The sequence below is a fragment of the Cognatishimia sp. genome, assembly GCF_049116455.1.
Lineage (GTDB): Bacteria > Pseudomonadota > Alphaproteobacteria > Rhodobacterales > Rhodobacteraceae > Cognatishimia.
In genome coordinates, this window is record NZ_JAGDYW010000005.1 from 401,526 (window position 1) to 459,196 (window position 57,671).

Annotated in this window: 44 protein-coding genes and 1 tRNA gene (2 of these 45 cut by a window edge); 18 read left to right on the plus strand and 27 right to left on the minus strand. The window is 51.1% G+C overall.

Annotated elements, in window-relative coordinates:
• Nucleotides 1-834, plus strand: partial view of an inorganic phosphate transporter gene (locus tag JXQ85_RS13925; RefSeq protein ID WP_421749543.1) — the 3' portion only. The gene continues 648 nt to the left of window position 1, outside the view; only the last 834 of its 1,482 coding nucleotides appear in the window; its start codon lies off the left edge, out of view; its stop codon occupies nt 832-834.
• Nucleotides 835-912: 78 nt separating this feature from the next.
• Here the strand turns inward: JXQ85_RS13925 and JXQ85_RS13930 are convergent, their stop codons facing one another.
• The 4 genes from JXQ85_RS13930 to JXQ85_RS13945 form a co-directional block, all read right to left on the minus strand.
• Entirely contained in the window at nt 913-2,514 is a 1,602-nt protein-coding gene (locus JXQ85_RS13930) for a tetratricopeptide repeat-containing sulfotransferase family protein (RefSeq protein WP_421749544.1), read from the minus strand.
• Between the two features lie 245 nt (nt 2,515-2,759).
• The gene (locus JXQ85_RS13935) at nt 2,760-3,230 is read right to left on the minus strand and encodes a c-type cytochrome (protein ID WP_421749545.1); all 471 of its coding nucleotides are present in this window, start codon (nt 3,228-3,230) and stop codon (nt 2,760-2,762) included.
• Between the two features lie 94 nt (nt 3,231-3,324).
• A complete protein-coding gene (gene lipB, locus JXQ85_RS13940; RefSeq protein ID WP_421749546.1) occupies nt 3,325-3,978 on the minus strand; it encodes a lipoyl(octanoyl) transferase LipB in 654 nt (217 codons plus the stop codon).
• 3 nt (nt 3,979-3,981) lie between these two features.
• Nucleotides 3,982-4,785: a LytTR family transcriptional regulator DNA-binding domain-containing protein gene (locus JXQ85_RS13945; RefSeq protein WP_421749547.1), complete on the minus strand. Its 804-nt coding sequence runs from the start codon at nt 4,783-4,785 to the stop codon at nt 3,982-3,984.
• A 102-nt stretch (nt 4,786-4,887) separates the two neighbouring features.
• Here JXQ85_RS13945 and JXQ85_RS13950 point away from each other — a divergent pair, with 102 nt between their 5' ends.
• The 3 genes from JXQ85_RS13950 (at nt 4,888) to JXQ85_RS13960 (ending at nt 6,661) form a co-directional block, all read left to right on the plus strand.
• Nucleotides 4,888-5,409, plus strand: a complete 522-nt coding sequence (locus JXQ85_RS13950; protein ID WP_421749548.1) for a DUF2306 domain-containing protein — start codon at nt 4,888-4,890, stop codon at nt 5,407-5,409.
• A gap of 119 nt (nt 5,410-5,528) precedes the next feature.
• Nucleotides 5,529-5,615: transfer RNA gene (locus JXQ85_RS13955), tRNA-Leu, on the plus strand.
• Nucleotides 5,616-5,803: 188 nt separating this feature from the next.
• Nucleotides 5,804-6,661: a hypothetical protein gene (locus JXQ85_RS13960; RefSeq protein ID WP_421749549.1), complete on the plus strand. Its 858-nt coding sequence runs from the start codon at nt 5,804-5,806 to the stop codon at nt 6,659-6,661.
• Between the two features lie 593 nt (nt 6,662-7,254).
• Here JXQ85_RS13960 and JXQ85_RS13965 read toward each other — a convergent pair.
• Together JXQ85_RS13965 and JXQ85_RS13970 are read right to left on the minus strand one after the other, a co-directional pair.
• Nucleotides 7,255-8,040, minus strand: coding sequence for a DUF4145 domain-containing protein (locus tag JXQ85_RS13965; protein WP_421749550.1), 786 nt, complete (start codon nt 8,038-8,040; stop codon nt 7,255-7,257).
• A gap of 404 nt (nt 8,041-8,444) precedes the next feature.
• Complete coding sequence (locus JXQ85_RS13970) at nt 8,445-9,449, minus strand: AraC family transcriptional regulator ligand-binding domain-containing protein (RefSeq protein ID WP_421749551.1); 1,005 nt, start codon at nt 9,447-9,449, stop codon at nt 8,445-8,447.
• Nucleotides 9,450-9,596: 147 nt separating this feature from the next.
• On the opposite strand from JXQ85_RS13970, the gene JXQ85_RS13975 reads away from it, so the two are divergent.
• Entirely contained in the window at nt 9,597-10,370 is a 774-nt protein-coding gene (locus JXQ85_RS13975; RefSeq protein WP_421749841.1) for a crotonase/enoyl-CoA hydratase family protein, read from the plus strand.
• A gap of 7 nt (nt 10,371-10,377) precedes the next feature.
• On the opposite strand, the gene JXQ85_RS13980 is transcribed toward JXQ85_RS13975, so the two are convergent.
• Nucleotides 10,378-12,033, minus strand: a complete 1,656-nt coding sequence (locus tag JXQ85_RS13980) for a hypothetical protein (RefSeq protein WP_421749552.1) — start codon at nt 12,031-12,033, stop codon at nt 10,378-10,380.
• 164 nt (nt 12,034-12,197) lie between these two features.
• Between JXQ85_RS13980 and JXQ85_RS13985 the strand changes: the two genes are divergently transcribed.
• Both JXQ85_RS13985 and JXQ85_RS13990 read left to right on the plus strand, forming a co-directional pair.
• Entirely contained in the window at nt 12,198-13,658 is a 1,461-nt protein-coding gene (locus JXQ85_RS13985) for a UbiA family prenyltransferase (RefSeq protein WP_421749553.1), read from the plus strand.
• Nucleotides 13,655-14,020: a hypothetical protein gene (locus JXQ85_RS13990; RefSeq protein ID WP_421749554.1), complete on the plus strand. Its 366-nt coding sequence runs from the start codon at nt 13,655-13,657 to the stop codon at nt 14,018-14,020. The genes JXQ85_RS13985 and JXQ85_RS13990 overlap by 4 nt, the downstream gene beginning before the upstream one ends.
• A gap of 16 nt (nt 14,021-14,036) precedes the next feature.
• Here JXQ85_RS13990 and JXQ85_RS13995 read toward each other — a convergent pair whose 3' ends face one another.
• From JXQ85_RS13995 to JXQ85_RS14015, 5 genes are all read right to left on the minus strand, one after another.
• Entirely contained in the window at nt 14,037-14,792 is a 756-nt protein-coding gene (locus JXQ85_RS13995; protein WP_421749555.1) for a CpsD/CapB family tyrosine-protein kinase, read from the minus strand.
• An 84-nt stretch (nt 14,793-14,876) separates the two neighbouring features.
• On the minus strand, nt 14,877-16,979 hold the full coding sequence (locus JXQ85_RS14000) for an NAD-dependent epimerase/dehydratase family protein (RefSeq protein ID WP_421749556.1): 2,103 nt from the start codon (nt 16,977-16,979) through the stop codon (nt 14,877-14,879).
• Nucleotides 16,979-17,944: a glycosyltransferase gene (locus JXQ85_RS14005; protein WP_421749558.1), complete on the minus strand. Its 966-nt coding sequence runs from the start codon at nt 17,942-17,944 to the stop codon at nt 16,979-16,981. Before JXQ85_RS14005 ends, JXQ85_RS14000 begins: the two co-directional genes overlap by 1 nt.
• The gene (locus JXQ85_RS14010; protein ID WP_421749559.1) at nt 17,941-19,185 is read right to left on the minus strand and encodes a glycosyltransferase family 4 protein; all 1,245 of its coding nucleotides are present in this window, start codon (nt 19,183-19,185) and stop codon (nt 17,941-17,943) included. The genes JXQ85_RS14005 and JXQ85_RS14010 overlap by 4 nt, the downstream gene beginning before the upstream one ends.
• On the minus strand, nt 19,173-20,297 hold the full coding sequence (locus tag JXQ85_RS14015) for a Gfo/Idh/MocA family protein (protein WP_421749561.1): 1,125 nt from the start codon (nt 20,295-20,297) through the stop codon (nt 19,173-19,175). Before JXQ85_RS14015 ends, JXQ85_RS14010 begins: the two co-directional genes overlap by 13 nt.
• Before the next feature lie 187 nt (nt 20,298-20,484).
• Here JXQ85_RS14015 and JXQ85_RS14020 point away from each other — a divergent pair, with 187 nt between their 5' ends.
• Together JXQ85_RS14020 and JXQ85_RS14025 are read left to right on the plus strand one after the other, a co-directional pair.
• Nucleotides 20,485-21,243 (plus strand): WecB/TagA/CpsF family glycosyltransferase, encoded by a 759-nt coding sequence (locus JXQ85_RS14020; protein ID WP_421749562.1) that lies wholly within the window; start codon nt 20,485-20,487, stop codon nt 21,241-21,243.
• Nucleotides 21,244-21,264: 21 nt separating this feature from the next.
• Nucleotides 21,265-21,777, plus strand: coding sequence for a serine O-acetyltransferase (locus JXQ85_RS14025; protein WP_421749563.1), 513 nt, complete (start codon nt 21,265-21,267; stop codon nt 21,775-21,777).
• An 11-nt stretch (nt 21,778-21,788) separates the two neighbouring features.
• Here JXQ85_RS14025 and JXQ85_RS14030 read toward each other — a convergent pair whose 3' ends face one another.
• From JXQ85_RS14030 to JXQ85_RS14070, 9 genes are all read right to left on the minus strand, one after another.
• Nucleotides 21,789-23,300 (minus strand): hypothetical protein, encoded by a 1,512-nt coding sequence (locus JXQ85_RS14030; protein WP_421749564.1) that lies wholly within the window; start codon nt 23,298-23,300, stop codon nt 21,789-21,791.
• Between the two features lie 128 nt (nt 23,301-23,428).
• The gene (locus tag JXQ85_RS14035; RefSeq protein ID WP_421749565.1) at nt 23,429-24,094 is read right to left on the minus strand and encodes a sugar transferase; all 666 of its coding nucleotides are present in this window, start codon (nt 24,092-24,094) and stop codon (nt 23,429-23,431) included.
• A 546-nt stretch (nt 24,095-24,640) separates the two neighbouring features.
• Entirely contained in the window at nt 24,641-25,915 is a 1,275-nt protein-coding gene (locus JXQ85_RS14040) for a GumC family protein (protein WP_421749566.1), read from the minus strand.
• A 76-nt stretch (nt 25,916-25,991) separates the two neighbouring features.
• Complete coding sequence (locus JXQ85_RS14045) at nt 25,992-26,717, minus strand: 4'-phosphopantetheinyl transferase family protein (protein WP_421749567.1); 726 nt, start codon at nt 26,715-26,717, stop codon at nt 25,992-25,994.
• A complete protein-coding gene (locus tag JXQ85_RS14050) occupies nt 26,714-31,366 on the minus strand; it encodes a MupA/Atu3671 family FMN-dependent luciferase-like monooxygenase (RefSeq protein WP_421749568.1) in 4,653 nt (1,550 codons plus the stop codon). Before JXQ85_RS14050 ends, JXQ85_RS14045 begins: the two co-directional genes overlap by 4 nt.
• A gap of 2 nt (nt 31,367-31,368) precedes the next feature.
• The gene (locus JXQ85_RS14055; protein WP_421749569.1) at nt 31,369-32,394 is read right to left on the minus strand and encodes a glycosyltransferase family 2 protein; all 1,026 of its coding nucleotides are present in this window, start codon (nt 32,392-32,394) and stop codon (nt 31,369-31,371) included.
• 3 nt (nt 32,395-32,397) lie between these two features.
• Complete coding sequence (locus JXQ85_RS14060; RefSeq protein ID WP_421749570.1) at nt 32,398-38,808, minus strand: type I polyketide synthase; 6,411 nt, start codon at nt 38,806-38,808, stop codon at nt 32,398-32,400.
• An 84-nt stretch (nt 38,809-38,892) separates the two neighbouring features.
• Nucleotides 38,893-40,293, minus strand: a complete 1,401-nt coding sequence (locus JXQ85_RS14065; protein ID WP_421749571.1) for an oligosaccharide flippase family protein — start codon at nt 40,291-40,293, stop codon at nt 38,893-38,895.
• On the minus strand, nt 40,290-41,117 hold the full coding sequence (locus tag JXQ85_RS14070) for a glycosyltransferase (protein WP_421749572.1): 828 nt from the start codon (nt 41,115-41,117) through the stop codon (nt 40,290-40,292). Before JXQ85_RS14070 ends, JXQ85_RS14065 begins: the two co-directional genes overlap by 4 nt.
• A gap of 112 nt (nt 41,118-41,229) precedes the next feature.
• Here JXQ85_RS14070 and epsE point away from each other — a divergent pair, with 112 nt between their 5' ends.
• Nucleotides 41,230-42,450 (plus strand): exopolysaccharide biosynthesis GT4 family glycosyltransferase EpsE, encoded by a 1,221-nt coding sequence (gene epsE, locus JXQ85_RS14075; RefSeq protein WP_421749573.1) that lies wholly within the window; start codon nt 41,230-41,232, stop codon nt 42,448-42,450.
• On the opposite strand, the gene JXQ85_RS14080 is transcribed toward epsE, so the two are convergent.
• On the minus strand, nt 42,436-45,348 hold the full coding sequence (locus JXQ85_RS14080; RefSeq protein ID WP_421749574.1) for a calcium-binding protein: 2,913 nt from the start codon (nt 45,346-45,348) through the stop codon (nt 42,436-42,438). The two genes, epsE and JXQ85_RS14080, sit on opposite strands and share 15 nt — an antisense overlap.
• A 135-nt stretch (nt 45,349-45,483) precedes the next feature.
• On the opposite strand from JXQ85_RS14080, the gene JXQ85_RS14085 reads away from it, so the two are divergent.
• Together JXQ85_RS14085 and JXQ85_RS14090 are read left to right on the plus strand one after the other, a co-directional pair.
• On the plus strand, nt 45,484-46,464 hold the full coding sequence (locus tag JXQ85_RS14085) for a Hint domain-containing protein (RefSeq protein ID WP_421749575.1): 981 nt from the start codon (nt 45,484-45,486) through the stop codon (nt 46,462-46,464).
• A 90-nt stretch (nt 46,465-46,554) separates the two neighbouring features.
• Complete coding sequence (locus JXQ85_RS14090) at nt 46,555-47,412, plus strand: branched-chain amino acid aminotransferase (RefSeq protein ID WP_421749576.1); 858 nt, start codon at nt 46,555-46,557, stop codon at nt 47,410-47,412.
• A gap of 5 nt (nt 47,413-47,417) precedes the next feature.
• On the opposite strand, the gene JXQ85_RS14095 is transcribed toward JXQ85_RS14090, so the two are convergent.
• Entirely contained in the window at nt 47,418-49,076 is a 1,659-nt protein-coding gene (locus JXQ85_RS14095) for an ABC transporter permease (RefSeq protein ID WP_421749577.1), read from the minus strand.
• A gap of 82 nt (nt 49,077-49,158) precedes the next feature.
• Between JXQ85_RS14095 and JXQ85_RS14100 the strand changes: the two genes are divergently transcribed.
• Nucleotides 49,159-50,034: a hypothetical protein gene (locus JXQ85_RS14100; protein WP_421749578.1), complete on the plus strand. Its 876-nt coding sequence runs from the start codon at nt 49,159-49,161 to the stop codon at nt 50,032-50,034.
• A gap of 106 nt (nt 50,035-50,140) precedes the next feature.
• On the opposite strand, the gene JXQ85_RS14105 is transcribed toward JXQ85_RS14100, so the two are convergent.
• Nucleotides 50,141-50,401: a DUF2312 domain-containing protein gene (locus JXQ85_RS14105; protein WP_421749579.1), complete on the minus strand. Its 261-nt coding sequence runs from the start codon at nt 50,399-50,401 to the stop codon at nt 50,141-50,143.
• A 132-nt stretch (nt 50,402-50,533) separates the two neighbouring features.
• On the opposite strand from JXQ85_RS14105, the gene JXQ85_RS14110 reads away from it, so the two are divergent.
• A complete protein-coding gene (locus tag JXQ85_RS14110) occupies nt 50,534-50,749 on the plus strand; it encodes a hypothetical protein (protein WP_421749580.1) in 216 nt (71 codons plus the stop codon).
• Here the strand turns inward: JXQ85_RS14110 and JXQ85_RS14115 are convergent.
• Together JXQ85_RS14115 and JXQ85_RS14120 are read right to left on the minus strand one after the other, a co-directional pair.
• Entirely contained in the window at nt 50,742-52,259 is a 1,518-nt protein-coding gene (locus JXQ85_RS14115; protein ID WP_421749581.1) for an enoyl-CoA hydratase-related protein, read from the minus strand. The two genes, JXQ85_RS14110 and JXQ85_RS14115, sit on opposite strands and share 8 nt — an antisense overlap.
• An 88-nt stretch (nt 52,260-52,347) precedes the next feature.
• On the minus strand, nt 52,348-52,563 hold the full coding sequence (locus JXQ85_RS14120) for a hypothetical protein (RefSeq protein ID WP_421749582.1): 216 nt from the start codon (nt 52,561-52,563) through the stop codon (nt 52,348-52,350).
• Nucleotides 52,564-52,902: 339 nt separating this feature from the next.
• Here JXQ85_RS14120 and JXQ85_RS14125 point away from each other — a divergent pair, with 339 nt between their 5' ends.
• The 4 genes from JXQ85_RS14125 to JXQ85_RS14140 are packed head-to-tail and all read left to right on the plus strand — an operon-like array spanning nt 52,903 to nt 55,075.
• Entirely contained in the window at nt 52,903-53,766 is an 864-nt protein-coding gene (locus JXQ85_RS14125; protein ID WP_421749842.1) for an MBL fold metallo-hydrolase, read from the plus strand.
• Nucleotides 53,767-53,778: 12 nt separating this feature from the next.
• Nucleotides 53,779-54,204, plus strand: coding sequence for a YeeE/YedE family protein (locus tag JXQ85_RS14130; protein WP_421749583.1), 426 nt, complete (start codon nt 53,779-53,781; stop codon nt 54,202-54,204).
• 1 nt (nt 54,205) lies between these two features.
• Nucleotides 54,206-54,640 carry a DUF6691 family protein gene (locus tag JXQ85_RS14135; protein WP_421749584.1) on the plus strand — a complete coding sequence of 145 codons (435 nt, stop codon included), beginning with the start codon at nt 54,206-54,208 and terminating at the stop codon, nt 54,638-54,640.
• 9 nt (nt 54,641-54,649) lie between these two features.
• Nucleotides 54,650-55,075, plus strand: a complete 426-nt coding sequence (locus tag JXQ85_RS14140) for a TIGR01244 family sulfur transferase (RefSeq protein ID WP_421749585.1) — start codon at nt 54,650-54,652, stop codon at nt 55,073-55,075.
• Nucleotides 55,076-55,087: 12 nt separating this feature from the next.
• Here the strand turns inward: JXQ85_RS14140 and JXQ85_RS14145 are convergent, their stop codons facing one another.
• A protein-coding gene (locus tag JXQ85_RS14145; protein WP_421749586.1) for an ATP-binding protein crosses the window boundary here: on the minus strand, nt 55,088-57,671 show its 3' portion. It continues 95 nt past the right edge of the window; the window shows 2,584 of its 2,679 coding nt (coding positions 96-2,679); its start codon lies beyond the right edge, outside the window; the stop codon is at nt 55,088-55,090.

Consider the following 57,671-nt stretch of genomic DNA (forward strand, 5'->3'; position numbering starts at 1 on the left):
TTCATCAAAGTACGGATCGTCTATCAAGAAGATAAGATCGCAGCCGCTCGCAAATGGGTTCCGGTACTGGTTGGTATCATGGCAGGTGCGTTTGCATCTTACCTCGCCATCAAAGGTCTTAAGAAAATCATCAAGATTGATCTTCAAATGGCACTGATGATTGGGGCCGCTGCAGGCATTCTGGTTTGGGCCGCTACGATCCCATTGATCAAAAAGCAGTCCGAGGGCCTTGAGAACCGCAACAAGTCGCTGAAAGTCTTGTTTGGTATTCCGCTGGTGGTCTCAGCTGCTTTGCTTAGTTTTGCGCATGGTGCAAATGATGTTGCCAATGCGGTTGGTCCGCTGGCAGCAATCGTTCAGGCCTCTGGGACCGGCGATTTCCTAGCCTCGGTAAGCATTCCGTTCTGGGTTATGATCATCGGCGCCTTTGGTATCTCATTTGGTCTGTTCCTATTCGGACCTAAGCTGATCAAAATGGTGGGCGACCAGATCACCAAACTCAACCCGATGCGCGCTTACTGTGTGGCCCTGTCCGCAGCGATCACAGTAATTGTCGCAAGCTGGCTGGGCCTTCCTGTGAGCTCCACCCATATCGCCGTGGGTGGCGTCTTTGGGGTCGGCTTCTTCCGCGAGTGGTACACAGAGCGCCGCATCAAAAAAGCGCGTGTCGCGATGCCAGAGCGCAAGCAATACTCTCGTGAAGAGCGCCGTCGCCGCAAACTTGTGCGCCGTTCGCACTTCCTGACAATTGCAGCCGCTTGGATCATCACTGTGCCAGCCACAGCGATCATTTCTGCGATGTTGTTCCTGCTGCTAAACAGCTTCAGTTCTTAACGCTGACACCAAACGTTATAGAAGCCCGGTACGCGCCACGTACCGGGCTTTTTTATTCAAAGCCGCGAGTTACACGCTTTAAATTAATTTACCGGCCTTAAGTGCGGTTTGCAGCGAAGCAAGCTGTGTTTCATATGCGGTCCAACTGCGATCACTGCCTTGATAGATCGGTTTTGTCACCTGTACCGCGCTTGATGTGCGTACATGTGTTTCTGCCTTTTCCGGGCTCAGCCAAGCCTCTGACCATTCCAAGCATACAGCCTTGGCCAAAGCCTTTGTTGAGGCTGTTTGATCCTGAACCAGATCAGAGTAATTCAAGTCAAAGATCCGCCCCGGGCAGGTTTTGCGCCAATGCGCCATCAGATCCTTGTGAAAGATCATGTATTTCGCAATGTCCTGGGGCGTGAAGACATAGTCTTGCCCACGCCCCTGAAACACATGCCGATACAAAGACCAAGCAACGGCTTGCGGATCACGGTTCATATGCACAATTCGCGCCTCAGGCAGCGCTGCGCAAATATGGCCGATCCATCTAAAATTGGCAGGCATCTTATCAACAATCACAGCGCGCCCATCTGAGATCTGATCAAACCCCTCAAGGACCTTTTGTCGAATTGCGGTAACATCGGACGGTTTCAACATTTGATCAGCTCGCCCACGGAGCTCACGCAACTGCGCCAGTACGGCGGAGCTGACAATATGTAATTCTCCTGCGGCCTGCACATTTTCAGAGCGCGCCAGAATGCGTTCAACCAGCGTGGTTCCCGTTCTTGGGAGGCCTGTGACAAAGATGAATTTCGGTGGAGTATCTAATGGCTGTTCTGGAAGAGCGGATTGAAAATGCGCCTTGCTCAAGGCGCCAACATAGGCTTCGGATTTAAAATCAAACGGGTGAAGTCGCGCTAATGTTTCATTGCCCTGACGCAAATAGGGAAAGGCCGCGTCTTGGTCGCCGGCTTTGTGCAACATATCGAACAGGGCAAATTGCACATGGGCCCCCTGCTCTGTGTCTTTGCCAAGCTTTGCAAGCGCTTGCCGTGCTTGGTCGATATAGGGATCACCAGGCGCAAAATCTGACTTTAACATCGCAAGGCTACGCAGCAAGGCAACATCCCAAGGCGAAGCTTTCAAGCCGTCTTCAAGACATTGCAACGCCTTATCCAAATGCCCCTGTGCTTGCTCAACCAGCGCCAGCGAGGCAAGCGCCTGCGGATCTCCAGGAGCCAACTGCGATGCCTTTTCCAAAGCTTGCCGCGCTGGAACGGACTTGTTCAAACCATGTAACGCTTTGCCGCGATAGATCAGATAAACAACGTTGTCCGGTTGTTCCGCAAGCGTCTGGTCGATCGCCTCCAGCGCCTGACCAAACTCCAATGCTTCGATCGACGCTTTCACCAAGGCCTCTTTTATGGACCCGTTGCTTGGCAATAAGTAGAACGCGCCTCGAAAACATGCAGCAGCATGCCGCCAGTCTTCAGCCTTCTGCGCCTCATTGGCGGCCTCGATGAGACCCTGTGCGCAGGTCTGTCGTACGTTTTGTAGCGCTTTAGCCGCTTTTTTGTTTCCAGGAAATCGATCCAGTACCGATTTGTAGTGCCGTTGTGCGGTTAACCAGTCCTGCTTTTTAACGGCTTGCTTTGCAAGCGTTAGCGATTTTTCGGCAGGGAGCGCTTTAACCATGTCTGGTCCTTGGGCATTCAATTATTTTTGAACACCCTAAGTTAAGCACCAACACCGACAACAGCCGACCTAGGCAACTGACGGCAAAACCCTCGAAATCGCTATGTTTGTTAACCAACCTTTAGTAAATTGGATGACCTAGAAGGTCCGGGGGATGGAAGACGGACACGAATTGAAATAGAAACCCCGCCAGCGCAAAGCTGACGGGGTGATGTTCAATTCCATCGATCAAGCGATAGAGCCAGTTAATTTGTATCCGTTGCGGCCTCGGGTGCCGGAGCCTCCACTGGAAGTGGCTCTGCGCTTTCTTCGACAATTGGCCCCAAGGATTCCAGATAAGCGGCAACATCTGCGCCACCTTTTTTCAACTTGAAGGTCATGCGCGTTTTGCCGTCAGTACCCTGCTCTTTCAGGAAGCCACGCGGATCTGTGACAAAGCTTGCGACAGCGGCTTCATCCCAAACCAAACCTGCTTCGTTCAGCGCTTTGAAAGATTTAGTGTACTTAAATTCCGCAGATCCAGCGGTATTGCCAATGACACCGTAAAGGTTCGGACCCGTCCGGCCGCCTTTCACCAAGACCTCGCCTTCTGGGGTTGCGATTGTGTGGCAAGATTTACATTTGCCAAAAGCTTTTTTGCCAGCGGCGATATCACCTTCAGCGTGGACCTGTGTTGCAAGCATCACGCTTGCCGCAATCAACATGATACGTTTCATCGCATCCTCACTCTGTTTTGCGCGTTCATGTCCAGAACCTAAGCAGTAAAAGCCGCACTGCAACGGACAAATCAGCGCGGCAAAAGGATTGTGATTAGTCCTGCCCAAACTGCATTTTGAATGTCTGCTCCAATGCGACATCCAAATCATCCATGGTGACTGGCAGCCCTAAATCGACCAAAGACGTGACACCAAATTCGGTAATGCCGCAGGGCACAATCCCGGTGAAATGCTCCAAATCAGGTTCAACGTTGATCGAAACACCGTGAAAACTGACCCATTTTCGAAGCCGAATGCCAATAGCCGCAATCTTATCTTCTGCTTTTTGGCCCGTCACCGTCAGAGGTTTATCGTCGCGCTCGACCCAGACGCCAACGCGCCCACAGCGGATTTCGCCTTTGATGTTGAATTGATCCAACGTGGCAATCACCCAACTTTCAAGCTGCTCGACAAATCCACGGACATCTTTGCCGCGCTTGGCAACATCAAGCATCACATAGACCACGCGTTGCCCCGGCCCGTGATAGGTATATTGACCGCCGCGTTTGCTGGTATGAACTGGAAAGCGGTCAGGATCTGTCAGATCCTCCACCTTGGCTGAGGTTCCTGCAGTATAAAGTGGCGGGTGCTCGACGAGCCAGATGCACTCATCCGCTTCGCCTTTACGAATGGCATCGGCCCGTGCTTCCATAAAGTCCACCGCATCTTGATAGTCGGTCAGACCATTAGAGATTTTCCATTCAACCATGGCTTAACTGGGCAGGACCCCAGCCTCCTTTAAAGCAGGAATATAGGTACGGCTTGCAGGGATTTCACGCCCATCCTTTAAGGTCAAGATCGCCTTTGCCCCATCACGCTTCGCAGAGGCAACGGCAGCAAGTGCAACCCAATGGCTGCGGTGCACTTGCAAACCAGAAACAGCACCTGTTTCAGCAATCGCATCACTCAGACGCATCAGCACAAGTACGGCGCCTTTTGCAGTGGTGATTTCCACATAATGATCGCTGACGGACAGAGAATATAGCGGGCCGCGTTTCTCAAAGGGCAACCGCCTTAAAATCGCTGGAGGTTGAGGCTCTTCACCGAGATCAGCGGCTGGTTTTGCTTCATCTTCTGCTGGATGCAACTCTTTCAGGTACACGATGCTGCAAGTGATGATGATCGCGATCCCAATCACATTGGCCGCAAGGATTCCGACACAGCTTGGGCAATCCAAAGGCACATCAAACAGCGCGATATTTATCCCCATCAAAAAGATAAAAATCACAATACCTGCCCCGGCTCCTGCCAGAACTATAGCCGTCCAGAACGGCAGCCCTATTGAGCTAAAAACCCGGCTCAGAAACGTACCTACAAAGGATCCGACGAAATAAAAGCCGATCGTAAGGGCAAACCAATACATCAAACGCGGTACAGCGCGTAAAACCTGATCCGTGCCAAACGGCCCAGCGATCCCCAAGATGACGCCGGCCGCCATCAAACAAACCCAGACGGATTTGTTCTGCGCATTCACTTGCATTTCACGCTTCGCGGATTGCAAAGGGCTGTCTTCCACGTATCGCTCCGGTCTTTCACGTTTCAGCAATCGCCTCAGATGTGCCAGTGCGCGATGTGTTTTTCAATACGAAACACCCACCCCGCCCGTTAGGAGCTCGCCATGATTGACCTAAACATAATTCTGACAATGGAGCCAAATATCGCCATTCATGCGACAAGCGCGATGATTGCAGTGATGCTGACCCCTTTTGTCTTATGGCGACAGAAACGTGATCGAATGCACAAAACATTAGGATACGTCTGGGTCACAGCCATGGCGATCACCGCGCTGTCCTCATTTACGATTTCTGGCGTCGGCGGCGTTGGTCGGTTCAGCTTTCTTCACGGCCTTGCCATCTTAACCCTTTGGACACTCTTCATTGCGATCCGGATGGCCATCAAAGGCAATATTAAAGGTCATCAAGCCGCCCTTAGAAACCTCGCCACCTTTGGCCTTGGTTTGCCACTGGTTTTGAACTTCCTGCCCGAACGTACGTTTTCACGCGCTTTCTCAGATGAGGCACCTCTGGTTGGACTCTTCCTTATGGCGGCTCTGTATATTGCGATCCTGTTCTGGCGCACCAGCAAACGAAAAGACTTTAAAATTACAACCGTCTTGCCGGTCTACCGATACCGTGCCTAAACGCGGTGAAAACCATGGTCAGCAACGGCACTAGAAAGCGCAATTATTTTTCTTTCCGGATGATTTTTGCGCTTTCCTTCGACAGGGCGACTCGCTATGAACCCGTCACCAAGTCATGTGCGGTCGTGGCGGAATTGGTAGACGCGCAGCGTTGAGGTCGCTGTGGGGTAACTCCCGTGGAAGTTCGAGTCTTCTCGACCGCACCAATACAAAAATAACCCATTGATTTTAATGGATTTTATTCTGTATTTTATTTCCAGTCCCCCAATTGGTCCCCCAGAAAATAATACGGTTCTACCCTTTGATCCCATGCGCCATTTTTCTTAAAAATGGTTAAGTCGATATTTAGCTAATGCAAATTTAATTGTGAGATTATGATTTCGGGGAGGTTGAAATGAGCAATATTCATTTCGAAACATTTGAAACAGACACCTCGCGAGGTCGAGCAGAACTCACGAACTTGGCTTTACTTTTGCTACAACGGACTTCAGTGGAATTAATTCTGGAATCCAAAACAAACAAAAAACTAAGCGGTGACCAATTTAAAGTCGCTTCAAGTTTACTTTTATCTGCTGTTGCAACCGGAACCTTGATCCCAGAACTATTAAAAGAACGCTCAGTTCGGACACCTTCTGCTTTCCCTCTTGCAAGAATGTACTACGAGAGGCTTCTTAATGCTTCCTACATTTTGGCTGACGAAGGCGATGCAAGCAAGCGATCAATTCTTTACTCGGCCTATAGATTTTTGAAAGATCAAAAAAAACACTTCACAATCGGTGGTATCAGACACCTTAATAGTGGTGGTTATAAAACGAACCGAGAGTCTCCTTTAATCAAAGACGCCGTGAAGTACTTTGAGAAAAGCGGAAACTCAAAAACTGAAATTGAGCTAGACCGCGAAGGACGCATCAAAGCTATTGGCTGCGTTTCAAAAAGATCGTCGGTTTTATTCTCAACAGTTGAGCAATCCGGTCATTCAATTGCTTCCGAAATTGTACACGGCAGCTTCCATTCTACTAATCTCTTCAAAACCAAATTTGACCCAATTATCCCATCTAGAGACATGGATGAAGCAAGCGCTCAAATTTTAATAATCTTCATTTTTTCATCAGAAGCATTGGGAAATCTCTTGTCCAATCTTTTCCCAAACCTCGAAAATCCGAAAATCCTATCCCAAATTGGGAAACATTTTTTGGAATTAGAACTACCTGAATTCAAAGACCAAATTTCCGAAGCTTATGGGGGTATCTGAGCTAAAGATCTTGTCTAAAAAACTGATCAGCATCCAAGTGGTAAACAAAACAAAGTCTGCTTCAGTCCCCCAGCCAGTCCCCCAATTGAAAGCGCGCTGTGACGCAACAATGCGCGACAGCATGAGACAGACAACCACCTCAACATATTGATATTGCGAAACTTAATAAACAGCATGAAACAGCATGCGACGCTTCAGTGCTGTCTCTCGACCGCACCACCTAATCCAGCAAGTAGTTGATTTTACTGGATTATTTCATTTTTCGAAAATCCCAGTGCCCTTTTTTCGCTGTTTCAGTGCCCCTTTTGGTTCCGAAAACCAGAACCAACACATACCTTCCTCGAGGAAGGGCTCCAAAATAACAATCCAGAAAACTTGCTTTGTAGTGGTTAGTTTCTGTCCCATTAATTCCTTGGTAAATCGAAAAAAGATGAAACTGGAAAAATGCAATACAAAGGTTGAAATGGCTCATTCATTCGACTGCCGTAACGAGGCAATCGAATTGTCCGAAGAAATAAATTAGAGCGATCCGTTATTATGATGAAGCAAACAAAGCTATTAACGGTGTAACAAAACCACTCCACTTTAAGAGCTTACGATTTGTCCCGTTTCTTGATTGCTTCCAGCTTTCTCTTTGGTAGCTTTGCGTAGACTTCATCAACATGCTTAGGTTCCGAAATCATCTTTTCGACAATTAGGTTCACCAAACCAAAAAGCACTTCGGCAGTAGCCCGATCATCGCGAAGATCAATTTCGCCAGGATGGACAGCTTCGTTTCCTATTACTCGAACAGCGTCGAGAGCTTTTTGAACTCGAGGATTAAGCCCCTTGCTTACAAGAGCGCCAATGTCCTCATTGATGTTTCGTCCGGGCTCACCCAATTCTTTGCATAATTTTTGAATTCCCAACCTAAGTAGTGCGGCCGCACCTCTTGGAGAAAAGGCAAGTATCGAGCTGGCCTCTAAATAATCTTTGCGGATTTCAATTGGCATTTCTGGATTGGGAGACGGCGCTTCTCCTTGTTGAGGATATATCAGTTTGTCGTAGATCCAGATCGAAATATCATCACAATTAAAGCAAGACGAAATTGCCAGATTATTCACTGTCTGAAAGTGATATTTATTATCCTTCCCAGATGTAAAAAACGGACGACCAGTCAACATGCGGCTTCCCCACTTCCTAAGCTTTTTTCGCATTTCGACATCATCAATCTCATTAAACTCCCAGTCCCTGTCGTCACTTTCTCTAGCAATCAGGGGGAGTGGGGCAGAATTTTTTTCAGGCTCTGCTCGTAATTTGTACCAAGTCTGTTTGGCAAGCGCTCCACAGTGGGGGCAATTGAAGGCGGTTTCCGAAGTGGAGGGTGGAACGTATTTCATCTAATAATCCGACTAAAACTATTGCGCATTCAGGCACCACACTAGTTTAGAGTCAATTATGGTCTTAAGTTTAGGCACCGCTTTCCCAACGTTTCACCTAGTTCGTCATACGCTTTCTACTTGAGCGGTTGGTGCAACTACTGCACGTTGAAGTGCTTAAAAACTTCTTTCCTAGTGCCCTTTCCAGTGCCCTTTTTGAACGCGCGATATGATGCGACAACGTGAGACACCATGCGACAAGTTTTCAATTCAAGCCTTTGTAAAATAACGCTTAAAAGCGACTTTGTGCGACAATATAAAACGCTACATCGGCTAATCTCGACCGCACCAAACACTTTCCAAATTACCGGAAACGCGACTTTTTCTAGTGATCCGAATTGACCCCTCACGGCACGAAGACATTGTTAAGGCCTTGTGAAACGCCCAGGTGTTCGCCCAGTCCATTGTTGAAATGCGCGGTGGAACGTAGAGGCGGATGAAAACCCCAAATCCTGCGCGATCGCTTCAATGGCTTGACCTTCCTGTAGGGCGGAAATGGCCAAATCTCGACGCAGGCTGTCTTTGATATCCTGATAAGACGACCCCTCTTGATCCAAACGTCGCATTAACGTGCGAGGCGTTAAATTCAAAGCTGCGGAAGCCGTTGATACGGTTGACGAAAACCCACTTAACGACAGGACCTCGCGCACCCTCAGCGCATAGGAATGATCCTTAAGCGATGTGAAAATCCAATCGCGCGGTGCACGGGTTAGAAAATTTTGTAGTTCTGTCGGATCGCGTTGAATAGGAAGCCGCCAATACTGTGTTTCAAAGGAAATCGAAGAAAAAGGCTTTGAAAACTGGCATTCCGCCGGAAAAAGAACCGTATAGTCCTGCGCAAATCCGGGCTTGGCAAAAGCGAAATGCACCTGTGCAACCGGCACTTCGCGTCCGATCAACCAAGATGCCAATCCATGTGTAAGTTTCAGCATCAGCATATGCCCAAACCGTTGAACCGAACCCTCTTGGCGCGGTTTAAGTGACAAGGTCGCATGATCGGCATCAACGCTGAGATCAAGCGCGTAGTCATCCAGAACAAGGTTCCAAAAGGTCGTAAACCGATTGATCCCTGCCCCCATGGAGCGTGCGCCGAGGATCGATGAACAGATTTGCTTTAATGCTCCGTTTCGGATCGGTCGGCTCCATAATCCCATCATTTCGTCGCCGGTTACCAGAGCTGCAGATTGGTAGAGCGTTACGATCTGTTCACGAGAAACACGCGCCCTTTTAGGATCATCCGGCTGCTCCAAACCGGCGCCATGCAACAACGAGATATAGTCTTTGTCAGAGCAGATTTGTTGTAGCGCCAACAACAGATCAGACAACATTTCATACGAAATGGTCGAGTAGGATTGTGTTCCGACATTCATTTACAATTCCCGCCTCAACTTGTCACTTTATGCACATTTTTTGTCATACAGCGCGATTTACCTATGAATATATATGGCGATACTGGCACTTAACGCAACAATAGGTGATCCGTGTCTGTAACTCTTCCCCCTGATCAATTCGATAATCTGACCCTAGAACAAGAAGAAGATGGGGTCTGGATTGTCACGTTAAATAGGCCGCTAAAACGCAACGCATTGAATTTGGACACCATTGAAGAGCTCGTGACTCTGTTCAGCAATGCGCCGCGCGCGGGTGCAAAAGCGATCGTCCTCGCAGCTGAGGGTGATCATTTCTGCGCAGGTCTTGATTTGATAGAACATCACGACGCAGACCGCAGCCCTGCTGATTTTATGCACGTCTGCCTGCGCTGGCATGAGGCGTTCAACAAAATGGAATATGGCGGAGTGCCCGTCATTGCCGCCTTAAAAGGAGCCGTTGTCGGCGGTGGCCTAGAGCTTGCCAGCTCTGCCCACATTCGAGTTGCTGATGCATCCACCTATTTTGCCCTTCCTGAAGGCCAACGTGGCCTGTTCACCGGCGGCGGGGCAACCATTCGCGTGGCAGACCTCATCGGTAAGGCGCGGATGATTGATATGATGCTCATGGGGCGCGTTTATCAGGGGCAGGAGGCCGTCGATCTTGGCCTTGCGCAATATCTGGAGGAAGGGTCCAGCTATGACAAAGCGCTTGAACTTGCACGACGTGCCGCTGCAAATCTACCACTCACAAACTTCGCGATCTGCTCTGCCATCAGCCACATGCAGAACATGTCGGCGATGGACGCAGCCTATGCAGAGGCCGTTGTGGCAGGCGTTGTGAATACGCAACCTGACGCACGTGCGCGTCTGGCGGCCTTTGCAGATAAGACAGCAGCACGCGTACGCCCAAATTCAAAATAAACTGATGTTATCGTGCATTCGCGCAATCCATGATCACAGTTTCCCTTTCTAGAAACAATGGCTTGCGCGGATGAAACCGTTCTGCGATCTGACAACGCTCATTCAATTCATTGTAAAAAGCGCGCAGCATATCTGATGTTGTTTCAGTCCGTAGAAACGCCAAATTTGAAACCACAAAAACGTCCACGCCATCCTCAATCCAGGCATCAAGCCGCCAATCTGTGATTTGCGGAGGCCAGGCGTAGGGTTGGATATTTCCAATCAAATCCTCGTCCCGCGCATTTTCCAGCCCGGACATGGGATTTGGCAGAGGTAAAATAAACTGCGTGCCTGCCCGATCGAGCGGCACAATGCGTTCCTCTGACAAGGGCGGCAAAGAAATCTTATATTTTTCTGCCGTTTTTTGATGACGCGAAAACTCATAATCCTGTGCCACACGCGATTGAGGCACCTGTGGCAATGGGATCCCTGTCGCGACTTTGCGATCCGTGTATCGCGCTGTAAGAGACGCTGCGATATCCTGTGTCATCGGCCGCGCCAATGTTTGCTGCCAGATCCCAATGCACCCAACTAATGCGATCCCCAAAGCCGTAGCGCCAACAAAAACACCAAGTGGTTTAAGAAGGCGTGTAACTTCCACCAAGGTTATTCCTGCAAAGAGCACCATGATTACAAAGTAGCTGACCCACAGATGCTCTGGCTGACGCAATCGAACGAGGTAGACCACCAGTACCATCCCGAGGACAACAGCGCCCCATGCAGCAATCAGCGCGCGCGGTGCCTTGGTTCCTAAGGCCACGAGTGGGAAGGTCGCAAATAAAATCGATAAAATCACGCCAATCCCACTTTGCCAATGGATCATCCGAGACCACAGGAGCTGTAGAGCTTCTACAAAGGTCCCTCCCGATGTGATCGACATGACAGATTGGACTTTTTGGAACGCAAGGAAGTTTTGGAAATCCAGAACAATACCAATGTTCAAAATCGGCCATGCAATCAAACCTGTGATGAATATGCGCAGAACAGATTTTAGGGTTTCAATCGCGCCAATTGATGGGATCACACAGGCAAGATAACTCACGGCCAAGGGCAGCATCAAAAAGAGATAAGAGTGCTTAAAGCTCAGAGCAAGAACCATCACCAATGCAAGCGCCACATCTAGTTTTGGGCTCACACCAGATTTCACTTTTATAACAAAAATGGAAACTGAAAGCAGCGAAAACGACGCCAAACCCGGGTCACCCTTGAATATATACGACAAATACACTGAAATTGGGGTAACTAGTAAAAACGCTGAAATGAACAAGGATTCCAGCTTGGAATAGTCCATTCTTCGCGCAAACCAATAGGCAATCGGAGCCGTCAAAGCGGCAATCGCAGCAACCAATACGCGCCCTGCTACGTTGAATATCGTGGGGTCGATGAAGTACTGAGCACGAAAGGCAGTTGGGTCGGGCCAAATCCCTAAAACCTTTCCAATTGCGAACATCCCGCCATAAACAACCGCGGTTACGTAGTTCAGTAACGGTGGGTAAAAATGGTGATCTGGTACCAGTTGCCCCGTCAGTACTTTTGCAGCCTCATTGATCCTCTCATCGCCAAGGATCGCACCGTGATCAACTCCAATGGTACGTATCGCAAATCCAATGGTGAATAAGGTCAATAAAGGGCCCCACTCAACCTTTTGATTTTCTTGAATTCTCATGACAACCCCAGTGGAAAAGTAACTTTTTTTCTTTATCCTACTTTAGACGCAATTGAGACAATATTTCGAAGCCATTCCACGTTAAACTTGCGGCACATGGCAATAAGAACACGAGCTTAAAAATGGACGGCACCATGGCGGACACAGCGGCGCAGCCAAAACTGCCAATTTATGTGGATCTGGATGGCACATTGGTAAAAACCGATGTGGCACAAGAATTGCTGTGCCAAGCAGCCGCACATCCAAAAAATTGGGTGACCTTGTTAAAATCCGCATTGCGCGGCAAGGCTGAGCTCAAAACTACGATTTCGGAAACAACGCAGTTTGACGCGGCCACGTTGCCTTATCGAGAAGAGGTTCTGACCTACCTCAAACAGGAAAAGGCGCTAGGAAGGCAAATTATTCTTGCCTCTGCAACGGACATGAAGATTGCGAAGAAAGTCTCTGAATATATTGATATATTCAGCGACGTCATCGCCTCCGAACCTGGAAAAAACCTGAAAGGTTCAGCAAAACTTTCCGAGATCCAAAAATCGGTTTCCGAGTTCGAATATATTGGAGATTCAAAGGCGGACCTACCGATTTGGCGCGACGCCCAAAAAGTAGGCTTCGTGAATGCACCCGCGGTAGCGGCTCCGTTGAAGAAACAGATACCTGTTTCTCTGGATATTCATGATCGGCCTTCAACGCCCGCTTCCCTGCTGAAAGCAATGCGCCCGCACCAATGGGCTAAAAATGCGTTGATATTGCTACCGCTGTTTTTCTCGCATCAATATGGTGACGTGACTAAAATCGCACAGGCTTTGCTTGCTGTTATTATATTCAGCTTCTGCGCCTCTGCGATCTACATCGTGAACGATATTCTGGATATCGAGGCGGATCGAAAACACAGTAAAAAGAAATTTCGCCCGTTCGCGGCGGGCGAGCTGAGCCCTATCAAGGGCGTTATCGCTGCCTTAGGTTTACTTGGGATTGCCTTGACCAGCAGTGCCCTTTACTTTGGTGCAATCGTCACATCACTGTTCATATTTTATATAATATCGACAACGCTTTATTCCACGTGGCTAAAGCACAAACCGATCATGGATGTGGTCGTTCTAACCTGCCTTTACACGCTGCGTATATTTGTTGGTGGCGTCGTAATTTCCACAGCACTCTCACCTTGGCTGTTAAATTTCTCACTCTTCTTCTTTGCCAGTCTCGCGTTCATGAAACGCTATACCGAAATGCTGCGCGTGCAGGCCAAAGGCAAAGACGCTGCACGTGGATATCTGGTTTCTGACCTCGCGGCGATACTCCCCATGGGGATTGCAACTGGTGGGCTCGCCGTCTTAACACTGACACTCTATCTCAACAGCGCATATGTGGCACAAACCTATGGCGCTGTTCAGATCCTGTGGTTAATCGCCCCGCTGATGATGTTCTGGATTTTCCGAGCCTGGCTAAAAGCTCTACGGGATCAAATTGACGATGATCCGGTTGTTTTTGCCCTCAAAGATCCAATCAGCCGCATCACACTTGGCATCACCATCGGCGTGGTCCTTGCAGCGAAATTCCTCGTTATAGAAGGGGTATTCCTATGAGTTTAAACGCGTTTTTATTGGTAATCACGTCCGTCTGCCTTTCAGGCCTTGGTCAAGTGGCCTTCAAACTTGGCGTTTCACGACTGAGTTTTGACGCGGGTGCATCCGCCATACAAAAGACAATGGGCTTTGCAGCCTCACCTTTCATTCTGGCCGGTCTTGCAGCGTATGGCGTTGGAACTTTGTTTTGGCTCTTCGCGTTGCGCCAGCTTGATCTGTCGCTGGCCTACCCGTTTGTGGCCATTAGCTTTATCGTTGTTTTTGCAATCGGAGTGGTTGGCCTTGGTGAACCTTGGAACAATACGCGTGCGCTGGGGTTGGCGATCATCACACTTGGGCTGATCGTGATGGCGAGGGCCTAAGCCCTCACCTAACATTTTAGGAAAACAGGCTTTCTGCCTTATTCAAGACAACACCCAACAGTTGGGTTTTGTCACCCAATGCTTGTTCGGCACGTTGCACCTCTTCCGGAAGCGACTGACCACCGCCAACGACCAGCAGAACACCGTCTACATTAGGCAAGAAGCCCAGCACATCATCACTGTCCAGCACTGATGGCAGATCGAAGATCACCATATCCGGGCTCAGTAAATCCTGCATTTCCGACAGAACATCAGTTGTCATCATCTGTTGAATGAGCTCGGAAGAGTGAAACACTTTGGTGTCGTTTAATCCCAGAGCCAGCGATTGACCGGCACGGATCATATATTCTTCAGGGGCAATATGCCCGGCCAGATAGTCGCTAAGCCGACCCGGGTTTTCGACACCCAGAAGCTTGGCCAGGCTAGGCTTGGTGAAATGCATATCAAAGAGGATCGTGCGCACACTTTCCATACGCGCCACGGACAAAGCCAAGTTGGCTGCGACAAAACTTGCACCACATCCTTCAGTCACACCGGTCACCGCAATACGGGACCACCCGTGTTCTCGCATCGCCAGCAAGAGGCGCGTGCGCAACATATCAAAACGCTTGTGAACTGGATCAGTCTTTTGAGCGGTCACAATGCGATTGCGACGCAGATGAGCCTCATCCAGCGTGATCTCATGCATTTCGTCCCACAGAACTTGGGCTTCATCCCCTAAGGACATGTAGACTTCATTGCGCGAGGTGCGCTGTAAATGTTTGTCACTCATAGGTTTCATCCTTGCTCGCCAAATTGGGCCATGACAGTGGTTCACATATCCTAAGCACCAAAATGGCGTAAATTATGGCAATCTTTAAAATCCGAGCAGATTGGCCTTGGTGATCGCTTTCTCAACAAAGACCTCTTTGTTGCCCTCTGGGGACCAGCCCAAAATGTCTTTCGGTAAGCTGTTATCAAACGGCGAGAAATGCGCGCGGGATTTCCAATCCGCCAAGCTTGGACGGATCGCGCCACGCCGACGTAGCGCGTATTTTTTCAATCCATATTTCACTGCATCAGCCGCCCAGAAGACATTTAAATTGCCGGACGAAACTGCGATCTTCGCCCCAAGTGCTGTATGAATGGCGGCAAAATAATCGCGCGCCGACATCATTGGATCAGCAACAAGGTTAAAGGACTTCCCAACCGCTTCAGGTGTTTCCATCATCAATATCAGGCCCTTGGCAACATCATCAATCAGCACAAATGGTAAGATATTGGTGCCAGGCCCCCAAATGCGTACGGCCCCTGCCCCGTGCCAACGGCCAATGCCCCAATGTTGCAGAGGGCCACCTTCGCCGACAACAATACCTGGCCTTGCAATAACCAAAGGCAGGCCATCGCGATCGTGCATTTTCAAAAGCTCTTCTTCGCATTTCGCTTTAGAGCGCGCATATAGGTTGCGATCACTCATATCCTGCGAAAATCCGGTGTGCTCTGTGATTGTCTCGTCTTGGTCGCTCATATCATAGGAGGCGATTGTGCCGGTGTAGATAAAGCGGCTAACGCCTGCGTCCATCGCAGCTTCGGCGATGCCAACCGTCACGCCAACGTCGTTTTGCAAACACGCTTCCCATGTGGTGTCCATGGATTTACCCAGGTGATAGACCGCCTCGATGCCCTGCATGGCTTCGGTAAGCGCCGTTTTATTGTTGAGGGCGGCAGAGTAAAGATCGACATGATCAGCGATGTCATCAAACGGGCCAGTCCGGCCACGGCTTAACACGCGTACGTCTTTACCTTGCGCAACCAGTTGCCGTGTCAGTGCACGCCCGATGAATCCGGTTCCGCCGATCACAAGTACTGTTGGCTTCGGTTTCTTCTTGGTTTTCGGGAGAGGTTTCGCAGCGGATTCAGGCAACATTTCCAAAGTTTTATCAATGGCCTGCATCACCTCAAGCGCCGCCTCACCATTAAAGCGAGCGTCCAGAGACGTACCGGAATTTAGACTACCATAGAAGGCCGAAAAGAGCCCTTGAAAGCTTAGTCCATAAGCTGATTTGCGATTAAGCGAACTGACTTGCCGCGCGGCATTCACAAACCCTTCCTTCAGATGTTGACCGGCTTGATCCATCTGTTTGCGCCATGGGTTCATCACTATGTCAGAGGCATTTTCACGTTGCATGACCAATGTATCATTGGCGTAGTCCAAACGCGCCGCCGCAGTGCTGCCACGCACAGTCACCGACCGATCATCTACAGTTTCCACCAGTGAAATATGAAACGTCAGATCGACTTCGCCTGAACGCGCAATGATGCGCCAGCTTTGCGGACGATCTGTGTCGGCAGGCAAGGCAATGGGTTTGCCAAGACTCAGATGTTCAATTTCAATCGGACCAAAGAGATCGACCGCAAACGCATAGAGGTGGGGCCCAAGTTCCAGCAACAGGTTTCTAGGCTCTCGAAGCAACCAAAGGCCAAATGGACCAGAACGCAGCGGCGCAAGCGGAAAATGCCAGTTTATATCTGCAGACGTGACGCGCCCAAGGCCGCCGGATTGCACCGTCTCTTTTAGACGTTGATATGACGGCAACCCCATAAAATTATGGCCTGCGACGAAGGTTTTCCCAGCGGTTTCAGCCGCTTGTACTACAGATTGCGTTTCTTCATGACTAAGCGACACAGGTTTTTCCACAAGGCAATGCACCCCAGCCTCTAGGCATTTCTGGGCCAAAACCGCATGGCTGTCTGGAGGCGTTAGAATATGCACCGCATCGCATACGCCCGCTGCCAGCAACTCATCCAAATCTGTGTAAGCGACCAGCCCATAACGCTCCGCGAAACCTTCAGCAGCCGAGCGCGACAGATCGCAAACCGCAACCAGTTCGACACCTTCTGTGGTTTGTAAAGCCTCAGCATGCCAATCTGCAATATATCCTGCACCAATGATGGCGGTTTTGATTGGGTGTTGTGTCATTACTTATACTCGATGATTTGCATGGTCCGCCCCAGTAAACGGCGGCGGTGAAATTCAATAAGGCCTAAAGCATTGGGCAGCTTAGACAGTGTAATATAGCGCGCAAGGCGTGCGGAGCGCGACAGGGTCAACCCTTCGCCCTTCAAGCCTTGTCGCGTACGCATATAATTAAAGCCGTAGGCGCTCAGACCAAGCAGGGTCAAGCCGATCCAAGTGAACAGCCCAAGGATCATCAGCAGCGGGATCGCAATCCCATAGATCAGAACGCGTTTTTGCTCTCTTGCGAAATATGGTGGATGCATATGCCCTACCTGCGCAAATCCGTGACCGGAGCGCACGGCGCGCTGCCACCACTGGCCAAATGTTAGCATCGCCGCATCATGGCGGGTCATTTCCTGTGGGATACGGAGGATTTTCCAACCCGATTTCCGTACACGCACGCAGAATTCATCGTCTTCAGCAGCGATCACGCGATCATCAAATGACCCTGATTTTTCAATCACTTCACACCGCACCATCATATCTCCGCCACAGGTTAAAATATCTCCTGCAGGACGGTTCCATTCATGATGACAAAGATCATTGTAAACGCTTGCGTCCGGGTGAATTTCACGCCGCCACCCCGTAACAATACCAACCTTAGGATCGCTCTCTAACGCGGCAAGCCCCTGATCGATCCAAGCAGCATCAAGTGCGCAATCTCCGTCGATGAATTGAACAATAGCAGGGCATTGATTTTGCATCAGATGCTCAAATCCCTCACGTCGCGCACGCGCTGCAGTGAAAGGACGATCTGTTGAGAGCTCAACGACCTCAGCGCCCATTGATTTGGCCAGCGCAACAGACCCATCACGGGATCCTGAATCCACATAAACCACGCGCAACCCTTGCAAAGAGGTCAAGCAGGCGCGCAGCCGCTCCCCTTCGTTTCGACCAATAGCTACGATGGCAATATCCTGCCTCATGCGTCGATCTCCGGTCTTAGGCCGTTCGGAACGTCGTTGGCTGCATAGCCATCAAACAACTCAGACAACCACGCAGCCTCTTTGGACACATCAAAAGACTTTGCTACTTTCGCCTTTCCAGCATTGCCCATGGCAGCACAGAGTTTTCCATCCACAAGTAGTTGCGTAATGGCCCCGCTTAGACCTTTGACATCGCCAGGGGAGACTAGTTTGCCCGAAACATCTTGCTCGACCAATTCTGGGACACCTGCAATTTTTGTCGTGATGACTGCACGCGCTGAAGCCATGGCTTCCATCAAAACAACTGGCACACCTTCAGCAAAACTCGGCAGGACAAATACCTTGTGTGATTTCAAATAGTTCGCCACTTCATCTTGCGACTTGTAGCCCACAAAATCAACGCGATCCGAGATGCCCAAATCACGTGTTTGCATTTGTAATGCCTCACGATCTGGTCCATCCCCGACAACCGTTAAGTGCGCCGCCGGCACATCGACCAATGCGTCAAACAGAATTGGCAGACCCTTCACAGCGGCCAAGCGCCCAACAAACAGCAGGCTGTCATCATCTGGAACTTCATTGTTGTCATACCGCTCAGGCGCGACGCCACAATGTACAATATGCAGCTTTGACCAATGATCTGGCGCTGAAAAGCTCATCGCTTGCGAGCGGCAAAAATGGCTGATGCAGGCCACAAATTTTGCTTTTTCAATCTTTTTATCCAGCCGCCAATGGCCCGGAGCAAAGAAAATATCAGGGCCGTGCAGGGTGAAACTAAAGGGTATCCCCGTCATTTCAGACATCAGCATGGCCACAGAACAACTGGATTTGGCAATATGATTGTGCAGGTGCGTGACCTGTTGGTCCTGCAAATGAGCACCCAGAACCGCAGCCTCAGCAAAGTAAAACAGCTGGTAAAGGGTATTCTTAACACCACCGGGATTGGTGCCGAACGCCAATTTCAAAGTCGCATAGTACCTGCCGGGAGCACGAGATAAAAATCGCCAGTGACATCGCAGCAAATGCAAAGGGGATTTCGCCGTTTTCAAAACGTGAAATGTTTTTGCAGCCTCGGCCCGCTGTTCTGGGCCCACATGATGTTCCGGTCCGGTTTGCCGGATCGAACACGTTAAGACTTCGCGCCCCAGCGCGCGCAATGCAGCAACTTCACGTTGGATAAACGTATCAGTGGCACGTGGGTATTCCCCTGTGAGGTAGGCGATTTTATTTAACGTGCCCATGGCATCGGCTCCATTGGATCACATGAGGTGGTCATCTGTTGTGCACCCGAAGATTGACCTGCGTTTTGAATGGCCAATGTCACCTCATTCAGGTGCAAAGCGAAGTCGCCGGATAGGCGCGCATCACACCCCTCATCAATGGCTTCAAGCATTTCCATTGGCCCCAAGGCAAAGTTCATTGCCGCCGCGCCCCAACGTTTGACCTTGGGATGTGTGGGCCCGTCAATTTTAATTCGTCGACCAATGGGATGTTCCAACAAACGACGCCTTAAAACCATGCGTTTTCGGTATTTCACCTTGGCATCGTTGTCCCAAGCTTTGGTCATTTCCAATACCCCGTCGTCACCAATAACTTTGATGGCGTGATTGTGTGGCGCAACAATCGAACACGTCAGACGCACCATTGGACCATCTTCAAAAAACAATGTTGCGACCGAAGCATCAGGCGTGCCCTGCCCGCTTGGGTCTTTGTTGGGCAAGACTTCGGTTGAGGCCGCCACAACGGTTTTTACACGGCCAAACCATGCAATCAGCCACGCCAGGTAGTAGCCCGCGTGTTCTAGCGTGCAACCAACTTGGAATTCATCAGCAGCAGGCCAAATTGCTCCACTTTCACTGCGCCAGCTTTGAAATGGTGCTTGGGAAATAAACCCATCATCCAGCTCGGCATAAATCAGTCGCGTCTCGCCAGCCCGTTTATCGCGAATGGCTTTTCCCATTGTCTGTGCCGCTTCGCCCAAAACGCTACAAGGGGCAGATGCAACCTGCAGTCCCTGATTTGATGCCAAGGTATGAATGGCACGTGCCTCATCCATCGATACCGCCAGGGGTTTTTCTGAATAGACATGATGGCCGGCCGTTAAACAGGCCGCATTGATCTCAAAATGGCTGGCCGGGTTGGTCAGGTTAAGCACAAGGCTGCCGGCAGGAAGCCGATTTAGCAACGTATCAAGATCAGATTCTGCTCTCAAATTCCAATGCGTAGAAAACGCCTTGAGCCGCGCAGCATCTCGGTCATAGACTGACGCGATTTGGACATGCGGAAAGGTCGCGAGTGATCTCATATAGAGATCCGCGACAAAGCCACAGCCGATGATTGCCAAAGGCCTCATTTAGTTGCCTGCTCTTACTTTTTCTACGACGTGCATCTTTGCCGCCAATGATTGCCGATTTACTGCTCAAAATCGACAAGAATACGTCAACCGTCTGGCAATTGATGTCTTTAGCAGGTTTTGATTTCAATTGTGGAATTGTGCGTATGGCGTGATAAACACAAGCCATTAAAGCAAGGAGCGCGCAATGGAATTTCAAACGACACATGGTCCGGTGGCCGTGACTGTCGCGACAGGTGCCGATCTCAATGCAATTATTTCCAAAAAATACAATGACAATCAGGGCTTTAGCCTTGCGACCCTCAACTTAGACCACCTTGTAAAAATGAATGCCGATCAGCCGTTTTATACGGCCTATTCGGAACATGATATCGTGGTGGCCGACGGAAATCCCATCGTTTGGATGTCAAAGATGGCAGGTCACCCAATCGATTTGCTTCCGGGATCAGATTTGGTTGCACCCCTTAGTCAGCAGGCTGCAGAAGCAGGCATGCCTGTGGCGATGCTTGGGTCAACGGAAAGCGCCCTGGATGGAGCCGCCGAAGTGTTGAAATACAAGTTTCCCGACCTGAATGTCGTTTGTAAAATTTCACCAGCTTTTGGTTTTGATCCCATGGGAGAAGAAGCCAAAGCCGCTTTGGATGCGGTGCATGCTTCGGGTGCTCGACTGTGTTTCTTGGCACTCGGTGCGCCCAAACAAGAAATGCTGGCCATCCATGGACGCGCGCGCGCGCCTCAAACAGGGTTCGTCAGCATCGGAGCAGGTCTGGATTTCTTAACCGGTGCCCAGGAACGTGCTCCAAAATGGGCGCGCTCCATTGCAATGGAATGGCTGTGGCGGCTGGTATCCAATCCAAAGCGCATGGCTGGCAGATACGCCAAATGTTTTGCAATTTTGCCAAGGCAGGTTTTGAATGCACTTCAACAGCGCAAACGCTCTGCTTAAGATGAATTGACGAGGCGACAGATGCCAAGTGAAACACAGATTTCAGAGACCGACCCGGATTGGAGCCGAGAGGCCATTCAAAAGCCATGGGACCCAGGTCGCAAACTTTTGCGTGCTGTGCGTCGCTATCAGGCCCTGAAAAATAGATCCGGCATTCTTAGCAAAATCTGCAGCAACTATTGGGTTTTGAACCATTGGTTCTGGTCACTGATGACGCAATCAGAAATCCATCTGCATATGCCAATTGGTGGTGGGCTATTGCTACCTCACCCAACCGGAATCATACTTCACCCCGAAGGGTCCATAGGCCCTAACTGCCTTATTTTTCAACAAGTTACCCTAGCTGGCCCCGTGACTATTGGCGGCCATGTCGACATAGGCGCTGGCGCAAAAATTCTTGGTCCTTTGCGTATTGGCAACCACGCCCGGATCGGCGCGAATGCTGTGGTGACCTCGGATGTCGGGGATTATGAAACTGTTGCAGGCATACCGGCCCGTGTTATTTCCAAACGCCAAATTAAGCCCACGTCTTAAGGCTTCGATCTTTAAAGGATTGTACGTGGGCCGCTCTCTAGCGTGACCTTTTTCTTACCATCTACCAACAATTGCTTTCGCGGCGTTTCAATGTTTTGAGCTTTCATCGCAATGCGTTCGGCATAGCCCAACAGGGCGCCTGCCAAAAGCCAAGTGACCGGCGTTAAAGTCGCATTTGGCAACTGATCGACAAGATTTACGGCCAGTAGCAAGGCAATCCCACCGCCCAATGCAGATGGTGTGAAACGCGTCAGACGCTCTGTGCTGCTTTTCTTGACTGGAATTTCAACGCGATTTTGCCCACGCCACCGTTGGGCGTCTTTGTTTTGACTTTGAAATGCATAAAACGCGAATAGAAAAATCGGAACAGCCAACAGTCCAAATTCTGCCAAAAACCCAACTAAACCAAAGACACCGATGGTCACAATCCATCGCCCATCACTGACAGTTAGAATTCGCCCGGTCACAGGATCATGTATGTGATTACGCCCCCATGTTCCCCAGCCAAACAGCGGTTTTTCCAGCGCCCGATCCAAAAGGATGTTTTCGTTCTGGAAGCGGAAGCGCAGCGAATTCGCGCGATCTACGCTCGCCTTTTCTGCAATTGAAAGAATTTTATCTTCGGGAACAAAGTTAACGGTTTTGGCCATCGGATAGGCAATGACCAATACCGCCAAAACCACGGCAATACGGGCTTGGATACGCCAATTGGAAAACAATAAGATTGTTCCAAGCACCACTCCGTAGACCACCGGGCCGAGGGTTTTGTTCAAAACCAAAACAACGGCCAAGAAAATCGCGCCGATGAAATACCATTGTCGGCCGCGCTTGGGTTCGTTGCGCCAAAGAATGAGCGCAGCACCCAAGGCTACAAAAATAAACATCGCAGCCCAAATGCCGTGTGCCAAAAAGACCGCCGCGCGGAACCCCCCTCCCCGCACCATTTGTTCAAACGAATGTGGGAAGTAACCGTAGATCCAAACATTCAATTGCGGGCTCAAGCGAACCTCAAGCAACATTGGGAAAGCGTAAACAATCCCTGCGATGAACAGCGCCATCATCAACTCTCTGAGGTGTTCCTGCTTAAACAGGAATTGGCGTGCCAGCACAAAGCCAAGTACCATGATAAGTTGGTTGAAGATCAGCGCAACAATATCCATCAGATAAAGCCCACGCAGCCCTGACGCAGCAAACAACACCGGTTCTCCATTGGTAAAGACCGTAAAGATTGGGCTGAACACAAATGTCGCCAATAAAACGCGCATCACGGTGGACTTCGGCCAGAAATCGATCCGTTCTTTAGCAACAACAATCACAAGAAAAGCTGCAGCGATATTAGGTAATGTTTCCTTGTTCAGCGGCGGAAGTAACGGAAAATCAAAACCAGTCGGATACGGTGGCAGGATCAGGTAACCGCATAAGAACGACCAAATCAGCGCACGCCGAACCGGCAGCCGTTTAAAGAAAACGAACATCACCAAAGGCCAAAGGGCCAGAACCAGATAAGCAATGCTATTGGGCATTTCGCTGTTTCTTTGCTACCGCGCCTATTGGGGCGCTATTACGCTCATATTGTGCAGGTACAAGACGTCAACAAAACAAAAAAAACACGCCATTTTCATGACGTGCTTTCAATTTTCTGTAATTTTTATCAGCAGCCTTTGGCGCGCAGAACAACTTCAACCGTTTTCAACATCACTGAAACATCTGATCTAAAACTTAGTTCACGATGGTACCGATTGTCATATTGAGCGCGCTGCGCAAAACTTGTCTCGTTGCGTTCTGACACCTGCCAAAGCCCGGTAATCCCTGGGCGCATCTCGTAGTAAGACACACCTGGATAAAGTTCCTGTTGGCAAGGCATCATCGGGCGTGGACCCACTAAGGACATCTCGCCGCGCAGAACATTCCAAAGCTGCGGCAGCTCGTCCAAAGATGTTTTACGGATCATATGACCAATCGGAGTAATGCGCGGGTCGCTCAGCAGTTTTTGCTTTTCGTCCCATTCAGCGCGGGCCTCAGCATTTGAGCTAAGGTATTCTTGCAATACACTTTCAGCGTTCGGCACCATGCTGCGCAGTTTCAACATCGAAAACTCGCGGCCGTTTTTGCCGACCCGTTTTTGAATATAAAAAGGCGATTTACCGTCTTTAGCAACAAAAACCGCAAGCACCGCGATCACCAAGAACACAGGTAGAGCAAGCACAGCAACAGCTGCCAAATCCAATATCCGTTTTAAAACGGAACGATACAGACCGGGGGCGGTTCTGCTCACATACTGCGTAGGCGCTAACTCGCGCCGATCAAAATAGGCCATCCCACTTCCTCATTTTGACAGCAAAGCAATCCCTACACGGCCGAAGCCGTGAGGCCCTGATCTCTCAGGGAATGAAACTTTGCATATCGTTGCCCCCGATAGGCCGTCTCTGGCCTAAGCAAAGTTCCGTTTTCGATTGTTTGGCTATTCAAGACCCAACTTTCCAAAAGATATTATCAAATGCGCCTAAATTCGTCCACATTATCGCCATACACGCATAGGTATAATTTATTGTTTTTAAAGGATTTTAAAGATTTTCACGAAAACTTCAGATCAATTTCGGCACATTTACCGCAAATTCATCAATTGATCGTCCACAAAACTGAACCAATCAGATGAAATTCAAAGAAATGTTGCAATCTGCTTGATAAGCGATGTTTCTTTGGTGGCAACAAAGATCAGGGAAATGAATAACTAATGCGAAATTTAGTAAAACACGTCAGATAGATTCGCCTTAAACGGTTCTATTGATTCGCGTTTCTTGGCAATACGGCACAAAAAAGGCGCCCTAATTTGGGCGCCTAATTCCATGATATTTAAACAGTTTTATCTGACTGATACGATGGCGATCACAGCAAACACTGCTATCGCGAACAATAGAATGCCAACAGTCCAGAACACGCGCCGCCAAGTCCGTTCACGCGCCACGTGTACGGCTGGAATCACGGCAACTGCGCGGAGTCCAAGCTGTCGCTCCAATTGGTTTTCAGTGCGTATGATCGGGTTGCGCAATTCGAGGAATAAGACCATCACGACACCAGCGAGCCCTGACAAAATGCACCCCATTAAAGCAATGCGTTTGCGATTTGGTGCGACAGGCGTTTCAGGTGCAACTGCACGTTCTAACACTCGAAAGCTTTCACCTTGCTGGCTTGCCTGCAGCATCAATGACATTTCTGCCTCAGCTTGATTGCGCGTAATGACCTGAAACTGATCGGTCAGCTTTTGCAATTCACGTTCCAACCCGCTCAACTCGCGTTCGACTTCGGGTGCACCCTGAATCAACTGAGAAATCTCGTTGATCTGCATGTCCAATAAGGCTGCCTGTTGTTGTAACTGCGCCAAGCGATTGGTCAGTTGTGTATTCCGCGAGCCGCGATTGCCTGCGTTCAGTTCAATCACTTCGCGTTCAACGTCCAAGCGTTCTTGCCTTAAAATTGTCAGCTCTTCGCGCTTTGAACTCAATCCTGCGCTTAGACGATCGTCATTGGATTGTTTAAACGTGGCAATCCGCGCTTCAAGAGCTTGGATATCTGCTCCTAGTCGACGCTCTTCACTTTCGAAAAATGCCAAAGTCTCACTCGCCCGAACCTCGCGGCGCTGGCGGTTTTGCTCAAGCACGTTGTTCACAAGCGTATTCGCCACGCGGGCTGCAATATCTGGATCACCAAGGCGCGCGCTCACACTTAAAGCGGTTGGAATGACATCCGGACGCCAGGCCAAGCCCGGGTCTGCTACACGTGTAACACCCGCTGCGATGCGCAATGCGACCACTTTATCTGTATCAGACATGTCAGGCAGCTCAGAAAAAAGGCCTTCTTGCTCAATAATCGCCAACAGATTGTCCCGAGACATCACACGCTGTTCGATAATCTGCAGCTGCTGCAATGTACGTGCGTTTGAAGACCCTGCTCCTTCAAAACTTGGAGATTGTACTTGTGACTGCTCAATTTGAATCACCGCAGTTGCCTGGTATTCACGTGGCAAGCTAACAGCATAAAACAATGACGCTGCGACACCGGCAGCAATAATCAATGCCAGCAGCACAATATGGCGCAGAAATGCGCCTATGATTTCATCAAGCGTCGACAGCCCGTTCATATCAAATGCCTCAAAATTGAATGCAAATTACATCGCATTCTTTGTTCATTACCCCGGCAATGCCAGAGCAATGTGTTCATCCAATGACCGAATTAGGAAATTCGCTGCCAAAATCTACGCCTTCAGACAGATAACACAGGCTGATGATTTGCTCGCCAGATTTTGTCGTTAAGCCGCGGAACATCGTACCTTTGGCAAAGCCTTCGACATCTTTCATCAAGCGCGCATCAAACCGCCCTTGTTTGTCAAAAATCACAGAAAGTGTATGAAAATCAAAGAGCTCTCCGCTGACTGCGTATTGGCATTTGTAGATCGCTTCTTTGACGCTAAAGAACCGACGCGCAACAACACCACGGGTTTCAAATGGCAATTGGCGTAACCAAGCCAGCTCTTCCGGTCGGCAAATTTCACTGAATAAATCGGCTTCCAGCGGCAGGGCTGGTTCAATATCAATGCCCAGGGCCTTAAAGCGGTCACGCTCGCCAACGACGGCAATGCAGGCCTTTGAGTCATGTGTAATACTGCCGACGACCGCACGAGGCCAAACTGGGGCGCGGTCACCGCCCATTGGAATCGCAGAGGGTGCGCGCCCAAGTGCCAACAAAGCTTTACGTGACGCAGTGCGTCCCGCTGCAAATTCTTTTTTGCGCGCTGGTTGGGCCTCTGCAATCGCTTGTTCTTCGATGGGCCAAAGCGGATCGCTATCGGCGCGAGGTGAGGTGACTGCAACCGCAACACCAGCGGGCACGATCGAACGCACCGCCATTTCAAGCATGGATAAACGACGAAGTTGCGTGGTCATGAAAGCTTCTCCCGGCGGCGGGCGCGCATGGCACGTCGTTTGGCCATCGCGTCTTGGCGTGAATTGGTTTCTGGTTCAGCGACAGAACCAGGGTTGGTCTCTACGTCCGTCCGCTTCGCTTTGGGTGCGTTGCCTGAAAGGCTTTCTATCCGCCCCGCAAGCCCACCGAGAGTGGGGAAGCGGAAGATATCGGTGATGGAAACACCTTTAAATCCAAGTTGATCACGAATTTCACGGTGCGCTTGCACGGCCAGAAGACTATGCCCGCCGAGATCAAAGAAATTGTCATTGGCAGAAATACCGTCGACGCCAAGAATACGCGTCCAAAGCTCTGCAATTTGCGGCATCACTGCTGCACCTGTCCCTTGAGACTGAGCAGCCGTTTCTGCAACAGAGGCCTTTGATTGCTTTTTCACTGGTGCAGGCAAGGCTTTGCGATCGATCTTTTTGTTTGGCGTCAGCGGGAAATGATCGATGCGTACAAAATGGCTTGGAACCATATACGATGGCACATGGGCATTTAGCTGCGCGCGCATCTCTGTTTCACCAGCCGTTCCGGCAACGTAGGCCACCAAGCGGACATCACCCGGTGTATCTTCGCGAGTCATGACAACCGCCTGATCAACTGTCGGCAGCTCTTCTAAGCGGTTTTCAATTTCCCCTAGCTCGATCCGATACCCGCGAAGCTTCACCTGATGATCCGCACGGCCAATGAAATCAAAGGCCCCGTCTAGCCGACGTTGAACAAGATCACCGGTACGATAGAGCCGCCCGTCGTCGTCAAAAGGATTATCGACAAACCGGTCTTTGGTGAGATCTTCACGCTGCCAATAACCGCGTGTTACACCCTGCCCGCCGATCAACAATTCTCCGGGAACACCAAAAGGCACCGGGCGCATCTGGTCATCCACCGCATAGAGTATTGTATTCACAATCGGTTGGCCAATATTGGCCGTGGTTTCTGACGCAGAGGTAGCCGCAGTAGAAGACCAAATTGTCGTTTCCGTCGGTCCATACATATTTGTAATGCTTGCGTCGGTCAGCTGGTTGATCTGAGCGATCAATGCACCGGGTAAAGCTTCGCCCCCAAGGTACAAGTGTTGTACTTTTTGCAAAGCTGTTGACGCTTCGTCGTTCATTGTCAGCAAGCGCGCCATCGACGGTGTGCATTGCAGGTGCGTTACATCGTGACGCAAGATCTGGCCTGCGATTGACACGTCATCATCTTCAACAGCCTGTTCACCTTTGAAGGCCGCCACAACTTCTGCCAGTGGGCGTAGCCCATTCAGCACGACGTCAGTGTCGATGCCATAATCGATCAAGCAGGCGACTTCGCTTACACCAATACGTTTAAATTCTTCAACCCGTTTGCGGCAATCATCCACCGTCCCAAAGAGGCCAGAATCCTCAAAATACCGCAGGAAGGCAAATTCAAGGATACCATCCATTTCTTCTTCGTTGAGACTACCAAGATCCAGCTCAAAAGGGTTCTTCACTCCTTCTGGTTTTTTGAACGCAGGGAAAGCCCAGGCATATTGCTTGATCAATCCAGCGGCGGAGCGCAGGTAGTCTTTCATGGGTTCACGCGCGATTTCACGAACTTCTTCGAGATCATCCCCAACGAAAGTATGCAACATCAACGTGACTTTATAGTCAGCAGGTCGATAGCCCGCTTCTTTTAGAGCCGCGTGGTATAGCTTAATCTTATCTGCGACTTCATCGATGCTTTGACCCAAAAGGTGGGTCAAAATATGCGCGCCATTGCGGCCCGCTTCTTTCCAGGTTTCTGGGTTGCCCGCGGTTGTGACCCAAATATCCGGTTCCATAGAAACCGGACGTGGCTGCGTGACCACCGCATGTAGCGTGCCGTCAGCGCGTGGGAATTCTACTGCTTCCCCGCGCCAAAGCTTACGCAGGTCTTTGATTTGCTCAAACATCACCGCTTTGTTTTCAGGTGGCGTGTTTTCTGGCCGTAAGACAAAATCATCTGGCTGCCAGCCACTGGCAATAGCAAGGCCCGCTTTACCGTCGGTCAGATTATCAATGACGGCCCATTCTTCGGCGATCCGCGCCGTATGGTGCAAAGGGGCGACGCAACTGCCTGCCCGCACGCCAATATTCTTGGTCGCACCAGCAACTGCAGCGCCTGTGACGGATGGGTTCGGATAAGGCCCGCCAAAGGCATGGAAGTGCCGTTCAGGCGTCCAGACCGCGCAGAAACCGTTTTCATCAGCAAATTGTGCACCTTCCAACAGCAAACGATACTTACCGCGTCCTGCGCCATCATCATTGCCCCAGTAATAAAGGCTGAACTCCATCCCCTGCCCATCTGAACCAATTGGGCCATCAGAGATTTGGGTTGCGCTTTCATCGCCTGAAATGACCACCTTGTGACCACGTGAGAGGGTATAAAACAGCTCCAGAACTGAAATATCAAAGGAGAGGCTGGTGACCGCAAGCCATGTGGCTGGATGGTCAGCTTTCACACGCTCATCCATACCAGCAAAGAAGTTGATGACGTTCGAATGTTCAACCATCACGCCTTTTGGTCGGCCAGTCGAACCCGATGTGAATATCACATAAGCAAGATCACCACCTGTCGCGGTTTGGTCCGGTTCTGTCTGAGGAGCAGAAGCCATGCTAGGGTCTGCATCAATCAAAAGAACATCCGCGTCAGAATTTGGAAGGTCTTTGGCAATTGCGCTTTGCGAGATCACAAATTTCGCAGCGCTATCCTCAAGATAAATGGCAATGCGATCCTCAGGAAACCCGGGGTCCAAAGGCAGATAGGCCGCCCCGGCTTTCATGACAGCCAAACAAGCCACCACAAAATCAAGAGAGCGCCGGCAATGAACCCCAACGATGTCACCTTTTTGAACGCCGCGCTGCATCAGAACATGGGCCGTTTGATTGGCGCGTGTTTCAAGCTCGGCATAACTTAGAGACTGGTGCTCAAACACCAATGCAGGCGCATCTGGGGTGCGTTGTGCCGACGCCGCGATGACCGAGGCAACGGTTTGAGTTGGATCAATGGGCACATCTGTACCAACCCAACTGTTTAACAGCATTTCCCGCTCAGAAAATGGGAGAAGGTCCACCTGACCAAGAGTTTCATCTGGCGATGACATAGCCTGCAATGCCAGCTCCAGACGCGCGACAAGCATGTCGGCGTGGGCGTCGGTGATCCGGTTTTGATCATACCGTAAACGCAAACCGCTATCTGAAAGCATAACATTCAGCGCAACACCAGCGAGCGGTCCTGTATCAGGATCAGACACCACAGCGATATCCGGCAAGCCCAATTCGGATAGCTCTGGGGCCCGTGCGATAAGATCGCGTGCAAAAGTTTGATTGGCCTCAAGGCCCGCCAATGTGTCTGAAATCACGTTTGTGAACGCCAACACTTTGGTTTTCGGATCACATTCAAAACCGAGTGGAACCCAATCAGAGAGGTATGTAGACGCCGCGCTTTGTGCGGTTGAAGCATAAGCAATGCAACTTCCCACTTCAGCGCCAGAAAACTGTGCAAACATGCCAACGGCTGCAACCTTTTGCGCGGTGGTTAGCCCATCAAGTGCCGAAATCTGCGCTGTCTTCCAACTTTCTGGCTCTGTCTGGCTTTCAATGAATGGTAATTGAGCTGGGAAGAACCCCGCCAAAGCCTTGCGCCAAAACGGTTCAAATTTAGCAATCTCTCCAAGGGCATCCGCCGTCGCCGCCCCGTTTTTTACAGCAGGTAGCACTTGCCCCATCAAAGAAACAGGCAAGGTTTTGATAGGTAATCCGTTTTGATCGGCAAGGCCCGACAGGCGCACCGCGCCATCTGCACAGGCAACATCAATTGATGAACCGTCGATGGTCAGCACCTCTCCGACTTGCCCTTTGGCTGCAGATTTTTCGGCATTTGAGATCAAATAGATATCTTGATCAATCAGCACCTTAGGCATGGTTAACGGGTTGAAATAAGTGCCGTGGTCAAGACCCCGCACCAAAGAAATCAATTCTTTTTGGGTTTTGCTAAAGTCCAACCGCCCACCAGCGAGCGGACGATCCGCTAAGGCGTAGTAAGATCGAGTTGTCAGGTCTTGACGTAGTCGCGGCAACTCTGCCGTGGTCAATGCCGACATCAGCTCTGGGAAACTATCGATCGCCGCTTCAAAACACTTCGTGTTCAGTGTCAAAGCCGTATCATTTTCGGAAATCGAAAACCGGCGTTGCACCAGAATGTCGCCTTCATCAACAGCCTCTTCGATCATGTGCCAGCTGATACCATGCTCTGCTTCGCCATTGATACGTGCCCAAACCGGAGCATTTAAGCCGGCATAAGTTGGTAAAGGCCCGTCATGGAAATTGACCGCCCCTTTTGTAGCCATGGCGAGTTGTTTCGCTGAAATCATTTGCAGATTTGCGATGCTTAGAAGCCAATCAAACCCATCAGGAAGTTCAATATCTTTCAGCGCACCATCATGGGCCAAAACAGGAAGGTTTTCGGCCTTTGCCCAGTCAGCGATATCCTGATTGCGCGTGACAATAGAGGCAATTTCGTGACCGGGCGCGCGCCAAAGTTTTGCGCATTCAATCAGAAGCGACTCGTTCCCGATCAATACGGCTGACTGTTTTGACGATACCACGACCTGATCCAAACCCATTGCTATGCTCCCTTCAACGGCCTGTCACCATTGGGAAAAATCACATTCCTTGGCCGTCTGACCTTTCCGGTCAACACGGCTTTCAATGCATGGTTTGCCATATCAATGAGGAAATATTTGGGCTGTCCTGTGGACTTACCTTGCAAGAGTGCACGCAGCTGAGCGATCGAGCCGCCCATTAAATGCGCAAACGTTGCCAATGCGGCATAGCCCGCCCCATGGTTGGACACAAAATAATGCAGCCGTGAATCAAGCCAAAAGGTCGGGATGCGTTCCCAAGTTTTCATACCTGTCGATACGGAGCCAATATGTTCGACTTCGCTTGCGCGCACATAATCCAATGCCCAGCCAGCGCGTTGCGCGCGCAGGCAAAGATCGGTTTCCTCAAAGTATAAAAAGAAGGTTTCGTCAAAAAGCCCTATCTCTTCAAGTACTTCTCGGCGGATCATCACAGATGCACCGGCCGCCCAATCGACTTGTTGAGTTGTCTCCGGAATAGGCAAAGGCACAATCGCATGTTTCAACAATCGCGAGATCGGCCCAAACTTTGCTGCGCCTTCCAATTCTGAAGCCACCGAAGGGAATCGAAATGCCGTCAAATGCGGCGCCCCATCTGGGCCATGAATATAACTGCCAGCCATGCCGGTCTTTGGATGCGTTTCCAAATGATCAAATAGTGCGGCAATGGCCCCATCATGGGGGAATGCATCAGAGTTCTGGATATAAATATAGTCCGGGGCGCGGCCACCAATACCGTTCCTAAGCCCGTGGCGAATGCCAAAGTTATTCCCCGCGCCAAATCCGCCATTCTCTCCAGATTGCAACACTTCAACCCGATCTGCGGACCAACCATAGTCTTTAACGCCTGCGACAAGCGCCTCAAAAGAACCGTCCTGACTATCATTATCGACGATCAGGATTTTCCCTTGAACATCAGACATTTCCGCAACGGCGGCTGCGGCAGCTTTCAAGGTCATATCCGCAGTTTTATAATTCAGAATAATGGTCAGGATGGTTTTCTGGTCCATGGCTTACTCCGCCGCGCGCCGGAAAGGCAGAATGACCGCTTTACCGCGCTCTGCCTTCTCGATTTCTTTGCGAATATGGGCTGCCAAAACGCGGACGTTGGGCTCAAGCACCATGCTGTCATGATCCCCTGGAACTTCGGTCACGTGCAGATCTGGCACAAATTGACCCCAGTCATTGTCAGCCATCACATATGTACGTTCAGAATTCACCCAGCGGTCCTGAGCGACCTGCCATTTGCCCACTAGCGGTGGACGATATAGGGCAACCCGCCCTTTCCATGGCTGGACCTGGTACTTAGGCAGAGAACGATAAAAGGCCGCTTCAATTTCCGCATTATGGAATTGCGCACCTTCCTCCTCTGTGAGTTCCGGTTGACGGCGCTTATTAATTTCCCAAAGAACTCGGTTTTTGGCCCATTTAAGCAAATAGCCAAATCCGCCTTCTTTCAACGCAAGCCATTGAATTTTAAGCCGGTCTTTCTTGGACAGTGCACGGCGTTGCGGCAATGGCGTATCCAGCATTACCACCAATGACACTTCTTCACCTTGCTCTTTTAGCTGACGGGCCATTTCATAGGCAGTAAGCCCGCCGCCTGAAAATCCGCCTAGCATATAGGGGCCGTGAGGCTGTACTTGGCGCAGCTCCTGCAAATAGTCGGTGGCCGCTTCCACAAGATCATCATGCGGGGCAACATCACCAAACAATCCGCGTGCCTGTAATCCATAAAACGGACGATCCGCGCCGATCAAATGCGCGAGATGGCGCAGGTTCAACACGTTGCCATACATGCCCGCCACTAGGAAAAACGGTGCCTTTTGGCTGTTGGTCGCCTGATGCATTGGTACGATGTGCGTGTATCGGCTTTTCGGTGCAATTGCTTCGGATTTGACCGGGGTATCTGCATCGCTTTTTGCCTGATCACCAATCCGCTCGATGATCAAAGCCGCACATTTTTCAACGGTCGGTGCTTCGAACAGTATCGAAATTGGAAATTCGGTGCGATAGGCCTTTTTGACCATTGCAAACAGACGCACTGCGATCAATGAGTGACCGCCTAGATCAAAGAAGTTATCTTGGACGCCAACTTCTTCGATACCCAATAGATCTTGCCAAAAACCGGTCAAAGTCCGCTCGACATCATTGCGTGGTGCTACGAAATCGGTATCCAGATCGGGGCGTTCAAAGCCTTCGGTTGAACTGTCTGTTTCTGATGATTGTTGATCGACCTGCGCTTTTAACCCGTTCAGTTCCAACGAGCTGACAATCACATTTGAAAGGTAACGCCCCAATGCGCAGCGCAGCGCTTGCGCGCCATCTGACGAGGTGATGCCTTGGGTCAAATTATGCTGCAATCGCAGCTCGTTCGCCGACAGGACCGGTGACTGCGTTTGCGCAGCGTAGACCAGCTCCGCAGCACTCGGAGCAGGCAAGTCTTTTGCATCAAATGGCCCGTCTAATCGGCGGATCGACAGTCCGTCGACTTCAACACAGACATTGCCTGTCATATCCGCCAGAACCACATCAAAACTGGCGCTGCCTTCTTCAGAAGAGCCTCGTACGTTTTTAACCCAGCTTACGATTTTGGATGGCAACTGACCGTAGTGACGTAGCGCTGAATAATTCACAGGCACCCACAGACGTTCTGCTTGATAACCATCGATCAGCGCCATGGCCCAACCGGTGCCCAGATCCAAAAGCCCTGGATGCAAAGGCAGTGATTTCACGTCATCCACAAGATCGTCAGAAAGCGAAAGCTCTGCGATCCCTTCGCCATCTCCCAACGCCGTTGAGCGCAGAACATTCCAATGCGCTCCAAATTTCAAATGTGCTTCTTGCAAGCTAGTCAAATGACCAGACAAAGCGACTTTGGGTTTAGCTACCCGAGCCTGAAGAGCGACTAAATCGAAGGGCTGCGGCGCTGGCAGAGCCACCATAGATACCCGCCCTTCAGCATGTCGCACAAAAGCATCTTTGTGATCAGACAGCACTTCGACGCCATAGCCAGCCTCATCTGGGCGCAGCTTTAGTTGGATCGTTTTCTCAACACCATCTTCAACATGCAGCGCGCGCAGGAAGGTCAGTTCACGCACCTCATAGGCCGCGGTTTCATCCAGGACCTGCATCGCCTCAGAAATCAGCTCTAAATAGCCCGTCCCGGGGAAAATCGCGTCACCTGATTTTGTGCGGTGTTGATCCAACATCCACCAGTTTTCGGTTGTCACAGACAGTGAAAATACAATTGTCCCGTCGTGTTCAATCTGAACTTGCTGCAGCGAGGCCGCATCAACATCACGCGCGGGTGCAGGCTGTTCGGGAGCCTGTCGATCGGCAATGCTATCCGCAGCCATCCCAACATCTGCCCAAATGCCCCAATTGACAGCGGTAACTTGGGTCGCGTCGTTTTTGCGGCTATCCGCATAGGCATTCAAGAACGTATTCGCGGCCACATAGTCAACCTGTCCCGCTGGGGCGAGGACAGTCGACGTTGATGAAAACAACGTTAGAAACTCTAGGTCGCCATCTTCAAAGAGATGGTCTAAAACCATTGTGCCGTGGATTTTGGGCGCAAGGACGTCTTCAACCTGTGCTGTGCTTTTTGTCAAAAGCGGCCCGTCATCAATGGCACCTGCAGCATGGATCACACCATGGATCGCGCCGAAACTGTCTTGCACTTCGGCAATGGCAGCTTTCATATCAGCCACGTTACAGACATCACCACTTACGATTTTCAACTGACCGCGCAGTTGTTCAAGCTCTTGAACAAGTTTGATTTTCCGCGCCACCTTATTGTTTTCACCACTGAACGACGTAATTTTCAGCCATTCGTCACGCTCGGGCAATTCGGAACGACCAAGCAAGGCCACGTTCGCACCAACCGACAACATTTCTCGTGCCATAGTGATGCCGATGCCGCCGAAGCCACCGGTGATCAAATAGGTTTTATCCTTATCCCACTGCATTGCCGTTTCGACATCCAATGCAACTGGCCTATGGGAAAGTTCAAACCGTTTGTTGCCGCGATACCCCGCTTGATAAGAGCGCGGGTCGGCAATCAAATCTTCGATCAACCGATCCGCCAAATGAGCATCCAATGTCACATCAATAGAGGCACAGGTCATGCCGGGCACTTCACGTGGGATCACCCCCAATGGCCCGCGTACCGCGGCCTTTTCGGGATAGCTCAATGGATTTGCTCCCAAAGAGGCGGCCCCATTGGTGACACAGGTCACATGAACAGGCTGTGGCAAGTTTTCATCAATGATCGCTTGCCCCAGGAACATGAGCGAATGAAAGCCCTGCTCTAGATTGCGATGGAAAAAGCTGCTTCCTGGGCGGAAAGTTTCAGCTTCAGTCAACAACCACATATGCAAAATACGATTTGGGGCCTGCCCTTTTGAAATCAGCTCTTTTAACAGCTGATCATACCCTTCCCGCCCTCGTTCAGGGGACAGAGAATATTGGGTTTCTGACAGCTTCCCGAAGGCGTCGCCGCTTGTGACCTCGACTGCCGTATGACCAGCTTGCCGTAGTTTTTGAGCGATCTGGGAACCGACTCCGCCCTCATCCACGAAGATCAACCAAGACTGAGGATCACTCAGCGTTAGGTCTTCCAACGCGTCCAAGTCATATTCTGCCAGTTTAGGTGTCCAAACCGGTCGATAACCCCAATCCTTGGGAGCCTCTGTCCGCATCAAATCTTGGGCGACGGGTGCATGGCTTGTGTCGGGTTCAATGAAGTAGGATGTGCGCTGGAACTGATAGCTTGGCAGGATCACTTTATTGCGGCGCGCTTCTCCCCAAATCTGCGCCCAGTCAAATGTAGCCCCATTGGCCCAAAGGCGGCCCAAAACGCTCATGAAGTATAGATCGTCTTCGATTTCCTGATCAGGATGGCGCAGCGAGGAAATCGCTTTGCCTGGGCCGACAGATGGATGCATGCCTGCAAGCGAGCTCAGGGCTTTGCCCGGTCCGACCTCTAGGAAAATGCGGCCCGGCACATCAGCCAGTGCGCCGATACAGTCGGCAAACCTAACGGTACCGCGCAAATGTTCGACCCAGTAGTTTGGATCCGTGGCCTGCTCAGCCGACAAAGGCTGGCCGGTGCGGTTGGAAATGATCGGCGTGTGCGGCGCCTGCAATGAAATGCTGCGCAGGTATTCGCCAAATTGATCCAGAATGGGATCTAACATGCGTGAGTGCGCAGCAATATTGATGGCAATCCGCTGCGCTTGAATGTCGTCCTTTTCCAGCTTGGCTTGTAGCGCATCCAACGCTGCATTTGAGCCTGAGACTGCAGTCAGTTCAGTGGCATTTTCGCTTGCGATATCAATATCATCACTCAGATAAGGTGCCAGATCTCCGCGGGACAAAGGCACCGACAGCATGCCCCCAGCCGGTACGGTTTCAAACAATTGGCCGCGTAGTAATACTAGGCCAATGCAATCCTCAAATGACATGACTCCTGCCAAACATGCGGCAGTGTTTTCACCCATGGAATGCCCCACCAGAGCCGCAGGTTTCACCCCCCAGCTCATCCACAGTTGAGCCAAGGCATGTTCACAGATCATAATCAGCGGCAGTTGCACCGACGGGCGCAAAAGCTCGCGCTCGGCGTCTTCTTGGCTGATCCCTTCGGCCAGCCAAAATGCCCGCGCATTGAGGTCTGATTTTGTTGCCAGAATATCTAAGCCACGATCCATCCATTCTTGAAATGTTGGCTCAGTTTCATAGAGATCACGCGCCATTTGAACATGCTGCGCCCCACCACCCGGGAACATATAGATGACGTCAGGATCAGACTGGTCTGCTGCATGGCTAAAGACACGGCGCGGATCATTTTCGTCCAACAGATCAGCCGCTTCTTTATGCGATCTGGCAACAACCACCCGGCGCTTTTCAAATGCGCGGCGGCCTTTTTGCAAAGTATAAGCCACGTCAGCGAGATTTTGATCAGGGTGAGCGCGCAAATGCGCTGCCAATGCGGCAACATTGGCATCTAAGGCTTTGTTTGTGCGACCAGAAATGGCCAGCAATTGGAATGGCCAGTCAGATTCTTCGGAAGCAGGGCGCGCAGTTGCTTCTTCCAACACGACATGGGCATTCGTGCCTCCCACACCCAAAGAGTTCACGCCTGCGCGTCGAGGCCCCTTGTGCGAGCTCCAGCCTTGCAGCATGTCATTCACTTTAAACGGGCTCGTTTCAAAATCGATCGCTGGATTTGGTTTTTCATAACCGAGGCTAGGCGGAAGCTGCGTGTTTTTTAACGCCAGTGAGGCTTTGATCAGGCTTGCAGCACCTGCTGCTGTATCCAGATGTCCGATATTGGTTTTCACAGAACCCACACGGCAGAACCCTGCCTCATCGGTGGTTTCACGGAACGCTTCGGTGAGGGCGGCAATTTCAATCGGGTCCCCCAAATAGGTCCCGGTACCATGGCATTCAACGTAATCGATCGTGTCCGCCGGCACATCCGCTATTGCCAAAGCATCCGCAATTGCATTGGCTTGCCCATCCACAGATGGTGCTAGGTAACCAGCCTTGGCAGATCCATCATTATTCACCGCAGACCCACGGATCACAGCCCAAATATGATCACCGTCCGCCAACGCATCGCTCATGCGGCGCAACACCACGACCCCTGCCCCGCTGCCAAACACGGTGCCCTGTGCACGGTGATCAAAGGCATGGCAATGGCCATCCGGGGACAGGATTTCGCCGTCTTCGAAAACATAGCCGCGTTTGTGAGGCAACTCGATGGTAACTCCGCCAGCCAAGGCCATATTACATTCCCCATTCAACAGGGATTGAATGGCGTAATGTGTCGCGACCAAAGACGTGGAACAGGCCGTTTGAACAGAAAGGCTAGGCCCTTTTAGATCCAAGATATGGCTGAGACGCGTTGTAAGGAAATCTTTGTCATTGCCGGTATGGCGCAACAGGAACATGCCTGTGTTATCGACCAAATCGCGGTTGGAGCAGAGATTAAAATAGAAATAGCTGCCCATGCCACAGCCGCCAAAGACCCCAATTGGACCTTCCACGTTTTCAGGCATATGGCCCGCGTTTTCCAACGCTTCCCAGCTGACTTCCAGAAATTGGCGATGCTGAGGGTCCATGATCGCCGCTTCTTTCGGGCTCAGACCAAAGAACTCCGCATCAAACTTTTCAAAATCCTTCAGGACGGCGGCAGATTTAACGTAGTTTTTATGCTTCAATCGCGCAGGGCTTTCGCCCGCTTCAATCAACTCTTCATCGGTGAGTTGCGTGATACATTCGACCCCATCACGAAGATTGGTCCAATATTCATCCAACGTGGCAGAACCCGGCAAATGGGCCGCCATGCCTACGATAGCAATATCGTTTTCTGTCCAGTAATCAGACGCTTGATTTTCAACCATTTTCCACTCGATCATCGATGCCTTCGCCCAGACTTTGGTGCACTTGCTGGACTCTTGGGATAAGAGCTAGTGCATAAACCTAGCGTCAACTTGGTCAGATCAAGGCGAATTTAGGGCGAATAAATCGCTTACAAATGAAGCATTTACCCAAAGCGCCAATACCAGAAGCGCAACACCAAATACCGCAAAAACCAGATCATGCAGCGGGTCCCAAACTTTGTGATGTCGCGCCAGCCAAACCACGACCGGATAGACCACAACCATCCCAAGACCCTGGCCAATCAAGGCCCCCGCCAAACCATAGGTCACCACACCAATCCAAAGACCAGCAATCAAACATACCATACGACATAGGTTCAGTACAAAAAACCGATGTGAATCCCCACTGGCCAAAGCGGCTTGATCGTAAGTTAAAACAATCAATTGCGGTAGCTGTGCAAAGGCAACCAGCAGCAAAATGCCACCCGCCAAAATGTAGCGCGGATCGTACAACACATCGATCAACCAGCCTGACACCACGGCCAAAACGCCCAGCGCCGCCAGCAAGCCACCAGATAGCACAAACCGCATTTTGCGCAATTTCAGAAAATTCTCACGGGACTCGCCGGGGGGGCGTTCGCGATAGATCGGGATCAAGATGCGCCGGATCACGGTTCCGCCCATCAACAATGGGAAGCCAGCTAGGAAAAAGCCGATATTGTAAATCCCCAGCGTTTCGACGGAGAGGAACTTACCCAGAATAATCTTGTCCCCTTGGCTCAGGAAGAACCCTGCCGCGGTGCTAAGGAATACCCATTTGCCAAAGTTAAAGAGCTCGCTAACGGCTGCTTTTTCCCAACGCAGGCGATTGCGGATCCCAGGTAAGAACCGGTTTAACAAGATCAGCTGCAACACCGCGCCAACGATACCACTGATAACCAGCGCCCAAACGCTTTCCAAAACGATTGCAGCCACAATCGCTACAATGGTTGTAAAAGCCTGAGAACAAAGATCAATAACGGTCAATCGACCAAATTGAAGGTGGCGGTTTGCAGTGTCTAACCGGGTGGGATTGAACCCTGAAATGAACAACGTCACCCCGACGGCAGGCAAGAGGTGTGCAAGGAGCGGCGCCTCAAAGAATTGCGCGGCAGGTGCTGCAATCACAAAGGTGACCATCCAAAGGGTAAACCCACGGATAATCTGCATCGTCCAAGCTGTGTTCAGAAAATCAGGATCATCACCACGTTTGCTTTGCATGATTGCGGGCGTCACACCCACATCAGAAAAATTGTTGAGCCCCTGCATGAAGACATAGACCAAAGCCATCAAACCGAAGGCTTCTGGAAACAGAATGCGCGTCAGGATCAAATTCGAGATCAAGCGCAGGAATTGGCTTCCACCAAATCCTAAAATGGTCAGAGCTCCGCCCCGCATGGCCTTCGCCCCAAGCCCCTGCCCGCGCAACAGCCGTTGCAGGCGGCCCTGAGCTGGATCTGTGGATGCGTTTTGTTCGCTCATCGCCCTCTGCTCCAATCAGAGCCAGATTGGTCTTTTGTAAAGCGCACCATCAACGCTACGAAAGCATAGACACAGAAACTAAACGGATAGTTTAGGGCCACCGAAGCCAATTGGCCTCTGTCAAAACTGCCTTTGTCTTCGTTTTTTAACAGATGTGGATAGCGCTCCGCGATTTGTGCGACGCCATTATTTTGCCGGCGACGCACTTTCACGAGGTTTTTCAATCCTTCCGCAATCGGCCATACATAGGTACCAGGCACGCCAAACCGTTCGCGGGGTTTAAACAAAAGACGCACATACATGTCGTCGGAAATAATATTGGGGAATTCACCCCATTTATCGCGCCCCGCTTGGTTCACGGCAAAAAGCCCCGATCCCGGAACAGATTTCGCCATAAAGGGCACCCGCGACCAAAACCGGCCATAGGCGCGACTGATACGCGTCCCGGCGGCCATCTGCATTTTACCGCTGGCCCATGCTGGTTCTTCGCGATCCAAAGCGCGTTCGATCTGATACAAGACGCGAGTCGATACCTGCACATCCGCATCCAGATAAACACGATTGTCGCCAACGGCGCGGTGATCCCCAACATTCAACGCATGAAGCTTGTCGCCAATCGAAAGGTCGATCACCAGCATTTCCCACTTTTTGGCCTCGGCCAATTTCACATAGCGGTTTGCGATTTCAACCGTGCGATCGGTGCAACCATTGGCCACTACAATGATCTGCGCTTGTTCTAATCTTTCAGAGCCCAGAACCGCCTCTAAACAGGCCGCAATCCAAGCCTCTTCATTGTTGGCGGGGATGATAATGCTGGTTTTCATAGCGTGCTCTGCCATTTGGCGTCTTTCTGCTCGGCTTATTTTGCCTGATATGCTAACCTATTAGCACGCGTTTACCGCGAATGAAAAACAAACAATACATCGAGCATCTGCTGTGACGACTTCGCCCAGAATTGGCTATTTGATACCCGAATTCCCTGGCCAGACCCATATTTTCTTTTGGCGCGAAATCATGGCGCTCGAACGGATGGGCATCGCTGTGTCCCTGTTCAGCACCCGCCCACCCCCAAAAGGTTTGATTGCCCATAAATGGTCAGAAGAGGCCATGGCGCGCACTGAATATTTGGGCGCCGTTGACGCCGTTTCTGCGGCCAAAACAGCGCTCAGTGTGGCACCGACCACTTATGCCAGAGACGTTTTGCGCGAAGGCAAAGAATTGGGTCGTGACATCGCTATGACATCAGCTGCAGCGCGCCTGCTATGGCAAAGCTGCCGCCGTCAGGGAGTGACACATATACACGCCCATTCCTGTGGACGCGCGGCCCTCGTGGCGATGCTCGCCCAACGTATGGGCGGACCAAGCTATAGTCTGACGTTGCATGGGCCGATGTCTGACTATGGTCCCGGCCAGCGGTTGAAATGGCGCCATGCGAAATTCGCCACTGTGATCACCGAAAAACTCAACGCATTGCTGCCTGCCCAGCTTGGGGCCGACAAACCCAAACGTGTTTTTGTGCAGCCGATGGGCGTTGATCCAAATGTGCTGACCCGCGACATCCCTTACCAAACCTATACAGGCAAAGAGCCGTTGCACCTCTTTTCCTGTGCGCGGCTCAATATTGTAAAAGGCCATCAAGACTTGATTGATGCAGTGAAAACCCTGCGCGACAAAGGCATTGATGTTCGTCTTAAAATCGCCGGCGAAGACGATGACGGCGGATCTGGCTTTCGAAAGGTGTTGGAAGACAAGATTGCCGAGCTAGATCTGGGATCAGCAGTGACCTTACTCGGTGCAATCAGCGCAGAAGAAGTCCGTCGCAATTTGCTTGAAGCCCACCTGTTTGTTTTGGCCTCTTGGCACGAACCCCTTGGGGTGGCCTATATGGAGGCCATGTCCTGCGAAGTGCCCACGATTGGCACCAATGCAGGGGGTGTTCCAGAATTGATCCGGCATGGCATTGATGGCCTGCTGACCGAACCGCAAAATCCACGCGCGCTGGCTGCAGCGATTCAGCTTTTGGCCACATCGCCAAAAGACACGATGCAATTGGGCAAAGCAGGCCGCGCACGTATTTTGGATCGATTTGACTGCCGAAAAGGCGCAGAATTGATTGCGCGGGAATCCCTAGATCTGTCGATTTCAAAACAGATTTGAAGTTGGGATAATTACGTCTGGCATCTGAGAGAAACCAAGGGTTTCAATGCCATAGAGGTTAGCCTTGCCATGGGGCGAGACCGCGATGATCCGACCTGTTTGTGACGAAAACTGATACTCTTCAAGAAAGCCCTTCAGAACAACGTGATCATCGCCTGCACCACCATGCAGATAATCGATACCACCTTGCGGCAGAAACTCGTCATTTCCATCGCCTCCCAACAAAATGTCGCTTCGATCCGAGCCTTCCGCAAGATCATCCTGCTCCGTTCCAAATGACGCCACACCGCTTGCAAAATCAGAGGCCTGACGCGTGTCGCTCCACGAGGCGCCGGCAGCGTTATAGGCTTCCAACGCATCAAGGCGTGGGTTGCGATCCATCAAATGGCGACGCGTGCCCCAACTGCCCCAGCGCGTGGGCTGAGCCACATCGACAAAGGCATTAAAGACCTGCCCTCCTACAGCATTCCAGCCGTCAAGTAGCGTATTGTAGATCTGTGCCATTTCTGGGCTATAGTTCAGCGCTAGGAAGAACTCGGTCAGTTCCTCATTCCCGGTCCAATCGCCCACACCCACAAGATGTGTGCCACCTTCATACATCATCAAATCCAGATCATATTTCTGAGTGATGTCAGCATGATAAGGCCAAGACGTCTGCGTAAGCTCTTTCAGGCTATGCGCGCGAATGTCTTTGGTAATGCGCCCAATCGCCTTCTGGTAACCCTGACCTGCTGCCTGACTTTCTTCGATCCAACCAAGCACTTCCTGTGCTTTTTCATCAGATCCATATTCATGACCGAAATACCCGGTGACGGCATAAGCATCAAACATCTCTGCAGGCCGCCCCCCGCCTCGTTTGGTCGCCAATGGAGCTTCCAGCACGCCGTGTTCCAGCCCCGGCCAATCGGTATGAGTTGCCATGATCCTTTTCAACCGGGTCATATCGCTTGCAAATGCATCAGACCAAATCTTGGCCACCTCAGCTGAACGGACACCATAGAACTGCATCCAGGCATCGCCATCGGGGTTTTCACCCCAAAGCGTCTCTGCCTGCTCGACGGCCCAATGGGTTTGTGGGAACAGGAAATTCCAGACCTCGTTGGAATACTCAACATGAGCCACCAAGCCAGATGCGAGATCTGAAGCAACATAGCCTGCAAACTGCGCCACATAGTCGTCATCGGCCATATGCGGCATGTTAAACCAGGGATCCGCACCGATGTGGTTGGAAAGCTCGACCATAACCTCCATCGGCACGCCACGATGAGTATAGGAATAGTCATCTATTTGGGCGCGATCCGCCCAAGTGCGTTTTTCAGACCCATTGGTGCTCATCCAATCCATGAAGCGGAGCAGACGTACATTTTTCACCGCGGCCAACCATTCAGGGTTAAACGGCGCGCCAGTCTCAAACAGAGGGATCTGATCTTCTCGGACAACAGAAATATTGTGCACATAATCGCCGGTGCCTTCCGGATCGGTTTCACTTATGGACACCCCCAGTAACCCATCGCCGGGCGAAAAACGGAACCAAATTTCTTTTTCACCATAGCGAAGTGCACGGGCGCGGCCGCCAATATCCACTTTACCAGTGCCCTCATAGGTCAGGCGATAGATGCCAGCATGTTGAGCAGCATCCTCTGGAAAATCCGTCATCATGAAGGTTTCGATTTTTGTCAGCTCAGCAGGGATACGCATGGGCCAGCCATACGCATCTAAATGGCCACCTTCGCGCAAATCCGCCTCTTCCCAGCCACCAAATTGACCTGGTAAATGGCCGACCCATTGCCGCGCGGTTTTAAAAATATCAACGAAAGGCATCTGCGTCGACCAATCCGCGATCCCGTTTAAACCATAGCCCAAAGCCGGTGTGCTTCCGCGTTCATCAATAGATGCGGTGGTCTGCGCAGCGTTCTCTGATTGACGCGTTTCGGATTGTTGTGGCACCCAGGCTTGCAGATGTGGCATCTCAGATCGAACGATTTTTGCAAAGGCATCAAAGTTTTCAGCTATCAACGGGTGGACGTCTGAAGGCACATCTGCGGCCATTGGAAGATCCTCAAACAACGCGTGATAAGTTGGGATTGACGCCAAAAAATACAACGATGGCGTGCCATGCGGTGCGTCATCAGAATAAAGCGCCTCAACCGGGATATCTTTAAGGCCTGTTTCCAGAAAAGCGCGCGCAAGGATGCGCGCAACGGGTACCAGGTCGACGCGCATATCAGGCAATTCCTTTTTGATCGCAGCGACATAATCAACGTGCCAATCGTGAAAATCTTCGGAATTGAATGTGTGGTATTTACGCAGGCGTCGGTTGTTTGGCGGGAAACTGCGCAAAAACGGCGCCATGTCCGCCCACCCTTCATAGGTGATCACCCTTTTGCCTTCTGCGACCGCTTTAAGCAGCGTTACAGTCACAGACAAAGGCGTTTCCTCATTGGGATTGTCCGATTCATAGGGAAGGTCTGCAGCCTGATATTGGATAAAATTCGTAGGGTTAAAGACGATCGTGTCATATCCCACATCTTCAAACGCGCGGATCGTGCGTGGCCAGGCAGAGTTTACAGTCGAAAACCCCCAGTTGGCCCTCGGCGGCAGTTCCTTTGGAAGATTTCTTAGAAAGCCGGATTGCCCATCAAGTTCAAAGCTCTGACCACGTTTCTCGGCCAGGTACCCCAGCCAATAAGGCACCGCGGTTTTTTCCGTGTCAGAGGCATGATTGATCAAACTGTTGCCAAATACATAGATTTTTTCAGACTGTGCTTGAGCGCTAGACACGCCCGCAAGTAACACAACCAGCGCTGCGATTTGCGAGGCTACGGCCCTCACACTGACTGCAAGTGACACTAACGCTGCAGTTTTAAAGGCTAAAGTTCGCACCAACCAATACCCCACTCGATCTCTCCATTTGATGCATCAAGTCATATCGCCGTTTACCAACAATCCCATGATATTCTTGATCAAATTGGCAACATTAACTATATTTTATTCCAAAGATCGTAAAAGACGACCAAACCATAAGGCAAGAGCATGCCCCAAACCACGATGGAAGTCTTCCGCTGGAGCGGAACTGGATACCGTGCGACTTATAATGAGTCGTTCACCGCCGTGTATGAAGATGACGATGGAAACGCCGAAGGCTATCTGGACAGCGATGAACGTGTTTCGATCGATGGCGGCGCCTTTAATGGCACAAATAGCCAACCCTATTCGATCCAAATCAGCTTTACTGATGTCGATGGCAACGACCATGTCGAAACTTTTAATTTCTTCCATACAAGCGATGGTGGCTGGTATTTCTCTCCCCTACCAGGATCAGAATTCACCGTCGGAGCAACACTGGGCAGCTATCAAAGCCACACGGTTGGCTGGTCTTATTCCGATGTGGTTTGTTTTGCATCCGGCACAATGATTGACACATTGGAGGGTACGAAACCGGTCGAAGCTTTGATTGCAGGCGACACTGTGATCACGCGCGATGGCACGCCAAAACCACTTATGTTGAATATGAGCCGACAGTTAGGCTTGGATGAACTTCAAGAAAACCCAAAACTTTATCCGGTTCGTATTTCGGCGGGCGCATTGGGTGAAGGTCTGCCACACCGCGACCTTCTGGTTTCACGTCAGCACCGTATGCTCATCACATCCAAAATCGCAGAGCGCATGTTTGGCGCGCCAGAGGTGCTTATCTCAGCCATTCGTCTCACGGATCTACCCGGGATTTTTGTCGACGAAGACGTACAATCCGTGACCTATCACCACTTGCTGCTGGAAAATCACCAAATTATCTTTGCTGAGGGTGCTCCGACAGAAAGTCTGCTGACTGGTGCGGAAGCCATGCAGACCTTGGCACCGGAACAACTTGAAGAATTGCAGATTCTTTTTCCGGCGCTTCAGGACATGAATGCGCCCCAACCCGCATCAAAAATACCGACGGCCAAAGGTCAGAAGAAATTGGTTGCCCGGCATGGCCAAAACCAGCAACCTTTGCACCGTAAAAGCGCTGGTTAACGAAACAATATTTCTTTTCGCAATAGCGACTTGCAGCCCCCTCTCACTCTGCGCTTATCATCAGATAAATAAGCGATTGAGGAGGGGTTCATGGCGCTTAGCAATGACGTTCGCACGTACTTTGATGGAACTTGGCAAGACGGGAACGTGGCGGTCATTCGGGCCGCAGATCACGTGACTTGGCTTGGCTCACAGGTTTTTGACGGAGCGCGCAAGTTTCAAGGTGTGATGCCGGATCTTGAAGGGCACTGCCATCGATTGGTGCGCTCGGCAGAAGCCTTGGGAATGAACACCAAGGTGACCGGCGACGAAATCATGGAGATCGTGAAAGAAGGTGTTGCAACCTACGCCGATGATGCAGAGCTATATATTCGCCCGATGATGTGGGCGACGGAAAGCACGCCGGGTATCATCGATCTTGATCCTGACTCCACGGCCTTTTCTGTCTGCATTGAACCTTTGGCGATGCCAAAGCCGGAAGGCTTTTCACTGACCGTTGCCCCCTACTGCCGCCCACGGCAGGATATGGCCCTGACCGAGGCCAAAGCGGGATCACTTTATGCCAACAACGGACGGATCATGGCCTGGGCCCGAGCACGCGGCTTTTCCAATGCGTTGTCGATGGACATCGACGGCAATGTCGCTGAAACCGCGTCGACCAATGTCTTTGCAGTGAAAGACGGCGTTGTCTTCACTCCGGTGCCAAACGGGTGCTTCCTAAACGGGCTCACCCGTCAACGGGTTATCGGCCTTTTGCGCGCGGATGGTATTGAAGTTAACGAGGTCAAAATGACCATTGCGGACTTCGAAACCGCTGACGAGATCTTTTGCACCGGCAATATCGCCAAAGTCATGCCCGTCGACACGTTCCAAGATCGCAAGTTTGGAACAGCTCCTATCACGCAGCGCGCGCGCGATCTCTATTGGGATTTCGCTCTAAGTAGCTAAATGCCTCAGCGGTTGGCGCGTGCGAGTAAAAGCACCGCCAACAACCCAACCATCACAATCAAAAGCGCGCCCGGGCTGGCATCTCCAAGATTTTCCAAGCTGGCCTGGTCGTGCACACGCGTGGCAAGCGTCTCGTAGTTGAATGGGCGCAACAACATGGTTGCAGGAAGTTCTTTCACGCAATCCACAAACACCAGCAGCAATGCAGAGCCAATCGAGCCCTTGATCAAAGGGAAATAGATCTCACGCAGGGTTTGTGCCCTTGTGCGCCCCAAAGAGCGTGCAGCCATTTCCAAGCTCGGGGATACACGCCCCATAGCAGCGTCTGCGGCCCCCTGCCCGATGGCAAAGAATCGCACGCAATAAGCCAGAACCAACGCAAAGGCCGAACCCGTCAACAGAAGTCCCGCGCGTTCGCCGGTGATGCTTTCAATAAGGTCCGCCAATCGGTGATCTAAGAAGGCTAATGGGATCAGGATACCTACACCAAGAACTGCGCCCGGTGCGGCATAGCCAATCGTCGTCACTGGCAACAACAGGCGAGGAAGCGCACGCCCAGAGAGGCGAACCCCGTAAACCAGAAAGACCCCGGCCAGAACCGTCACCACAGCCGCAATACCGCCAACCGTCAACGTATTCCCCAGCGCGCGGATCAGCCCCGCGTCCGTCCAGCTTTCTGGGTTATTTAAAGCGTGGCTCAATAACACTGAAACAGGCAAAACAAATCCTATCGCGAAGGGCAAAATGCAGGCAAAACTAGCTGCAATTGCTGCGCCACCTTTCAGCCGCACACGATCCACCGGCCGGTGGCGGTTGGACAGGTTAAAGAATTTGATCTTGCGGCGGCTGACCTTTTCCAAGGTCACCAAGAAAATCACCAGCACGAGGATCACCGATGCAATCTGCGCAGCCCCGCCAACGTTGTGACTTTCCAGCCAGACATTAAAGATGCCCGTGGTAAGCGTTTGAACGGCGAAATAATCCACGGTGCCAAAATCATTCACGGTTTCCATCATGACAATTGCAGCGCCTGCCGCGATGGCGGGACGCGCCAATGGCATACCAACACGCCAAAAGCGACCCAAAGCCCCGGCGCCCAGCGAACGCGAAACTTCATCGACCGCCCCCGGTTGCTCGCGAAACGCAGCGCGCGCCAAGATATAAACGTAAGGAAACAGAGATGCCGCCAAGACGACAATCGCGGCACCCATCGATCTGATCTCTGGGAACCAATAATCGCGCGAGGTCTCCCAGCCAAAAATTTCACGTAATCCGGTCTGCACAGGGCCTGCGTACTCTAGAAAATCTACCAAAGCGTAAGCGCCCACATAGGCTGGGATCGCCAAAGGCAACAACAGCAGCCATTCTAACCAACGCGACAACGGAAAGTCGTACCGCGCAATAAGCCAAGCCGCCCCTGTCCCGACACAAGCTGCAAGCGCACCGACCGAAATCATCAAGATCACAGTTGTTTGGAAATACCTTGGCAAGGTTGTTGCCATAAGATGTGGCCAAATGTTTTCGGTTGGAAACAAGGCCAGAACCGCAACCGACAAAATTGGGATCAGCACTAGGCTGGCAATCATCACCGCCCCCAAAGACCAAGGATCAACGCTTGGTCTGCGTTTTTTAGTAGGTATTGCGGTGGCCGTCATCTTATTCATATGCAGGTGTTGCCTTAAACTGGTTTCGCTGTCCAGAAACGAAGCTATATTGTGAAGCAAAGTCGCAGAAAGAAGACGAAATATGCAGGTTGCCTTACATTTCGGAGCTCCGTTCACCGATGAAAACCGTATTCAGCTATGTCTGGGCAAAAATCGAGACCGCCTTTCTGAATCCGGCACAGTCATCCCGCGCCCGTCCAGTTACCGTAAGAATCTGCGATCCATATTAAAGCGCTTTAAAGATGGCACCGGTGATGATGCGCTGCGGGCAGAGTTTCTGCAGACGGTTGCCGGAACTTTGACGCCCAATCGGTTGATCTTTTCGACAGATGCCTTTTTGGGCGTGCCTCGAATGAGCGTGCGCGAAGATCAATTTTATCCTGGGCACACATTCCGATTGGACAGCTTCTTGCAACTGTTTGACGGAGCTGAAGTCGAACTCTTTTTTGCGATCTGCAATCCGGTCACCTATCTGCACAGCCTCATGCGGGCCTACCCTGGCGAAGACGTCGCATCATTAATCGAATATAGCGATCCGATGTTACTGCGGTGGTCCGACTTTATCGCAGGGCTACGAGAGACCTATCCTCAACTGCCAATTACGGTTTGGTGCAACGAAGATTGCCCGCTGATCTGGTCAGAAATTCTGCAATCCATCGCTGGGGTTGAACCAGATTTCGAACTGATCGGCGCCTACAGTTTTCTAGAAGAACTTATGGATCCTGACGGCTTCAAAAGGTTTCAGGAATACCTCAAGCAACGCCCGAATATCACGGCTGACCAGAAATCTCGTGTGGCTTCGGCGTTTTTGGAAAAATTTGCGCGCGAAGATTTGTTGGAAGAGGACATCGACTATCCCGGTTGGACCGAGGCAGACGTCGAAACCCTTACAAATCTATACGATGCAGATTTGGTGACAATTCAGAACATTCCAAATATCACGGTCCTGCAGCCCTAGATTTCGGTCGTCGCGAAGGTCATGCACCAGAAGCATTCACTGGGGCTGAAAATAGAAAACCCCGGCAAAACCGGGGTATCTGATTGGTCAAAATGAGCTTGATTAATCAGCTCATGCCCAAGGCTTCTTTGTACATTTCCAAAACTGCCTCTTCTTCGGCAATATCATTTTCATCACGTTTGCGCAGAGCAATGATCTTACGCATCACCTTGACGTCATAACCGCGCCCTTTGGCTTCGGCCATCACCTCTTTCTGGTGCTCCATGATGTCTTTCTTTTCCTGCTCCAGACGTTCGAAACGTTCGATGAATTGGCGCAGTTCATCGGCAGTCACGCGGTAGCTTGCCTCAGTGGTATTTTCGGACATGTTCACTCCTGTCTTCTTCAGGGGCGCACCCTAGTCTGGGTCAGTCAAGGCCGCAAGAGAGCAATCCCGTGGGACTTGCGAATAGATGCTCATTCGGGTACGCGAGGCCACCAATGTGGAAAGGACGTCACGATGGAATGGCTGGTTTGGGTTGGCACTGGGATTTCACTGATCGGCTTGTTTGGTCTGATCATGTCCATCTTGCGCGTTGCACGGCTGAAAAAACAGAAGCTTGAAGATGATGAATTGCGCGCGGCAGTTCAAAAAGTCATGCCTTTGAACCTTGGCTCATTGTTCCTGTCCGTGATTGGCTTGATGGTGGTGATAGTCGGAATTTCGTTTAGCTAACGGCTTCAAATTCTCGATTTAACGCACTGAAATTCAAACCATTTTTAATCATATCCAGCAGCATTTCCTGCGGGTCTGGCAGGCCTTTTTCAGGCACTAGCTGATATCGTAAATGCAAAATCCCTTGCTCCTGAGCCGCATGCATCGGCCCACCTGTGCTGATGGCAAACCCCAGCTCATCAATCGCCAACAAGTCAATCGCGCCAGGATGGCTGACGAGAGAAGTCTCCAACATCGCGCAGCCCGCATTCATCAGCGCTGCGAGGGCAATCTCGGTGATCTCTGCGGGGCTTCGCTTTTTAGGGCGCCCTTCCATCAGCCCCTCGCTCATTAACACCGCCTCAGGATTCACCGCCCCCCTGTAGCCTTCATCATAAAGGTAGTAGCCCGCTTCGCTTTCCTGCCCAATCTCATCACTGCTGCAAAGTGCAGAAAGCAAGTTCAAATCGCGCCGCAAATCTGAAGGTAGGGATGCATTTATTTGTTTGAGACGATCCAGGCCAATTTGATCGGCTAGTTCGAACGGCCCTTTAGCCATCCCAAATTCAAATAGCGCGCGGTCGATAACTTCAATGGGGGTGCCGCTGTGACAAAGCTGCTCTGCAGTATTGAGCAACGCAATCAATAAAGCACCCGAGGCTGTGTCATTGGCTTCATCACTGTTCGAAGAACCTACTGAATGGGTCATATCTCGTTGCTGTGAAATATGCCGCAGCGCTCTAGAAACCGGGCGCATTTCAGCGGTGACGAACATGTCGCGTTCAAAAGCAAGCCCGGCCGAAAACGGCAGCAATAGCGCTGATTCAAGCGCATTGACGATATCAGCCTTGACCGGATCATCCTCATCCAAATGGTCGCGCGCGTTCAACAACCCAGTCTGATAAGCCGCAGGATCAGCCATGCCTTCGCTGCGTTCAGCCATGGAAAAGCCAGATAGATTTTGCCCTGACATGGCCTGTGCAAAGCGCAATGCACCAGCTTTGAAATCGCCTTGGATCTCCGCATCGATCACTGCATCTAAACGTGAAGCTTTGACCGGTTTCTTTGCGTGAAGTAGCGAAAGCGCGGCATCAGCCCCCATCAAACGCGGCAAAATCTGCGATGCACCGGCACATGGAGGCAATCCAAGTGCCACCTCGGTTATGCCCACTTCAACATCAGGTGCCGCAAGACGAAAGGCGGCAAGCAAAGCCAATTCAAATCCAACACCCGAGGCATTTCCGTTTAACCCAATGACAATCGGTTTCGCCGCATTGGCAAAAGTATCCACCAGTTGGAAAAGCTCAGCTTGGTAGATCTCGCTCGAAATCTCTGTCAGCGGATATCCTGTAAGAAAGGTCGCACCTTGGCCCAAGATCAAAATGAGGTCGACATCTGCATCTGCTAAAGCCGCATCGACTGCTTGGTTAAGCTGAAAACACAAAGGGCGCGACAGCTGAGTGTCACGCCCGTTTATCAGTTCTATCAGGCAAACGGATCCACAGATCTCCTGATTTACCAAATTAGTCACCGCGAACCCCACCATAATCTTATAAGACTATGAATACCTTACAACGAAGGTGGGGCTCTGTGGCAAGCACAACCGATGATATTGGCGATTATACCGGAACGTTATCAAAAGCCGCTTCGACAGCCTCGTCTACAAGGTCCAAATCCAAACGTCGCAATTGGCTAGGCACCTTCCCGCCTTGCAATTTAATCAACTCAAGCGTGCGGTGAAGCTGGTCATGTAACTGGAACCGCTCTGCCCCGCTAGCCTCTGAAATTGTTGTTGCAATACCTTGAGCGCGATCAATTAGGTCTTTAACGTCCATTGGTCCTCCCATCATTCTATCTTCTACCTAGGCGTGAATCTTCGCAATTATCTTTAACAATAAGTGCGTCACTTTCACGAAACCTCATTCGTGACCAGCGCAATTCCCAAATTTCCCAGCGATACAGAAACTACAGCGCGATTCTGAGACTTTTCACAAGGCACGCCGTAGGTTTTTCACTCCTTCTTTCGATAATATGCCTAATATCGAGAAAGAAATGATCATTCTTTGATCTCTATCAAAACTGAAACCTTGAACATATTCAATTATCAATATATGTATCACATCGAAAAGGAGCAGCATATGGCATCCCAAGTGGCAGCCCCCGAGGCAACACCGTTGGCCCCTGAAGTCACGGCATTTTTTGATTCCGAAACCAATACCGTTTCCTATGTGGTGAAAGATCCGCATGGGCAGAGCTGCGCGATCGTTGATAGCGTTCTAGATTTTGATTTCGCTTCAGGTCATACCGACACCAAGTCGGCAGATGACGTGATTGCCTATGTCAAAGACAAAGGGCTGAAAGTTGAATGGCTTCTGGAAACTCATGTCCACGCCGATCACCTTTCCGCAGCGCCCTACATTCAAGATCAACTAGGCGGCAAGATCGGCATCGGAGATCGCATCATAGATGTGCAGAACACCTTTGGGAAAATCTTTAACGAAGGCACAGAGTTTCAACGTGACGGCAGTCAGTTTGACCAGCTGTTTGTCGACCGCGACATATTCATGATTGGCCAAATGCGCGCTGAGGTTATGCATACGCCAGGACATACACCTGCCTGTCTGACCTATGTGATCGGGGATGCGGCCTTTGTCGGTGATACCCTATTTATGCCTGACTTTGGAACGGCGCGCTGTGACTTTCCCGGCGGCTCCTCCGAGGCGCTCTATAATTCCATCCAGAAGATCCTAACCTTGCCTGATGAGACACGCATCTTTGTGGGTCACGATTATAAAGCGCCAGGACGGGATAAGTTTGCGTGGGAAACCTCTGTCGCTGAAGAAAAATCCGCGAATGTGCACATTGGTCACGGCGCAACAAAAGACGATTTTGTGGAAATGCGCGATACGCGCGACGCCACCCTTTCAAAACCGAAACTGATCATCCCATCGCTGCAGGTCAATATGCGCGCAGGTAACATGCCCGAACCAGACAAAGACGGAGACGTCTATCTCAAGGTTCCGATCAACAAACTTTAAGGACAGAACGATATGGAAATGGACTGGATCATGGGCCTTATCGGAGGGCTGATCATTGGACTTGGGGCTGCTGCTTATCTGTTGATCAATGGCCGCGTCATGGGGGCATCCGGAATCGTCGGCGGGCTGGTTGACGGCTCTGGTCGCGCAACGATGCGAGAACGCATTTTTTTCTTAGCAGGTGTTTTTGGTGTACCTGCCCTCATCACCCTGTTTTCAGGTAAAATCGAAACCCATGCGACAACCAACATACTTGTGTTGGTGAGTGCGGGCCTATTGGTCGGCATCGGAACACGACTCGCGAACGGATGCACCTCTGGGCATGGGGTCTGTGGGATTTCTCGATTTAATCTACGAGGCATCGTCGCCACGGTTTTCTACATTATGGCCGGTGGCTTAACCGTTGTTATCTTCCGGCATCTTCTGGGGGTGATTTGATATGAAACGCGATCTATTTGCCTTGCTGGCTGGTGGCCTTTTTGGCGCAGGCCTTCTGATTTCGGGCATGACCGAAACAGACAAAGTTCAGGGCTGGCTTGATGTGTTTGGTCAGTGGGATCCGACTTTGGCCTTCGTGATGGGCGGGGCAATCATCCCCATGTTTTTTGCTTGGCGCATGACCGAAGGCCGCGCGCCTGCACTTGGCGGCACCTTCCCATCCAAACCCAACCCAAAACTCGGGCGCAACCTGATCATCGGCTCAACTCTCTTTGGTATGGGTTGGGGACTTGCAGGCCTATGCCCTGGACCGTCAATTGCCTCACTCAGCTACGGGGGCTGGCCGCATTGGGTCTTTTTCGTAGCATTGATCGCTGGCATGACATTTTCGCCGCGCATAAGAGAGAAACTGGACAGTATGGTTCCGGCAGAGTAAGCAAGCGCCATGGATATTCGCGAAATCACGCCACGCTATTCGGTATCTCCACAGATTTCTGTGGAAGATATCCCAGCCATCGTCGCCGCCGGTTACACCTGCTTGATCTGCAACCGCCCGGACTTGGAAATTCCACCATCGCACCATGCACATGTGATCGAGATTGCTGCAAAGGACGCAGGTTTGTCCTTTGTGGTTAATCCTTTGACTCATGAAACCATGACGGCAGACCGAATGGCAGTTCAGCGCGAGGCTTTGGAGACCGCAGAAGGTAAGACATTGGCTTACTGCGCTTCTGGAACCCGCTCAACGGTGGCATGGATGTTCGCCCATGCGAACAGCATTAGCCCTGATGAATTGCTGAATGCGGCTACTGCTGGTGGTTACCACCTTGAAGCACTACGCCCACAGCTCGAATATTTGTCAAACGTATAAGTATAATCGAATTTACTGCGCCGCGGCTTGAATACGCTGCGGCACAGTCACGCGAAACGCAGCACCTCCCTGCCCCGGCAGATAACTGATATTGCCACCCAACCGATGCATGATCTCGCGGCAGATCGCCAGGCCAAGGCCCGCCCCACCTGCTTTTTGCGGGTTCATACGCGCAAACTTATCAAAAACCATATCCTGTGATTCAAGTGGAATGCCTGATCCATTATCAATGAAGTCGACATGCACAGCATCGATATCAACCTGCAGCGTAATCTTAAGTTCTGGCTGTCGCGCATCGCAGTATTTCTGCGCGTTGCGAATGACGTTGATAAAGACCTGCCCAAGTCGATCAAGATCTGTTTCTAATACAATGTGATCCGCATCCGAAATTGACACATCCAGCTTCGTGTCCGCCCCGCTGAGCGCGGTTTTGATCGCGTGATCTAAAACCGAAGACAGGCTAGCCTGTTGCTGGTTCAAAGATACCTGACCGTTTTCCAGAACATTCAAATCCAGCAAGTCATCCAATAAGCGTGTCAGACGCACAGCTTCGTCGTGAATGATGCCGCTATAGCGCCGTTGCTCATCACCACTAAGTTTCTCACTGTCTCTTAGAATTTCCGAAAATGCCCTGATGGATGTCATCGGCGTGCGCAGCTCGTGGCTAACTTGGCTTAGAAAGGCGTCTTTTTGTTCAGATACCAAAAGCAATTTATCGTTCGCGCGGCGCAACTGCCGGGCGGTGCGCTCAAGTTCAACGGATTTAACTTCGAGTTGGTTGGAATACTCCATAATCTGAGCGGTTTCATTCGCCACCGCCATCAGATCACGCACTGACACCGAGGCCCCACCGACAATCTGTCCAACCATCGCATGGGCTGTGGCGGCGCCAACAGAACCAGCAAGCTCTCGTTCGAGCACCTGTAAAAACTCTGCATTTGGTTCAGGCAACACCCCAGTCAGACCCTGTCCGGCCGCTTCACGCGCAAAAAGATGTTGGGCTTCTTTTGCACCCAAAATGCGTTGCGCCATGATCATCAGATCTTCGGATTTTGCGACACCACCAGTCCAGCTTGGTGTGCGCGATGAATGTTCAAAGACATTCACAAACTGCGCTCCCTGAAGCCGTTCGATGGGTGACGGGAACCCCAACATCGAAACAAGGAAAAAAGACAATGCATTCAACGAAATTGACCAGAAAACGGCATGGATCAACGGGTCAAGCCCGGTGATGCCAAAGAGCGCTTGGGGTTGCAGCCACGACAGGCCAAACAAGCCGTTGTCTATTACCGATCCCGGCAAGAGCACGTCAGCACCAAAGCTGGGCAACAGCAAGCAATACGCCCACAGCACAAAGCCGACGGTCAATCCTGCCAATGCTCCGATACGGGTAGCTCCGCGCCAAAAGACACCCCCGATCAAGACCGGAAGAAACTGCGCTACACCGGTGAAGGAAATCAGACCAATCGATGCCAGTGCGGTGCCGCCCCCTGACAGGCGATAATAAAGATATCCCAGAAACAGAACCACACCGATAGACACGCGCCGCGACAGCAAAACGATGCCACGAACATCGCCAGAAATCGTCGCCCCGGTCACGCCACTCGCCGACAGCCAAATCGGCATGACAATGTGGTTGGAAACCATAGTTGAAAGCGCGATCGCTGCCACAATCACCATCGAGGTCGCAGAGCTGAAACCGCCAAGAAAGGACAACATCGCCAGCCCGTCGTTTCCTGTTGCCAAAGGAATGGTCAACACAAACATATCGGGATTTGATCCTTCGGGCAGTAAGTCCAACCCGACCACAGCAATCGGCACAACGAAGAGGCTCATGACCATCAAATAGGCTGGAAAAGCCCAGCTCGCAGTGCGCAGATGATCTTCGTTTTCGTTTTCCACCACCATGACTTGAAACATGCGCGGAAGGCAAAGAACAGCAGCACCGGATAGGAAGATCAAGCCAGCCCAGCGCCCGCCCTGAATTTCCCAATTCGCAATTTTAGAGTTGTCGATGCGTGCCAAAATATCGCTCGGCCCATCAGCAATCCACCAGACGACAAAAACCCCAACGGCCAAAAGGGCGAACAGTTTCACAACCGCCTCCACCGCGATGGCCATGACCACCCCATAGTGACGTTCATTTGAATCCAGATTTCGGGTGCCAAAAAGAATTGTGAACACTGCAAGTCCTGCCGCCACCCAAAGTGCTGTGGCCGAAAGGCTACCTTGCGCCCCTGAGGCGCCAGAGAAGACTGCGAAACTTGTGGTAACAGACTGAAGTTGCAGCGCAATATAGGGGGTCGTGCCAATGACTGCGAGAATGGTCACCCCAACGGCCAGCATGTTGGATTTACCGTAGCGCGACGAGATCATATCCGCGATCGAAGTGATCCGTTGGCTTCGTCCAATCCGCACCAATTTACGCAGGAACCACCACCAGCCCATCAGGACGAGCGACGGACCGATGTAGATCGTCAGATATTCCAACCCTGAGCGTGCAGCGTAGCCAACGGCCCCATAAAAGGTCCAGGCGGTACAATAGACCGAAAGCGACAGTGTATAGACCAGAGGCAGCTGCAGCCATCCTCCCTTA

Bases quoted from the DNA above. Each gene is read 5' to 3' on its own strand.
- JXQ85_RS14045 (WP_421749567.1), bottom strand. From the start codon at position 26,717: ATGACCACGCAACTTCGTCGTTTATCCATGCTTGAAATGGCGGTGCGT.
- JXQ85_RS14030 (WP_421749564.1), bottom strand. From the start codon at position 23,300: ATGCCCAATAGCATTGCTTATCTGGTTCTGGCCCTTTGGCCTTTGGTG.
- JXQ85_RS14005 (WP_421749558.1), bottom strand. From the start codon at position 17,944: ATGAGGCAGGATATTGCCATCGTAGCTATTGGTCGAAACGAAGGGGAG.
- JXQ85_RS14040 (WP_421749566.1), bottom strand. From the start codon at position 25,915: ATGAACGGGCTGTCGACGCTTGATGAAATCATAGGCGCATTTCTGCGC.
- JXQ85_RS13960 (WP_421749549.1), top strand. From the start codon at position 5,804: ATGAGCAATATTCATTTCGAAACATTTGAAACAGACACCTCGCGAGGT.
- JXQ85_RS13970 (WP_421749551.1), bottom strand. From the start codon at position 9,449: ATGAATGTCGGAACACAATCCTACTCGACCATTTCGTATGAAATGTTG.
- JXQ85_RS13950 (WP_421749548.1), top strand. From the start codon at position 4,888: ATGATTGACCTAAACATAATTCTGACAATGGAGCCAAATATCGCCATT.
- JXQ85_RS14110 (WP_421749580.1), top strand. From the start codon at position 50,534: ATGGAATGGCTGGTTTGGGTTGGCACTGGGATTTCACTGATCGGCTTG.
- JXQ85_RS14055 (WP_421749569.1), bottom strand. From the start codon at position 32,394: ATGGACCAGAAAACCATCCTGACCATTATTCTGAATTATAAAACTGCG.
- JXQ85_RS14000 (WP_421749556.1), bottom strand. From the start codon at position 16,979: ATGACACAACACCCAATCAAAACCGCCATCATTGGTGCAGGATATATT.
- JXQ85_RS13990 (WP_421749554.1), top strand. From the start codon at position 13,655: ATGAGTTTAAACGCGTTTTTATTGGTAATCACGTCCGTCTGCCTTTCA.
- JXQ85_RS14130 (WP_421749583.1), top strand. From the start codon at position 53,779: ATGGAAATGGACTGGATCATGGGCCTTATCGGAGGGCTGATCATTGGA.
- JXQ85_RS14100 (WP_421749578.1), top strand. From the start codon at position 49,159: ATGCAGGTTGCCTTACATTTCGGAGCTCCGTTCACCGATGAAAACCGT.
- JXQ85_RS14105 (WP_421749579.1), bottom strand. From the start codon at position 50,401: ATGTCCGAAAATACCACTGAGGCAAGCTACCGCGTGACTGCCGATGAA.
- JXQ85_RS14010 (WP_421749559.1), bottom strand. From the start codon at position 19,185: ATGGGCACGTTAAATAAAATCGCCTACCTCACAGGGGAATACCCACGT.
- JXQ85_RS13985 (WP_421749553.1), top strand. From the start codon at position 12,198: ATGGACGGCACCATGGCGGACACAGCGGCGCAGCCAAAACTGCCAATT.
- JXQ85_RS13935 (WP_421749545.1), bottom strand. From the start codon at position 3,230: ATGAAACGTATCATGTTGATTGCGGCAAGCGTGATGCTTGCAACACAG.
- lipB (WP_421749546.1), bottom strand. From the start codon at position 3,978: ATGGTTGAATGGAAAATCTCTAATGGTCTGACCGACTATCAAGATGCG.
- JXQ85_RS14020 (WP_421749562.1), top strand. From the start codon at position 20,485: ATGGAATTTCAAACGACACATGGTCCGGTGGCCGTGACTGTCGCGACA.
- JXQ85_RS13930 (WP_421749544.1), bottom strand. From the start codon at position 2,514: ATGGTTAAAGCGCTCCCTGCCGAAAAATCGCTAACGCTTGCAAAGCAA.
- JXQ85_RS14140 (WP_421749585.1), top strand. From the start codon at position 54,650: ATGGATATTCGCGAAATCACGCCACGCTATTCGGTATCTCCACAGATT.
- JXQ85_RS13965 (WP_421749550.1), bottom strand. From the start codon at position 8,040: ATGAAATACGTTCCACCCTCCACTTCGGAAACCGCCTTCAATTGCCCC.
- JXQ85_RS14120 (WP_421749582.1), bottom strand. From the start codon at position 52,563: ATGGACGTTAAAGACCTAATTGATCGCGCTCAAGGTATTGCAACAACA.
- JXQ85_RS14025 (WP_421749563.1), top strand. From the start codon at position 21,265: ATGCCAAGTGAAACACAGATTTCAGAGACCGACCCGGATTGGAGCCGA.
- JXQ85_RS14015 (WP_421749561.1), bottom strand. From the start codon at position 20,297: ATGAGGCCTTTGGCAATCATCGGCTGTGGCTTTGTCGCGGATCTCTAT.
- JXQ85_RS14050 (WP_421749568.1), bottom strand. From the start codon at position 31,366: ATGGGTTTGGATCAGGTCGTGGTATCGTCAAAACAGTCAGCCGTATTG.
- JXQ85_RS14065 (WP_421749571.1), bottom strand. From the start codon at position 40,293: ATGAGCGAACAAAACGCATCCACAGATCCAGCTCAGGGCCGCCTGCAA.
- JXQ85_RS14070 (WP_421749572.1), bottom strand. From the start codon at position 41,117: ATGAAAACCAGCATTATCATCCCCGCCAACAATGAAGAGGCTTGGATT.
- JXQ85_RS14085 (WP_421749575.1), top strand. From the start codon at position 45,484: ATGCCCCAAACCACGATGGAAGTCTTCCGCTGGAGCGGAACTGGATAC.
- JXQ85_RS14090 (WP_421749576.1), top strand. From the start codon at position 46,555: ATGGCGCTTAGCAATGACGTTCGCACGTACTTTGATGGAACTTGGCAA.
- JXQ85_RS14060 (WP_421749570.1), bottom strand. From the start codon at position 38,808: ATGATCGAGTGGAAAATGGTTGAAAATCAAGCGTCTGATTACTGGACA.
- JXQ85_RS14095 (WP_421749577.1), bottom strand. From the start codon at position 49,076: ATGAATAAGATGACGGCCACCGCAATACCTACTAAAAAACGCAGACCA.
- JXQ85_RS14035 (WP_421749565.1), bottom strand. From the start codon at position 24,094: ATGGCCTATTTTGATCGGCGCGAGTTAGCGCCTACGCAGTATGTGAGC.
- JXQ85_RS14135 (WP_421749584.1), top strand. From the start codon at position 54,206: ATGAAACGCGATCTATTTGCCTTGCTGGCTGGTGGCCTTTTTGGCGCA.
- JXQ85_RS13995 (WP_421749555.1), bottom strand. From the start codon at position 14,792: ATGAGTGACAAACATTTACAGCGCACCTCGCGCAATGAAGTCTACATG.